Annotated in this window: 37 protein-coding genes; 25 read left to right on the plus strand and 12 right to left on the minus strand. The window is 70.0% G+C overall.

Translation table 11 applies throughout. From position 1 onward, the window contains the following. Positions 1–153 precede the first annotated feature (153 nt). Positions 154–486, plus strand: coding sequence for a YciI family protein (locus AB0395_RS20475; protein WP_366282664.1), 333 nt, complete (start codon positions 154–156; stop codon positions 484–486). A gap of 93 nt (positions 487–579) precedes the next feature. Here AB0395_RS20475 and AB0395_RS20480 read toward each other — a convergent pair whose 3' ends face one another. The 4 genes from AB0395_RS20480 to AB0395_RS20495 all read right to left on the minus strand — a co-directional run bounded on the left by AB0395_RS20480 (position 580) and on the right by AB0395_RS20495 (position 5,194). Continuing rightward, entirely contained in the window at positions 580–918 is a 339-nt protein-coding gene (locus tag AB0395_RS20480) for an XRE family transcriptional regulator (RefSeq protein ID WP_366282666.1), read from the minus strand. Next, positions 915–1,298 (minus strand): type II toxin-antitoxin system RelE/ParE family toxin, encoded by a 384-nt coding sequence (locus AB0395_RS20485; RefSeq protein WP_366282668.1) that lies wholly within the window; start codon positions 1,296–1,298, stop codon positions 915–917. Before AB0395_RS20485 ends, AB0395_RS20480 begins: the two co-directional genes overlap by 4 nt. Positions 1,299–3,167: 1,869 nt before the next feature. Further along, positions 3,168–4,703, minus strand: a complete 1,536-nt coding sequence (locus tag AB0395_RS20490; RefSeq protein ID WP_366282671.1) for an alpha/beta hydrolase — start codon at positions 4,701–4,703, stop codon at positions 3,168–3,170. 320 nt (positions 4,704–5,023) lie between these two features. Next, positions 5,024–5,194, minus strand: coding sequence for a hypothetical protein (locus AB0395_RS20495; RefSeq protein WP_366282673.1), 171 nt, complete (start codon positions 5,192–5,194; stop codon positions 5,024–5,026). A 150-nt stretch (positions 5,195–5,344) separates the two neighbouring features. Between AB0395_RS20495 and AB0395_RS20500 the strand changes: the two genes are divergently transcribed. The 5 genes from AB0395_RS20500 (at position 5,345) to AB0395_RS20520 (ending at position 9,763) form a co-directional block, all read left to right on the plus strand. Further along, on the plus strand, positions 5,345–5,566 hold the full coding sequence (locus tag AB0395_RS20500; RefSeq protein WP_366282675.1) for a hypothetical protein: 222 nt from the start codon (positions 5,345–5,347) through the stop codon (positions 5,564–5,566). 105 nt (positions 5,567–5,671) lie between these two features. Continuing rightward, a complete protein-coding gene (locus tag AB0395_RS20505) occupies positions 5,672–5,938 on the plus strand; it encodes a hypothetical protein (protein WP_366282676.1) in 267 nt (88 codons plus the stop codon). 501 nt (positions 5,939–6,439) lie between these two features. Further along, complete coding sequence (locus AB0395_RS20510; RefSeq protein WP_366282677.1) at positions 6,440–6,709, plus strand: hypothetical protein; 270 nt, start codon at positions 6,440–6,442, stop codon at positions 6,707–6,709. Beyond that, complete coding sequence (locus tag AB0395_RS20515; protein WP_366282678.1) at positions 6,702–7,337, plus strand: DUF6879 family protein; 636 nt, start codon at positions 6,702–6,704, stop codon at positions 7,335–7,337. Before AB0395_RS20510 ends, AB0395_RS20515 begins: the two co-directional genes overlap by 8 nt. Before the next feature lie 77 nt (positions 7,338–7,414). Beyond that, complete coding sequence (locus tag AB0395_RS20520; protein ID WP_366282679.1) at positions 7,415–9,763, plus strand: tetratricopeptide repeat protein; 2,349 nt, start codon at positions 7,415–7,417, stop codon at positions 9,761–9,763. A gap of 169 nt (positions 9,764–9,932) precedes the next feature. Here AB0395_RS20520 and AB0395_RS20525 read toward each other — a convergent pair whose 3' ends face one another. Continuing rightward, positions 9,933–11,081 carry a right-handed parallel beta-helix repeat-containing protein gene (locus AB0395_RS20525; protein ID WP_366282681.1) on the minus strand — a complete coding sequence of 383 codons (1,149 nt, stop codon included), beginning with the start codon at positions 11,079–11,081 and terminating at the stop codon, positions 9,933–9,935. Positions 11,082–11,833: 752 nt separating this feature from the next. On the opposite strand from AB0395_RS20525, the gene AB0395_RS20530 reads away from it, so the two are divergent. Continuing rightward, on the plus strand, positions 11,834–13,039 hold the full coding sequence (locus tag AB0395_RS20530) for a serine hydrolase domain-containing protein (protein ID WP_366282682.1): 1,206 nt from the start codon (positions 11,834–11,836) through the stop codon (positions 13,037–13,039). Between the two features lie 142 nt (positions 13,040–13,181). Here the strand turns inward: AB0395_RS20530 and AB0395_RS20535 are convergent, their stop codons facing one another. Next, a complete protein-coding gene (locus tag AB0395_RS20535) occupies positions 13,182–13,661 on the minus strand; it encodes an Lrp/AsnC family transcriptional regulator (protein ID WP_366282684.1) in 480 nt (159 codons plus the stop codon). Between the two features lie 93 nt (positions 13,662–13,754). Between AB0395_RS20535 and AB0395_RS20540 the strand changes: the two genes are divergently transcribed. Continuing rightward, complete coding sequence (locus tag AB0395_RS20540; RefSeq protein WP_366282686.1) at positions 13,755–14,909, plus strand: pyridoxal-phosphate dependent enzyme; 1,155 nt, start codon at positions 13,755–13,757, stop codon at positions 14,907–14,909. Between the two features lie 19 nt (positions 14,910–14,928). On the opposite strand, the gene AB0395_RS20545 is transcribed toward AB0395_RS20540, so the two are convergent. After that, the gene (locus AB0395_RS20545) at positions 14,929–15,555 is read right to left on the minus strand and encodes a helix-turn-helix domain-containing protein (protein WP_366282687.1); all 627 of its coding nucleotides are present in this window, start codon (positions 15,553–15,555) and stop codon (positions 14,929–14,931) included. Positions 15,556–15,617: 62 nt separating this feature from the next. Here AB0395_RS20545 and AB0395_RS20550 point away from each other — a divergent pair, with 62 nt between their 5' ends. Further along, positions 15,618–16,103 (plus strand): zinc-binding dehydrogenase, encoded by a 486-nt coding sequence (locus AB0395_RS20550; RefSeq protein ID WP_366282688.1) that lies wholly within the window; start codon positions 15,618–15,620, stop codon positions 16,101–16,103. A gap of 76 nt (positions 16,104–16,179) precedes the next feature. On the opposite strand, the gene AB0395_RS20555 is transcribed toward AB0395_RS20550, so the two are convergent. The 3 genes from AB0395_RS20555 to AB0395_RS20565 are packed head-to-tail and all read right to left on the minus strand — an operon-like array spanning position 16,180 to position 21,377. Then, on the minus strand, positions 16,180–17,493 hold the full coding sequence (locus AB0395_RS20555; protein ID WP_366282690.1) for a phosphotransferase: 1,314 nt from the start codon (positions 17,491–17,493) through the stop codon (positions 16,180–16,182). Between the two features lie 4 nt (positions 17,494–17,497). Further along, entirely contained in the window at positions 17,498–19,201 is a 1,704-nt protein-coding gene (gene treS / locus AB0395_RS20560) for a maltose alpha-D-glucosyltransferase (protein ID WP_366282692.1), read from the minus strand. Positions 19,202–19,244: 43 nt separating this feature from the next. Next, entirely contained in the window at positions 19,245–21,377 is a 2,133-nt protein-coding gene (locus AB0395_RS20565) for an alpha-1,4-glucan--maltose-1-phosphate maltosyltransferase (protein WP_366282694.1), read from the minus strand. Positions 21,378–21,744: 367 nt separating this feature from the next. On the opposite strand from AB0395_RS20565, the gene glgP reads away from it, so the two are divergent. Then, positions 21,745–24,327, plus strand: coding sequence for an alpha-glucan family phosphorylase (glgP, locus tag AB0395_RS20570; RefSeq protein ID WP_366282695.1), 2,583 nt, complete (start codon positions 21,745–21,747; stop codon positions 24,325–24,327). Positions 24,328–24,417: 90 nt separating this feature from the next. Here the strand turns inward: glgP and AB0395_RS20575 are convergent, their stop codons facing one another. Further along, positions 24,418–26,595 carry a peptidoglycan recognition family protein gene (locus AB0395_RS20575; protein ID WP_366282697.1) on the minus strand — a complete coding sequence of 726 codons (2,178 nt, stop codon included), beginning with the start codon at positions 26,593–26,595 and terminating at the stop codon, positions 24,418–24,420. Positions 26,596–26,797: 202 nt separating this feature from the next. Between AB0395_RS20575 and AB0395_RS20580 the strand changes: the two genes are divergently transcribed. From AB0395_RS20580 to AB0395_RS20650, 15 genes are all read left to right on the plus strand, one after another. Then, complete coding sequence (locus tag AB0395_RS20580) at positions 26,798–27,034, plus strand: hypothetical protein (protein ID WP_366282698.1); 237 nt, start codon at positions 26,798–26,800, stop codon at positions 27,032–27,034. Next, positions 27,031–27,825: an RNA polymerase sigma factor gene (locus AB0395_RS20585; RefSeq protein ID WP_366282699.1), complete on the plus strand. Its 795-nt coding sequence runs from the start codon at positions 27,031–27,033 to the stop codon at positions 27,823–27,825. Before AB0395_RS20580 ends, AB0395_RS20585 begins: the two co-directional genes overlap by 4 nt. Continuing rightward, positions 27,822–29,936, plus strand: a complete 2,115-nt coding sequence (locus AB0395_RS20590) for a M48 family metallopeptidase (protein ID WP_366282700.1) — start codon at positions 27,822–27,824, stop codon at positions 29,934–29,936. Before AB0395_RS20585 ends, AB0395_RS20590 begins: the two co-directional genes overlap by 4 nt. 177 nt (positions 29,937–30,113) lie before the next feature. Beyond that, positions 30,114–32,234, plus strand: a complete 2,121-nt coding sequence (locus AB0395_RS20595) for a glycogen debranching N-terminal domain-containing protein (protein WP_366282702.1) — start codon at positions 30,114–30,116, stop codon at positions 32,232–32,234. A 56-nt stretch (positions 32,235–32,290) separates the two neighbouring features. Beyond that, complete coding sequence (locus AB0395_RS20600; RefSeq protein WP_366282703.1) at positions 32,291–33,397, plus strand: glycosyltransferase family 4 protein; 1,107 nt, start codon at positions 32,291–32,293, stop codon at positions 33,395–33,397. A gap of 55 nt (positions 33,398–33,452) precedes the next feature. Beyond that, on the plus strand, positions 33,453–34,226 hold the full coding sequence (locus tag AB0395_RS20605) for an enoyl-CoA hydratase-related protein (RefSeq protein ID WP_366282704.1): 774 nt from the start codon (positions 33,453–33,455) through the stop codon (positions 34,224–34,226). Between the two features lie 78 nt (positions 34,227–34,304). Then, on the plus strand, positions 34,305–34,811 hold the full coding sequence (locus tag AB0395_RS20610; RefSeq protein WP_366282706.1) for a hypothetical protein: 507 nt from the start codon (positions 34,305–34,307) through the stop codon (positions 34,809–34,811). Then, positions 34,808–36,031: a DUF6395 domain-containing protein gene (locus AB0395_RS20615; protein ID WP_366282707.1), complete on the plus strand. Its 1,224-nt coding sequence runs from the start codon at positions 34,808–34,810 to the stop codon at positions 36,029–36,031. The genes AB0395_RS20610 and AB0395_RS20615 overlap by 4 nt, the downstream gene beginning before the upstream one ends. Before the next feature lie 16 nt (positions 36,032–36,047). Further along, entirely contained in the window at positions 36,048–37,601 is a 1,554-nt protein-coding gene (locus tag AB0395_RS20620; protein WP_366282709.1) for an FAD-dependent oxidoreductase, read from the plus strand. Between the two features lie 65 nt (positions 37,602–37,666). After that, positions 37,667–38,188, plus strand: coding sequence for a YbaK/EbsC family protein (locus AB0395_RS20625; RefSeq protein ID WP_366282711.1), 522 nt, complete (start codon positions 37,667–37,669; stop codon positions 38,186–38,188). Positions 38,189–38,319: 131 nt separating this feature from the next. Beyond that, the gene (locus tag AB0395_RS20630; RefSeq protein WP_366282713.1) at positions 38,320–40,692 is read left to right on the plus strand and encodes a protein kinase; all 2,373 of its coding nucleotides are present in this window, start codon (positions 38,320–38,322) and stop codon (positions 40,690–40,692) included. Continuing rightward, a complete protein-coding gene (locus AB0395_RS20635; protein ID WP_366282715.1) occupies positions 40,689–42,839 on the plus strand; it encodes a protein kinase in 2,151 nt (716 codons plus the stop codon). The genes AB0395_RS20630 and AB0395_RS20635 overlap by 4 nt, the downstream gene beginning before the upstream one ends. 265 nt (positions 42,840–43,104) lie before the next feature. Beyond that, a complete protein-coding gene (locus AB0395_RS20640) occupies positions 43,105–44,406 on the plus strand; it encodes a serine/threonine-protein kinase (RefSeq protein ID WP_366282717.1) in 1,302 nt (433 codons plus the stop codon). A 356-nt stretch (positions 44,407–44,762) separates the two neighbouring features. Further along, entirely contained in the window at positions 44,763–45,542 is a 780-nt protein-coding gene (locus tag AB0395_RS20645) for an electron transfer flavoprotein subunit beta/FixA family protein (protein ID WP_366282718.1), read from the plus strand. Positions 45,543–45,560: 18 nt separating this feature from the next. Beyond that, entirely contained in the window at positions 45,561–46,514 is a 954-nt protein-coding gene (locus AB0395_RS20650) for an electron transfer flavoprotein subunit alpha/FixB family protein (protein ID WP_366282719.1), read from the plus strand. Between the two features lie 298 nt (positions 46,515–46,812). Here AB0395_RS20650 and AB0395_RS20655 read toward each other — a convergent pair whose 3' ends face one another. After that, positions 46,813–48,003 (minus strand): MFS transporter, encoded by a 1,191-nt coding sequence (locus AB0395_RS20655; RefSeq protein WP_366282721.1) that lies wholly within the window; start codon positions 48,001–48,003, stop codon positions 46,813–46,815. Positions 48,004–48,113: the final 110 nt, after the last annotated feature.

The raw sequence follows: 48,113 nt of genomic DNA on the forward strand, positions 1-48,113 counted from the left end.
CGATCCGTCAGGGACTTCCGGCCCTCGCCGCCGCCTCGCCCCCGGTCGGGGAAAGATCAGGAAAGGTCCGTTGATTTCCCGCCCGGGGTGTAAAGTCCGGCCGTCCCCGTTCGTCGGAGGACAGAGGATGAACACCGATTCGAGGAGAAGCCGATGGCCCGGTACGGAATCCTGGTCTACTCGCCGGCCCCGGCCGACCCGATGGACTTCACGCCCGACTACATGAGGATGCTGGAGCGCTACCCCGCCCAGGTCGAGGAGCTGGGCGGCCGGATCGTCGCGGGGTTCGCGCTGCACCCCAGCACCACGGCCACCTCGGTCCGCGGCGACGTGGTCACCGACGGCCCGTTCGCCGAGGCCAAGGAGGTCGTCGCCGGGTTCTACGTCCTGGAGGCGCCCGATCTGGACATGGCCCTGCGCATCGCCAAGCTCAACCCGGCAGTCCGGGACGGCGGCGTCGAGGTCCGGCCGCTGTTCGCCGGATGAGCGGCGACGGTTGGGGCTCAGGTTGATGTAACGCGAGCCCTTAGCGCGGAGAAGGATGGGCGGAGGCGCTGCTGTGGTGAGAGAGGGGCTGCGTCAAGCGACGGTGTATTCGGTGTCGCCGAAGTCCGCCACCACCCGGAGTCGTCCGCCGAGGGCTTCGATATAGGAACGCAGGGTCGCGACCTCGACATGGTCGACTTCTCCGTGTTCGATGGCTGAGACCCTCGGGCTTGAGACACCCATGGCGGTGGCCACGTCGCGTTGGGTCAGATCTTGCTCATGTCTGATTTCCATGAGCCTGTGCGCTCTGACCTCTGCGGTGAGTTGATTCATCGCGGCCGACTTCTCGGCCTCGGACCGCACCGCCAGTCCGGCGGTCCGCCGCCGCTCGCGTGCCCGCTGCTTCGCTTCGTTCCAGTTGACCGCGCTCATTCATACTCCCTGCTAGCCAACTCCGCCACATGCTCGGCGTACCGCTTTTCTGCCAGCGGTACGTTCATGTCGTACCAATAGTGCCAGTTGCCGGCCTTGTCGCCTGCGACCAACAGCACCGCCCGTCGTTCCGGATCAAACGCGAACAGGATGCGAATTTCACTTCCTTTTGACGAGCCCGGTCGCAACTCCTTCAGGTGATGGTTCTCGGCTCCCTTGATGCGATCCACCAGCGGTCGACCCAGCGTCGGCCCTACGAGCGCGAGCATGTCTATAGCGTCTTCGACCTGCTCGGCGCTGTCCCAGTCGTCGTGGCACAACCGGTCATACCAGTTGGCGACTTCGGCAACCAGGACGACCTCCCATCCAGACTCATCCATAGGTTAACCCTGGCATTAAGTCGGCAGCAAGGGGGCCGTTTCCCAGAGACGGCGTCCTGTTGTCCGACAGTCAGGGGAAGCTCCCGGAAGGCGCCGTTCGTGGTGAGCGTGAGTGTGGGGGATGCCTTCGTCGACGGGGCCAGGAAGGACGGGAAGGAAGGACGAGTTCGACTTCTGGCCTCCGTACGGCCAGCGTGAGAAGCCTCCGACGGGACGGCCTCCCTTCTGGCGGTTGTCGCGACACCTCAGCCTGGGGGTGCGACGGATCCGGGGGAGCCAACGGTTGCGGACGGAGTTCGGCAACGGTGAGTACTTCTACGAGCGCGTCGGAAACCGGATCGCTGTTTCGTGGAGTCGGTATGACGGCTCAGTCCCGAGGCGTTTGAGCGGTGCCGTGCATGGCTGGACCCCTGGCCGCGCTTGGCGGAAACGCCTGCGAGGCCAGGGGATTCAGCAGCTGATCAGCGCGGGAGCGTCTTCTCGCGGAACCACGCTCGCAGCGGTTTCCGCACCGCCGGGGCGATGCGGCCGTGCCGGAGCAGGCGAGCCTGCTGCTTGGGCCGCCATTTGTGGCGGCGGATCGCCAGGCAGGCACGGATCGCCAGGCCGAGCCAGGCCGAGCCAGGCCGAAGAGGCCGTGGCGGCCGTCGTGGACTGCTTGCGGGTTATTGCCGTTCGGCCCGATGGCGTCCGTTCGCTCTGCCTACCGTGGTGACATAGATGAATATGGCAGCCAGAAGGAGGATCGCCACGATCCACCTCACCTGTCGAATCTTCATGCGGGAAAGCTTCCTTTCTATTGATTCCACCCCGGAGGGGGTGGATATCCGGAAGGATGGCCTTCACCCAGTTCACTCCGCAGGATCGAACGGGAAAGGGGAATTCCCGATATGGCCTGACCTGCGGGTTCCTCTCTAGATCGCAAGGAACGGGATGAGCGAGGAGTCAGGATCGACGGATCGGCTGGAGCAGGTGATCAGGCGATTAGCGGAGAAAACCGGCAAATCAACTCAAGAGGCACAAGCGGCTAGTCTTGGCGTATCCGACACGGCACTCTCAAAGTATCTCTCGGGTGATCAAATTCCCCGCGAGCGGACTTTTGTTAAGATGCTTACAAGTGTCAAAATACCGACAGATGAGCATCTCAAATACCTTGCGATATTAAAGAGCGCCAAGGCGGCAACGGGGTCGGAAGCTTCGCGGGAAAGTGGACGTTTCGCTCGCGTGTCCCTGGAGGATGGCCCATCTCGGGGTGTCGGGCGATCGAAGCAGGGCGTTATGCGTCGAATGTCGCCTATGTCGATTTATGTGAAGATCGGTGTCGTAGTCGTTTGCATGGTTTGCGGGCTTGTGGCGTGGCTGTTATTGCCGTCATCCGAGTCGGGCGCCACACCGAGCGCGGCCCCGACTCTCGCCACCTCCGCCCGGTGCGCCCTGGTGAACGCGCCGTCGTCGCCGGTCTTCGCCGAGATCGGAGATCTTAGTCCGGTCAAGTTCAAAAATTCCGGTGACCAGGTGCGTCTCGTTCCGTCCGAGCCACGGACCGGGGCCGACGGAGTCGTGTATCAGGCGGTTGCCCTACCGGATCCTCGTGACAGCTCTACCGGCATCGGGTGGATGCCGAAAGCAGATCTGACCCTCGACCCTCCGCGATGCGCGGGACCGGGCAAGCGCTCCTGACCACCGCCCGACGGTACGGGCTTGCGAGCAGGAAACGCCTGGTCGGAGCCATTCGGGAATTCCCGATCACCGAAGTCTCCGTCACCGGGACATGAGGCGCGACGGTTTCGCGCCAAGCCCAGAACATGGCAGGAGAGGATGACCGGCCCACGACGGTAGGGATATCCGTACCATCGCGGGTCGGCGGGGTCAGTGTGCCTGGCGGACCGGCAGGGGTGGGATGGACTTCAGGCAGGAGCGGTCGCCGGTGGAACCGGTGCGGATGAAGGTGCTCACCAGCCGGGCCGCGCAACCGGTCTCCTCCCAGGTCGGCACGTGTCCGGCGGAGGGAACCTCAACGAAGGCGGCCGACGGGAACTGAGCCGCCGCCAGACGGCCCTGAGTGACGGGGGTGTTGGTGTCGAGGTCGCCGGAGAGCACGAGAACCGGGACGTCGGGGGCGGGGCCCGGGTCGGCGGGCCGGTCGGTGCGGGGCCACTTGAGGCACACGTCGGCGCCGTCCATCACAGCCGCGGTCCAGCCGCGTGCGCTGAACGGCCCGAACTCCCCTTCGGCCTGCCGCAGGGCCTTCTTGAAGGCGGCGGCACGGCCGGGGAAGGCGGCCTTCCGGTTCCACACGGTCGGGTAGTCGTTGCAGATGATCGACAGGCCCTGGGCTTTGGCGGCCAGTGCCTCGGGCGACGGAGAGGCCAGGGCCTCGCCCACCTGCTTGGCCAGGGTGACGAGCGCGGTCGTGTCGCCAGACAGCGCCTCCGTGACCGCGGCGGGCAGTTCCGTCCAGGTGCGCGGGGTGCCGCCGCCGCTGGCCACGTAGAAGTGCAGCAGGCTCAGCATGCCTTCGTCGAGTTTCAGGGTTTGACGACGCCCTGAGACCTCGATCTCGAAGGGGATGGGGGCCTTGCGCAGGCGGGTGGCCAGCCGTTTGAGGTTGGCGACCGCTTCGTCGCCGCGGCAGGCGCCCTCGCTGCGCGCGCACAGCCGCTGGAGCGCCTGCTCAACCGCCTGCGCGTTCAGGCGGTTCAACGAGTCGAAGCGCAGCGGGTAGGCCCCGGACAGGACGACGCTGCGGACGCGGTCCGGGTGCCGGGTGGCGTAGACGGTGCTCAGGTAGGTGCCGTAGGACACGCCGTACAGGTCGACCTTGTCGACGCCCAGCTTTGCACGGACGGCGTCCAGGTCGTCGGCCAGTTCCGCCGAGGTGTAGCCCCGCGCCCGTGTTCCGAGCCGCTGTCCGCACGCCCCGACCTCGTCGATCTGCCGCTCGCGGGCAAGCAGGTCGAAGCTCGCCGGCAGGTCGCAGTCGACCGGCTGAGATGCGCCTGTGCCACGCGGGTCGACCAGAAGCAGGTCGTGGTCGCCGCGCAGAGCCGATATGTCCGTGGCGAAGCGTTCCGCGTAGGGGATGGCCGGACTGCCGGGGCCGCCGGACACCGCCATGACCGTTCCTGCCGCGGGGCGGCCGGTGTCGGTGCGGGGCAGGAGCGCGTAGGCGATCCGGGTCGTGCCCGCGGCGGGATCGGCGCGGATCAACGGCACCGTGATCTCTCCACAACGAGCCGCCGTACCGTCCACGACCGGGCAGACATCGTTGTCCGCCTTCGTCTTCGCCGTGGACGTCACGACGCTCGCGGTTCCCGGCCCACCCGCGAAGGCCGGGAGGGTTGGCGCCATGGTGGCCAGAGCGGTGCCGACCATAAGGGCAATGGGGATATGCCGCTTCAACAAGCGTCCATCTCCTTGGGGTGAGCAGGGGTGAGCAGGAATGAAGCCTGTCAATGCTCACGTCGGCGCCGCCTACGGCGATATCCCACTGGCGCCCCTTCGATGGGGGTGCAGGCTGTACCTGGGTACGACGTTCCGATGCCGTGGAGTTCTCGCCCGTGACGCCGTGTGGTCGTCGCTCTGCCGGTGGGCGACCTGTACGGCAGGGCGCCCGTCACCACGGTGTCAGAGGAAAACGCTGTCCAGCACGTCGGAGATCAGCGCCGAATGGTTGACCTGGACGAAGTAGCGGGCGTCGTCCTCAATCCGCCATCCCATGCTTTTCAACCGTCGCGCGTACGAGTTGAGGGGATATTTCGGAAACGCGCAACGGCCTGCTCCGCGATGTTGAGGAAGAAACCCAGATCGCCGCCGTCCATTGCGTTACGCAGGCCGAAGGCACAGGCGAAGACGTCGAGCGAGGTGCGAATTCCTGACGGATATCCGGCCGTCATCGCGGTCGCCGCTCGGCTCCTGATGCCCCAGATGTCTCTCGTAGACTGGCGAACCTGCTCTGGTCGGTCACGGCCGGGTTTCCCACGCTGGCCTTCATCGAACCGGAAGGGTCATCCGAACGCTCACGGCGCCAGTGGTCCGACCAGCCCGTGCTCTTCGTGCTCTCCGACGGGGAACCCAACGACCTGTCCGAGATTCCGGGGGTGGTGGCCGTCGCCGAGGATCTGAAGGCGAGAGGCGTACTGATCATTTCGTGCCTGCTGGCAGAGGGCGGCCTGAGTGAAGGGAAGATCCTCTACGGCACCCCTCGGCCGAACTGGCCGGCCTCGGCTCGTCTGATGTTCGACTGCGCGTCGGTCCTGGAGGAGTAGTCCCTCTACCAGGCGTATCTGAAGGAGATCCGCTGGAGCAGTGAACCCGGGGGCAGGCTGTTCGCGATCGTCGACAACTCCGAGGATCTGTCGGCTTTCCTCGGCATGACACTCAGCGGGCTCCGCCCGGGTGGCGCGGAGGGCGCCGACGACCCGTTCGGCCCCCGCATCACCGTCCACGGCTCGGTTGGCTCGATCAACGTGGCGGCCGGTGACCTTCGGGCCGAGCAGCGCATCGCCGAGACGAGGACGGGCGGCGACGACACCACCAACCAGATCAGCGGCGGTACCATTCACGGCTCCGTCCTTCAGGGCGGGAGCTACGGCGACGTCGGTGACACATCCGGGAAGTCGTCGGGCGACGGAGATTGACGGAGAGCGGAGGTTGGGGTCCCTGCCCCGGCGTGCAGGGGTCTGCGGAGTGAAAGCGTGCGACCACGGAACCGGTCGTCTCCGCCATGCGCCCGATGTGACGCTTTTCCGTCGGCGGCGCGTTCGTGTGATATCGCGAGCCGTACCGCTCTCGGTGTCTTCGGAGTCCGTTGTCTGCCGGAATCAGTGATCAAGGACCTTGACGTCGGAATGTGCGATCGCGCCTTCGGCCCGGAGAAAGGCTTTCCGTGCCCCGGGTCGACCGGCGGCTGCCAGGGCGGGGCCGGTCCTGCGTCAAGTCTCTGTAACCTCATGCGTTGGGAACCCTGGAGAGGTGTTGTGATTGCCGGTTATTGATCCGCTTTCCTCCTGTTTCGGGCTAACCGTTTGTTTCTTCGCTGATGCTCGTGTGTGGAGTCACCCATTCCATTGTTCTGGGGGGCTGTCTCGCATATGCTGCCGTGGCAGTCACACGTACGGCCAAGCCGAGTGGAGGCAGGCATGGCTCGTTCCTGGGAGGCTGATCCGTCCGCGTTATTCGAGCGTCGACTGGGAAAGTCGGCCAAGGAGTTGGATAGCTCGGACGGCCGTGACGAATGTCCTGACATCTGGCAACTCGACAACGGTGACATCGCGGTGATCGGCAGGGATCTCACAGCAGCGTACGGCCCTCGCCTGCCGGAGGGCGTGTCCCTCGCCCCCGATGAGCGGCTGGTCGTCATCCCCGGCATCATGCTCAGTGTCGCGAAGGCGGACATCGCCGATGTCTGACCTTCGTGCTCCCTTTCTCATTCCCGCTCAGGGCGAGAGGCTCGTCAGGGAAGCCTACAGACGCGACTTCCGGCAACGGGACGCGGCGATTCGCAACCGGGACTCCTGGAAGTTCGAACGGCGGCAGCACTTCGAGGAACAGAGCAGTCCCAGCCATGACGCGTTCCGCCGAGGCGACTGGGACGAGGCGATGCGGCTTCTTGAGGAAAGACGAGACGGCCTGCTCGCGGTCGCGCGGGAGGACGAACGCCGTTGTTCCTTCTTTCACCGGGTGCGTGTGATCGAGACGCCGCTCACGCCGTACATGCGATGGGAACTGCACTCACTGCGGCTGCGCGCCGAATGCGGTGAGCGGATCCGCGTGATCGGCGTGGAGAGGGTGGCGGTTTCCGAGCGGAGCGGTCCGCTGCCCGAGGTGGTCATCCTCGGTGGCCGCACCCTCTACCGCGTCCTCTACACCGAGAGCGGAGTTCCCGAGGGCGCGGTTCGCTACACCGATCCCGGCCTCATCCGGGGCTGGGAGAACTACATCAGGGGCCTCTACGAGGCGGGCGAAGACGTGACGTCCTACTTCGATCGAGAAGTGGCGCACCTTCCCTCGTCCACGGCAAGGTCGAAGACGGAGTAGACGTCAAAAGGCCAGGAGAAGACAAAGATCGCCCCGGTGGTTCGCGCTCCGAACTGTCGGGGTCCTCACGTGACGTCGTGCAGGCCAGGGACGTCAGCGGGGGAGTGCACTTCCACGACCACGGCGGGCACGGCGGGCGAGGCCGGAGCGGTTCGGTGGCCCTCGTGCCGCGGCAGCTACCCGCCGACGTGCGCGGGTTCGTCAACCGCGTCGACGAGTTCGAGCGGCTGAACGCGGTCCTGACCGGCGAGGACGGCGATCCGCGCGTCATCTCGGTGTGCGTGATAGCCGGAACCGCGGGCGTGGGCAAGACGTCGCTCGCGCTGCGCTGGGCCCACCGGATCCAGGACCGCTTCCCCGACGGGCAGCTCTACGTCAACCTGCGTGGTTACGACCCGGGGGAGCCGGTCACCGCCCACGACGCCCTGCACCGTTTCCTGATCGCCCTCGGGGTCCGTGCCCATTCCGTGCCGCAGGATCTCGACGCCGCCGCCGCGCTCTACCGCTCGCTGCTGGCGGGCCGCCGGATGCTGATCGTCCTGGACAACGCGGCCGTGGTGAGCCAGGTCCGTCCCCTGCTGCCCGGCAGCGCGGGCTGCCTGGTCGTCGTCACCAGCCGCAGCCGCCTGTCGGGCCTCGCCGTACGGGACGGGGCGCACCGCCTGACGCTGGGCACGCTGCCCGAGGCGGAGGCTGTCGCCCTGCTGCGCGCCGTCACCGCCGGATACCGGCCGGAGGACGACGAGGAGAAGCTCACCGAGCTGGCCCGGCTGTGCGCCCGGCTGCCGCTGGCCCTGCGGATCGCCGCCGAACGCGCCGTCAGCTACCCGCACATGCGACTGGACGACCTGATCGCCGACCTGCGCGATGAGTCCGCCCTGTGGGACGCCCTGAGCACGGGGGACGACGAGGAGGCCGGGGCCGTCCGCACGGTGTTCGCCTGGTCCTACCGCGCCCTGCCCCATCAGGTCGCCCGCCTGTTCCGCCTTCTGGGCCTGCATCCCGGCCCCGAGTTCGGGCTCAACGCCGCCGCCGCGCTCGCGGGACTGACCCCCAGCAGGACTCGGCAGCTCCTGGACTCCCTGGTCGGCGCCCATCTGCTGGAACACACGACGCCGGACCGCTACCAGTTCCACGATTTGCTGCGCGCCTACGCCGCCGACCAGGCGCAGCAGGAGGAGCCATCCGAGGAGCGGGAGGCCACGCTCCGCCGCGTGCTGGACTGGTACCTCCACACTGCCGACGCCGCCCAGAGCTGGATCAATCCCGCCGAGGGCCGGGTGCGGCTCGCGCCACCGGTGGACGGCGTGCGGCCGCTGACCTTCTCCGACTACGACGCCGCCGTCGACTGGTCGGAGCGCGAGCACGCCAACCTCCTCCAGGTCGCCAGAGCCGCGACCTGGGCCCGGTACGACCAGCTCACCTGGCAGCTGTCGGTCGTCCTGGCGAACGCGCAGCCCCCTTCGGCCCCGGTGGCCGACTGGCTGGCCGTCGGCCGTCTCGGCCTGGCGGCGGCGGAACGGCTGGGTGACCGCGTCGCGCAGGCGCGGCTGCTCACGGAGTTCGGCGTCGGCTATGTCCGGATCAATCGCCTGACCGACAGCCTTGAGAGCCACCGCCGGGCGCTGGCGATCTGGAGTGAGCTGGGCGACCGGCTCGGCGAGGCGCACTCGCTCAACCTCATCGGGCTGGTCAACCTCCGCAGGAGGCGGCTGGATGATGCCGCACGGCACTTCGAGCAGGCCGTCGCCGCCTTCCGGGAGCAGGGCTCGGCGCACTGGGAGGCCACCACGCTGGCCAACCTCGCCAGCACCCATTACCACGCCGGACATCTGCCGGAGGCGGCGGCGGCCGTACGGCGTGCGCTGGCGGTGCACCGCTCCCTGGACAGCAAACGCGGCGAGGGGAACGCCCTACGCCTGCTGAGCGACATCCAGCGTGAGCAGGGCGAGGTGAAGGAGGCCCTGGCATCGGCTCACGACGCGCTGGAGATCGCCCTCACCCTCCGCAACCACCGCCTGGAGGGTTTCTGGCTCATCGCCCTCGGTAACGCCCAGCGGGCTGCCGGTCGGCTCTCGGACGCGCTGGTCTCCTACCAGCGCTCCGCGACGCTTCACCGCCGTCTCGGAGACCGCAGCCGGGAGGCGCTGGCCTGGCACGGCGTGGGGGAGACCTATCGTTGCCTCGGCCGTCTCGTCGAGGCGGCCGACTTCCACCGCCAGGCCGCCGCGGTCTACCGCGAGCTCGGCGACGTCTGGCACGAGGCCCTGGCCCTCGACGGTCTCGGCGAGGCCCTGTCCGACGAGGAGCGGGAGGCGGCCCGGCGGCACTGGACGAAGGCACTGGGCCTTCTCAGCGACTACGACGACCCGAGGGCGGTCGCGACACGCCGCCGCGTCGAACAGCGGATGACGGAGGCCGGCTGAGCCTGTCGGCCGTGCCTGGACGAAAACGCGGCTCCCGTCCGTGCCGGGCGGGAGCCGTGTTCTGCCTGGTGTCTGCTCACCGGGGATTCGGTGTTCGCTCACCCGGGGGCGCCCGACGGCCGCCTACCCGCCGGTGCCCTGGCCGGGGACGTTCATCGGGCCGGGAGGGTCAGCCGCAGGTGAGGCTGGGGTTGGGCTTCGGGCCACAGGGGCCTCGGTTGCCGCCGCCGTCCACGACCGAGCCGGGCTTGGCCCAGATGAGGAATCCTCCGTTGGCCAGGCCGGTGTTGCGGGCCAGGGTGAGGTTGGGCTGCGGGGTGGCGCCGGTGAAGACGTGGAGGCCACCGCGGACGGTGTTCCCTCCCAGGTCGGTGATCTTGCGGGGGGAGGCGCCGTTGCCGAAGAAGATGTTGTCGGCGACCGGGTCGGGATTGACCCCGGCCGAGCTCTGGTTGATCAGGAACCCGACCGTCTTGTTGCCGTGGAAGACGTTGTTCTTCACGGTCGTGAGGTCGAATCCGCCGGTGCTCAGCAGTCCGATGGAGTTGTTCATGAAGACGTTGCCGTCGAAGGTGGTCCGCCGGTTCGCGGGGCCGCCGCCCTTGAGTTCGAGAGCCGTCTCCGAGTTCCTGAAGAGGTTGTCCTGGAAGACGTCGTTCCCCGAGTCGGCGCCGACCGTCACCGGGAAGTTGTCGAAGACCGTCCCGTTGTAGGTGCCCCCGGACTTGTCGGTGACCAGTCGTCCGTTGCTCAGCGTGCTCGACGACACCGTCGCCTCGGGCGAGTCCTGGATGTTCACCTCGCCGTGTACGGTGCACTGCTCGATCGTCGCCGTGGACGCCAGGATGGTCAGGCCCTCGATGAGGCAGGTGTTCGGGGTGCCGTTCACGGTCAGGGTCGCGTTTTGGGCCCGCGTCCTTCCCGTTGTCCTGTCCTTGCCGACGACCCGCACATCGGAGAGCGTCGCGCCGGCGCGAAGGTCTGAGCCGGGCCGGTAGACGGAGACGCCGTTCTCGCTCGTCCCCACGATTTTGCCGTTCTTCACGGTCACGTTCGCGGCCTGTACGGTGATGCCGGTTCCGGTGAAGGTGTGGCCGCCCAGGTCAAGGGTCACGCCGTCAGTGTCGATCTTCAGCCCGATGTCGGAACAGATCAGGTCCGCGGTGAGGGCGGCATCGGCGGTCAGCGTGTCACCGCAGTTCACCCCCGCCGCGCTCGCCTGTGCCGGTGCGGTCCCCGTGAAGATGACCAGCAGGGCACACGTCAGGAGCGCCCCCGCTCCGGATAAGAACCCTCCTGCTTTCTTTCCGTGATCCATGTTCGATTCTCCAAACTTCTGACGAATTTCTCTCCGTTTTTCCCGGGCCGCAGAGAGGAGATTTCCGGCCGGGTGGATCAACGTCAAGATTGCCTGTCGGGCGGCGATCGTGAAAGCCAGTGAATTGGCGCACCGGGGTTTGGGGAGTCAGACCGTTCCGGGAGTGGTCTTCGTGGCGGAAGTGATGCGATGAGGGCTAAGGGGCGGCCGAAACGCGTGGTGTCCGCGGAGCCGTACGGCGTGCGGTGACGGTGTGTCCCGGGACGCCCTCTGGGGCGTGAGGTGCGCCTGCCTCCGGTTCGCGGCGGACCGGCCGCCCGCGCTGACGGTTTCCGGTAAATGCCCCGGCGAATCTGACGGACTATGGGCGGAGTTTATGCGCCACCCTGGCGGCCGGTCGCCGGTTTATTGTTCCGCGTTCCGGGTTTCGGGGCGATCGGCTCCTTTCCGTGGGAGACGGTGCCCGTTGAAACGCCGTCGCGAATGACGGTCCGTGTCTTTTCCACGGGCTGCCGTCGTACGGCGGCGCGCCGGTCGGGAGTGCGGCGCCGTACGCTCCCGATCGGCTGGTCGAGGATAGGGCGACCGGACCTGCGACGTATGTCTCCGGGGACGGAGTGCCGGGAGAAAAGGTCGGTCCCGGGTGAGAGGCTGGCTGCCTCACCGCGGCCGCGGTGCCGTTCCGCTGACGGGCGGTTCCACGGCGCGTGAGGTGGATCGGACACCCGGCATCGGACTCGGAGGTTGAGAAGATGGCGTACACCCCGTTGCAGGCAGGGTTTGACCGCCTGCACCAGGCGATGGCGGCGCGCGTCGAGAAAGACGAGCTGCCCGGCCTGGTGCTGCTCGTCGCCCAGGGCGACGAGGTGCACGTCGGCCCGGTCGGTGTGACGGCGTTCGGCGGTGGCGAGCCCATGCGGCGCGACACGATCTTCCGCATCGGCTCGATGACGAAGCCGATCCTCGCCGCGGCGACGATGACGCTGGTCGAAGACGGCGGGCTGGCGCTGGACGAGCCGGTCGACCGGCTGCTTCCCGAGCTGGCCGACCGCAGGGTGCTCAGGAGCCTCGACGGCCCGCTCGACGACACGGTCCCCGCCGAGCGTCCGATCACGGTCGAGGACCTGCTGACCTTCCGCATGGGTCACGGTCTGGTGTTCGGCATCACCCCTGACTCGCCGTTCCCCACGATCGACCTGCCCTACCCCGTCATCGAGGCGGCGAGGGAGCTGGAGCTCGTCACCGGACCGCCGGACCCCCGCACGCCCCACGACCCCGACGAGTGGATGAGGCGGTTCGGCACGCTGCCGCTGATGTACCAGCCGGGTGAGAGGTGGCAGTACAACGTCGGTTCGCTCGTGCTCGGCGTCCTGGTCGCCCGCGCCTCCGGCATGCCGCTGGAAGACTTCCTCAGGACGCGCCTCCTCGAACCGCTCGGCATGCGCGAGACGGGCTTCTCGCTGCCGGCCGAGCATCTCGACCGGCTTCCGGGCCACTACATGACCAGCCCCGTGACCGGCCGGATGGAGCCGCAGACGCTGACCGGCCGGGAAGAGTGGACCAGGCCGCCGGTGTTCCCGTCGGGGGCTGCGGGCCTGCTCTCGACCGTCGACGACTACCTCGCCTTCTCCCGCCTGCTGCTCAACCGGGGGGTCCACGAGGGGCGGCGGCTGCTGTCGGAGAGGTCCGTCGAGCTGATGACGGCCGACCACCTGACGCCCGAGCAGCGGGCGACGGGTGACGTCGTGCTCGGGGGGCGCGGCTGGGGATACGGCGTGTCCGTCGTCACCGAGCCGGACGAGATCTCCTCCGTTCCCGGCCGCTACGGCTGGGACGGCGGGTACGGCACCTACTGGTTCAACCACCCCGGGCGGGACCTGATCGTGATCGCCATGACCCAGACCTCCGACTTCCTGTTCAACGGCTCCCTGGCCGACTTCGGGAAACTGGAGTCCTGAGGTCACTCTCCGATGAGTTCCGGGAGCGGGTTCCCGGGACGGCGGCAGGCGGTGAGCGCTCCGCCGACGGGGTGTGAGGAGGCCCTCTTCGGGGACTGGCCGTCGGCTTCGGCGGCAGCGGCGCGGAGAGCGGATCGACAGGTTATCGCCGTGGCGGAAGCGGGAGCGTCAGGCCGACCTTGATCGGGCGCATCACGATGCTGGTGGTGAATCGCCGTACGTTGCTGTTGTCGAAGAACGTCCGCTGGGTGAACTCCTCGAAGTCCTCCATGTCCCGGGCGGTCACGATCAGCACGAAGTCGTAGGCGCCCGTCACGTAGTAGCACTGCTGGACGTTGTCGTCGGCGTCCATCTGGTAGCGGAACGCGTCGAGCACCTCCGACCTCTCGCGCTCCATCTCCACCTCCACGACGAACGTCATCGACTGGCCGAGCGCCTTCGGGTTGAGCACCGCCACCTCACGTGCGATCACGCCGGTCTCACGGAGCCGTTTGATGCGGCGCTGGACGGCGGCGGTGGACATCCCCACCTCGACGGCGATCGACTCGGCGATCGTGCGCGCGTCGCGCTGCAGGCGGTCGAGAATGGCGTAGTCGAGCCGGTCCAGGCTGGGTGTGCGCATAAACCGCAGGTTAGCGGTGAGGAACGCGGCCAAGCCGCAGAATCCAGCCCGAAGCCGAGAGTCACCCGCGCTCCGGCTCCCTAGCCTTTTGCTGTGCGAGAAAGCTGGCTGAACACGGGACGGGACGTCTACACCGAGCGCGACCGAGAGCTGGTCGGCGTCGGCCACGCTGCCGAGGCCCGCTCCTTCTTCCTTGGCCATCCCGACTACCGTCCGACCCCGTTGCGTGCCCTCCCCGCCCTGGCGCGCAGGGCGGGCGTCGCCTCGATCCTGCTCAAGGACGAGAGCGCGCGCATGGGGCTGGGCAGCTTCAAGGCGCTGGGCGGCATGTACGCCGTCGCCCGCCTGGTCATGGCCGAGACCGAGGAGCGGTACGGCCTGGGCCCGACCGAGGAGCAGCTCAGGGTGGTCGCCGCGCGCACCCCGTTTGTCTGCGCCAGCGCCGGCAACCACGGCCTTTCCATGGCGGCGGGCGCACGCGCGCTCGGCGCAGGCGCGATCGTGCTGCTCGCCGAGGACGTCCCCGAGGAGTTCGCCAGACGCCTGCGCTCGTTCGGCGCACGGGTACGGCGCAGCGGAAGCACCTACGAGGAGAGCATGGCCACGGCCCTGGAAGCCGCGGCGCGCCACGGCTGGCGGCTGGTCTCCGACAGCTCCTGGGAGGGCTACACCGCCGTTCCTCTCGACATCATGCGCGGCTACACCGTCCTCTTCGAGGAGGTGAACTGGGCCGGCAGGAGCGGTAAGAGTGGTGGCCCTGGCGCGCTCGGCGGCGGGCCCGGAGACGTGGGCGGCTGGAGCGGGGAGCCGCCGACGCACGTGTTCGTCCAGGCGGGCGTCGGCGGGCTCGCGGGCGCCGCGGCCGGGTACGTGCGTGATCGCTGGGGTGAGCGGCCCAGGATCGTCGTCGTCGAACCGGAGGCCGCCCCGTGCCTGCTGGCGAGTGTCCGCGCGGGTGAACCGGTGCGGGTCGAGGGCGGGCGCACCACGCTGGGGCGGCTGGACTGCCGCGAGCCGTCCCTGCTCGCCTGGCGGCTGCTGTCCCGCCTCGCCGACGCCTTCGTCACCGTCACCGACGAGGAGGCGGAGGGCGCCGCCAGGCTCCTGGTTACGGAGGAGGTCCGGATCTCGGCCTGTGGTGCCGCGGGGGCGGCGGGCCTGCTGTCCCTGGGACCGGCTGCCCGTACCGCGCTGGACCTGGGGGCCGGCTCCCGCGTTCTCCTGGTGGGAACCGAGGAGGCGTTCTGACGGCCGGTGCCCGGGCCCGTCACGGACGTGTTCGCCGGTCTCCGGACGGGGTTGCCGGCGGCCCGAGCAGGGAGGTTGTCAGGTCGCGCAGGCAGGCGGCCAGGCGCTCTGACTCTCCCTGGCGCAACAACTGCGCGATCGGCTCGTTGTGGAACGAGCCGACCAGGAGATGGGCGACCAGCTCGGCGTCCAGGGTCGGGCGGGCCTCGGTGATCAGCGCCGTCGTGTGGCCGTGCCAGAACAGATAGATCGGGTTGGTCAGGCGTGAGGCGGCGGGCTGCTTCTGCGTCGCCAGGGCGTGCTCGTGTGCTGTGATCAGGCCGACATTGCGCGAGGCGAGGGAGACGATCGCCTCCAGGAAGGCCGTGAGCCTGTCCAAGGGCGGCGCGCCGGGGCCCAGCGGGGGAGGGCCCGCCACGACGGCCTCATGTAGTTCGTGGGCGCGCTCCTCCATCAGCTCCCGCATCAGGCCGGCACGGCTGCCGAAGCGGTGAAACACCGTGCCCTTGCCGACGCCCGCCGCGGCGGCGACCCGCTCGACCGAGACCTGGTCGGGTTCGTGCTCCCGAAGGAGCTCCTCCGCCGCCCGCAGGATCGCGCGCCGGTTGCGTGCCGCGTCGGCGCGTTCGCGGCGCTGCTCGGTCAACCTGCTTCTCCTCCCCGGCGGATTCGTACGGAGCCGGAAGACCAGGTTCGCATGGACCAGGTATGCCCATAGACAACTGGACCGCCCGCGCACGGGGCGGCCCCGCCAAGCGGGAGCACGCCCTCGAGATGGGCGCGGACGTGGTGCTGGACCACACCGATCCCGGCTGGACCGAGCGGATCCCCGAAGCCCTCGGCGGCGACGGCCTGGACGTGGTCTTCGAGTCCATCGGCGGAGCGTCCGTCGGTCGTCTCCTCGACACGATGACCCCGGGCACGGGCCGCGTCCTGTTCTACGGCGTGCTGGACGGCGAGCCCGCCATCACCCCGATGGACCTGCTCCGTCGAGGCCTGACGCTCGTCGGCTGCGGCGGCATGACCGACTGGGCGGAACGTGTCCGGGCCGCGCGGGCCGACGCCCTCGCGATGGCCGCCGACGGCCGCGTCCGTCCGCGGATCGACAGCGTGCTGCCGCTCGCGGACGCCGCCGAGGCCCACCGGCGCATCGAGAACCGCGCCGCCGTCGGAAAGATCATCCTGATGCCGTGACGCGTCGTGCGCCGGTTCACGGTGAGGCGGTGCAGGGCAGCGCGTTTTGAACCGGCCTCTTTACGAGGCGGTTGGCTCAGTTGTCCGTTTTGAAGGCGGCCATCGGGATGGGCAGCCAGGTTGGGCGGTTGCGGGCCTCGTAGGTGACCTCGTAGACGGCCTTGCTCAGTTCGAGGGCGCGCAGCAGGACGGCGTCCTCCGCGTGCAGGTGGCCGCCGCCCGCCGAATAGCCCGCCAGGAAGGACGAGCGGTTCAGCTCGGCCCATTCGGCGGCCCTGGGCAGCAGGGCCTCGGCTCGCGGGTTTCCGGCCAGCAGGTGGCGGGCCGCGTAGTCGAAGGAGCGGAGCATCCCGGCCACGTCGCGCAGCGGGGAGGACAGGGCGCGGCGCTCGGCCAGCGGCTGGCCCGGCTCGCCCTCGAAGTCGAGGACGACCCAGTCGGTGGTCGTGCGCATCACCTGGCCGAGGTGGTAGTCACCGTGGACGCGCTGGACCGGTATCTCGGAGACCACGTCCGCGACCCGCTGGTAGGCGTCCTCGACCACCCGCGCGTGCTCGACGAGGGCGGGCACCTCGGTGATCGCCTGGGCCAGGCGGCGCTGCTGGTCCTCGACCATCTGCTTGACGTCCTGGGACTCCATCACCCCGGTGGGGAAGGCGGTGGCCAGCTCACGGTGCACTTCGGCGGTGGCGATGCCCAGCCGGTGGGACTCGGAGCTGAAGTCGCCTCCCGCGTCCGAGGCGGAGGGGTCGAACGAGGCGTACAGGTCGCGAACGCTGGTCAGGGCCAGGGCCCAGCCGTCGTTCGCGGTCGCGAGGAACTCCTGGGTCATCGCCAGCGTGGTCGGCTCGCCGTCGAGGTCGGCCTCGATCCAGCCGTACGGCTGCGCGATGTGCCCCGCCCCGTGCCGGGCCAGGGCGGTGACGATCTCCAGCTCGGGGTTGACGCCCGGGATGAGACGGCGGAACAGCTTGCAGATGTAGGTCTCGCCGTACACCAGAGAGGTGTTGGACTGCTCCGCGCCGAGCACCAGGCTGCGCAGTGAGGTGTCGATCCACTTTCCCTCGAGGTGGCGGAAGCGGAGTGGGCCGATGTCGCGGTCCTCGGCCATCCCCTCGAGCAGGGTCCCCGTGACGTCGGGGTCGTAGACGGCGTCGTAGTAGTTCTCGCCGATTCTGGCGTGGCTGTAGCGGCCAGAGGTCTCGCCGTCCGTGCCGAGCAGGAGTTGGTAGCGGTCGCGTTCCCCGGCCTGGCGCACCGAGATGATCAGGTGGCGCAGGCCGGGGCGCAGTTCGATGTCGGATTCGACGTTCAGATCGTCGATCGGGCGCCCCTTACCGGCGAACCATCGTTGATGGGTGATCCAGCCGGAAAGGAGCTCCGTCAACACGGCCTTACGCCTCCTGGGATGTGGGTGGCAGGGTGAACCAATAGAACCCATGCCCAGGAAGCGTCAAAAGATACGGAAGTTCGCCAATCGGTGGGAACGGAACCCCGCCCATCGTCTCGACGGGCACCGATCCCTCGAAGCGGCGCAGGTCAAGCTCAACCGGCTGGGGGAAACGTGACAGGTTGTTGACGCACAGCATGCGGTCGTCGCCGAGCTCACGCACGTAGGCCAGGACGCTCGGGTTCGAGGAGTTCAGCTCGGTGAACGCCCCGAGGCCGAAGACGGGGTGACGCTTACGGATGTCGATCATGCGCTTGGTCCAGTGCAGCAGCGACCCGGAGCTCTTCTGCTGGGCCTCGACGTTGAGCGCCTGGTACCCGTAGATCGGGTCCATGATGATCGGGAGGTAGAGCCTGCCCGGGTCGCAGTTGGAGAACCCGGCGTTGCGGTCCGGGCTCCACTGCATCGGGGTGCGGACGCCGTCGCGGTCGCCGAGCCAGATGTTGTCGCCCATCCCGATCTCGTCGCCGTAGTAGAGCACGGGCGAGCCGGGCAGTGACAGCAGCAGCGCGGTGAACAGCTCGATCTGGTTGCGGTCGTTCTCCAGCAGCGGGGCGAGGCGCCGCCGGATGCCGACATTGGCCCGCATCCTGGGGTCCTTGGCGTACTCCGAGTACATGTAGTCGCGCTCGTCGTCGGTCACCATCTCCAGCGTCAGCTCATCGTGATTGCGCAGGAAGATGCCCCACTGGCAGTTCTCCGGGATCTTCGGCGTCTGCGCCATGATCTCGGAGATCGGGTAGCGCGACTCCCGTCTGACCGCCATGAAGATGCGCGGCATCAGTGGGAAGTGGAACGCCATGTGGCACTCGTCGCCGCCGGTCGCGGGGTCGCCGAAGTACTCGACCACGTCCGCGGGCCACTGGTTGGCCTCGGCCAGCAGCACCCGGTCCGGGTAGAGCCGGTCGACCTCGGCCCTGACCCGCTTGAGGTACTCGTGGGTCCTGGGCAGGTTCTCGCAGTTGGTGCCTTCCTGCTCGAACAGGTACGGGATGGCGTCCATCCTGAACCCGTCGATGCCGAGGTCCAGCCAGAACCGCAGCACCTCGAGCATCGCGTCCTGCACGTCCGGGTTCTCGTAGTTGAGGTCCGGCTGGTGGGAGAAGAAGCGGTGCCAGTAGTACTGCTGGCGCACCGGGTCGTAGGTCCAGTTGGACGACTCGGTGTCGATGAAGATGATCCGGGCGTCCTTGTACAGCTCGTCGTCGTCGTTCCAGACGTAGAAGTCCCCGAACGGCCCCTCCGGGTCGTGCCGGGAGGCCTGGAACCAGGGGTGCTGGTCGCTGGTGTGGTTCATCACCAGGTCGGCGATGACCCGCATGCCGCGCTTGTGGGCCTCATCGACCAGCTTCACGAAGTCGCCCAGGTCCCCGAACTCGGGGAGGATCTTCATGAAGTCCGCGATGTCGTAACCACCGTCACGCAGCGGCGACTCGTACAGGGGCAGCAGCCAGAGACAGTCGACGCCGAGCCACTGGAGGTAGTCCAGTCTCTCGATGAGACCTCGGATGTCTCCGGTGCCGTCTCCGTTGGAGTCGGCGAATCCCCGGATGAGCACCTCGTAGAAGACGGCGCGCTTGAACCAGTACGGGTCGCGCGGCTTCTCCTCGTCGAAGGTGTTCGGAATTGGCTCAGGTACCTGACTCACCAGTGGACTCCCCGCTGTTTGCCGGTATGCGTACCCGGCCGGCTCACCGCTGGTTCGCCGTGGCACGCAGAGTGAAGATGTGTGCTGGGTGGATATGAGGATCGAGGCGCACGTAGTTGGTCTGCCGCCAGCGGTATGACTCGCCGGAGAGCTCGTCGTCCACGACGAACTCGGCGTTCCAGCCGAGACCCAGGGCGGGCATGTCCAGCGAAACCGTCGCCTCGTGGGTGTGATGCGGATCGAGGTTCACGACAGTCAGGACCACGTCGCCCATGCCGTGCCGTCGTGTGGCCGTGTCGCGGGCGCCGGGCAGCCGCTTTGAGAAGCAGACCACGTCCGGATTGTCGACGCTGTGGAATCGTAGGTTACGCAGTTCCTGGAGCGCCGGGTGTGCTCTTCGCAACAAATTAAGTTGCGTGATCAGTGGCGCCAGGCTACGGCCCTCGCGCTCGGCGCCGACCCAATCGCGTGGTCTGTACTGATATTTCTCACTATCTAGGTATTCTTCGCTACCCGGACGAACTGGGACATTCTCCGTAAGTTCATAGCCTGCGTAAACGCCCCATGTCGGCATCGCCATCGCCGCGAGGATCGCTCTGATGCGGAATGCCGCGACTCCCCCGTGCTGGAGGTATTCGTGGAGAATGTCCGGTGTGTTGACGAACACGTTCGGCCGCAGGAAGTGCGACGTCACGTGGGAGAGCTCGGTGAAGTACTCCTCGATCTCCGGCCGGGAGTTGCGCCAGGTGAAGTACGTGTAGGACTGGTGGAAGCCGACCTTGGCCAGCGCGTGCATCATCGGGGGCCGGGTGAAGGCCTCGGCGAGGAACAGCACGTCCGGGTCGGTTGAGCCGATGTCGGCGATCAGCCGTTCCCAGAACGCCACCGGTTTCGTGTGCGGGTTGTCCACCCGGAAGATCCGCACGCCGTGGTCCATCCACAGCCGGACCACCCGTTTGACCTCGGCGTAGATGCCCTCGGGGTCCTTGTCGAAGTTCAGCGGGTAGATGTCCTGGTACTTCTTCGGGGGGTTCTCCGCGTACGCGATCGAGCCGTCGGCGCGGATGTTGAACCACTCCGGGTGCTCCTTGACCCACGGGTGGTCGGGCGCGCACTGCAGGGCCAGGTCGAGGGCGACCTCCATGCCGAGCTCGCGGGCCTTGGCCACGAAGGCGTCGAAGTCCTCGAACGTGCCGAGGTCGGGGTGGAGGGCGTCGTGTCCGCCCTCCTCGGAACCGATCGCCCACGGCGATCCGGGATCGTACGGCCCCGGCGTCAGGGTGTTGTTCGGCCCCTTGCGGAAGCTGTGCCCGATCGGGTGGACCGGGGGCAGGTAGACGACGTCGAAGCCCATCTTCGCGACGGCGGGCAGCCGGTTCGCGGCGGTCTTGAAATTTCCGGACTTGGGGGCGGAGTCCTGCTCGACGATCGCACCCTCGGAGCGGGGGAAGAGCTCATACCAGGATCCGAACAGCGCCCTGCGCCGGTCGACCTTGACGACCCGGCGCTGCGAGCGGGTCACCAGCTCCCGCAGCGGGTGCGCGCGCAGCAGCTCCGCCGTCTCGGGGAGCTGGGCGACCGCGAACCGGGCGCGGGGGTCGAGGCCCGTGTCGCGCAGCTTGGCCGCGACCGCCTGCAGCGCGGGCCGGTGCCCGCACACGTGGGCGCGCACCGCCGTCTTCTTCGCCGCCGAGGCCGCGGAGGTCGCCTTGCCCCCGGCCTTCTTGCCGCCCGCCTGCCTGGACTCCGAGGGTCCCGCGCCCGCCTGCGCGCAGTCCGCGGGTCGTACGGCCTTCGCGGCGCGCTCGAAGAGCCGGGCGCCCTCCTCGCACATCAGTTCGGCGTCCAGGTCGCGAGGGATCTTGATCCCCGCGTCATGCAGCCAGGTGGCCATCGGGTCACCCCACGCCTCGACGCGGAAGTGCCACTCGCCCTCCGTCGGCAGCGTCACCTCGACACCCCAACGGTCGGTTCCCGGCGCCAGCTCGCGCATGGGCAGCAGCGGGCCGCGCACGCCGTCGGGGCCCGTCAGCACGGCGCCCGCGGCGACCGCGTCGTGTCCCTCGCGGAACACGGTCGCGGTGATCTCGAAGGTCTCACCCGCGGCAGCCTTCGCGGGATAGCGCCCGCACTCGACCGTGGGCTGGATGTCCTGGATTGGAATTCGTCCGATCATCGCGTCTCAAGGTAGCGACGGCACGCGCGGCGCCGCCGAAAAAGTCGGCAAGAAAAGATCATCGCTTCTTCAAAAGTCCCTGGTCACCGGCCTCGGGGCAGGACAATACCCTGCCTCCGCCTCGACGTCCGCCTTCCCGGGAGCGGGGCGTCGCGACCCATAGATGCGTTGCCCCAATAGTCCATCTTCATGCGTGTAGGTGGAAGAGTGCGGGACCTCTTACTGTTCGGCGAGTTGTCCCCCTGGCGTGTCCTCCTCGTTGATCGACTGGTCTTTGATGTGTTTGGAGCTGATTGATAGCGGTGAGGGGGAGACGCGTGAGTGTCCGGGTCGCCGTCGTGGCGCTGAGTAACTAGGGTCTGGCAGCGTGAGAGCAATCCGTAGGTTCACCGTCCGCACCGTCCTTCCACCGGAGCTGGCCTCCCTCGGCGAGCTTGTGCACAATCTGCGCTGGTCGTGGCACCCGGAAACACTCGACCTCTTCGCCGAGGTCGACCCGGCCGTCTGGGAACGGGTCGGCCACGATCCGGTCGCCCTGCTCGGCGCCGTCGAGGCGAGCCGCCTGCGCGAGCTGGCCTCCGACCGCCGCTTCCTCAGGCGGGTCGCGGACGCGGCTGACGACCTCCGCGAGTACATGACCGCGCCCCGCTGGTACCAAACCATTCCCGACGCGCCGCAGGCCGTCGCCTACTTCTCCCCCGAGTACGGCATCGCCGCCGCGCTGCCGCAGTACTCGGGCGGCCTGGGCATCCTCGCCGGCGACCACCTCAAGGCCGCCAGCGACCTCGGCGTGCCGATCCTGGCCGTCGGCCTGCTGTACCACCACGGCTACTTCACCCAGTCCCTCTCGCCGGAGGGCTGGCAGCTCGAGCACTACCCCTCGCTCGACCCCGGCGGGCTGCCGCTGACCCTCCTGAAGGAGGAGGACGGCACGCCGGTCCGCGTCGCGATCGGCCTGCCCGAGCACCGCACCCTGCACGCCCAGGTCTGGGTCGCCCAGGTCGGCCGCGTCCCGCTGCTGCTGCTCGACTCGGACGTGGCCGAGAACGACCCGGCCGCCCGCGATGTCACCGACCGCCTGTACGGCGGCGGCACCGATCACCGTCTGATGCAGGAGCTGCTGCTGGGCATCGGCGGCGTCCGCGCCATCCGGGCCTATTCCCGGGTCAGCGGCCACCCCGAGCCCGAGGTCTTCCACACCAACGAGGGCCACGCGGGTTTCCTCGGGCTTGAGCGCATCCGCGAGCTCACCGAGGCCAGGCTCTCCTTCGACGAGGCGCTCGAAGCGGTCCGCGCCGGCACGGTCTTCACCACCCACACCCCCGTGCCCGCCGGGATCGACCGCTTCCCCGCCGAGATGATCGCCCGGCAGTTCGGTGGCGAGAACGCCTGGCCGACGGTCCCGGTCGACCGCATTCTGGAGCTCGGCGCGGAGGACGAGCCGGGCAAGTTCAACATGGCCGCGATGGGCATGCGCCTGGCCCAGCGGGTCAACGGGGTCTCCGAGCTGCACGGCGCGGTCAGCCGCGAGATGTTCCAGGGCCTGTGGCCCGGGTTCGACGCCGACGAGATCCCGATCGGGTCGATCACCAACGGCGTGCACGCGCCGACCTGGGTCGGCCGCGAGATCATGGAGCTGGCGGGCAGGGAGCTGCCGACCCTGGTCGAGCGGGCCCAGGGCTGGGAGGGCGTCAACAAGATCTCCGACGTGGACGTCTGGGGGATCAGGGGCAGGCTGCGGGGCCGTCTGGTCACGGCGGCCAGGGAGCGGCTGCGCAGGTCCTGGCTCGCCAGGGGCGCCTCGCGTGCCGAGCTCGGCTGGATCGAGGACGCCCTCGACCCGAACGTGCTGACCATCGGCTTCGCGCGCAGGGTGCCGTCGTACAAGCGGCTCACCCTGATGCTGAACGACCCCGAGCGGCTCCGCGAGCTGCTGCTCGACCCGGAGAAGCCGGTCCAGATCGTGATCGCGGGCAAGGCGCACCCGGCGGACGAGGGCGGCAAGAAGCTCATCCAGCAGATCGTGAAGTTCACCGACGGGGAGGACGTCAGGCACCGCATCGTCTTCCTGCCCGACTACGACATGGCCCTGGGCCAGCTGCTCGTCCAGGGTTGTGACGTGTGGATGAACAACCCGCTGCGTCCCCTGGAGGCGTGCGGCACCTCGGGGATGAAGGCCGCGCTGAACGGCGGCCTCAACCTGTCCATCCGCGACGGCTGGTGGGACGAGTGGTACGACGGCACGAACGGCTGGGCCGTCCCCACCGCCGACGGCGTCGCCGACCCCGACCGTCGCGACGAGCTTGAGGCGAACGCGCTCTACGACCTGATCGAGCACGAGGTCGCCGACCGGTTCTACGACAGGGCCTCCGACGGCCTGCCGCTGCGCTGGCTGGAGATGGTCCGGCACACCCTGACCTCGCTGGGCCCCAAGGTTCTCGCGGGCCGGATGCTCCGCGACTACGTGATCGGCCTGTACGCCCCCGCGGCCAGGTCGGCGCGTGCCCTGTCCGCCGACGGGTACGACCCCGCCAGGCACTTCGCCGCCTGGAAGCTCCGGGTCCACCAGGCATGGCCCGGGGTGCGGGTCGAGCACGTCGAGGCCACGAACCTGGGCGAGACCCCCGAGGTCGGGGCGTCCCTCGAACTGCGGGCGACCATCGCCCTCGGTGAGCTGCAGCCCCAGGACGTCCGGGTCCAGGCCGCCTACGGCCTGGTCGGGCAGCACGACGAGCTGGTCGGGCCGTCCTACGCCGATCTGACCCTGGAGGCCGAGGCCGACGACGGAAAGGCCGTCTTCAGCGGCACGATCCCGTTGGATCGCACCGGTTCCTTCGGCTACACCGTCCGGGTCGTGCCCGACCACCCGCTCGTGGCCGCCCCCTCGGAACTCGGCCTGATCGCGGTCCCCGAGGAACCCGTGGGCATGACCAACGGCACCCTCCGCTGACCCGACCCCACTCGGGGCGGGTCGGCACCCGCCCCGAACGGGGCCTGTGGGAGATCGTGGCCTGCGGGGGAGAGGCGCAGGCGCGGGGCGTCAGTCCGGGGAGACGGTGACGTCGTCGGCCCTGACGAACATCACCCGGTGGCCGAACTGGATCTGGTAGTACCGCAGCTCGCCGCGGACCACCGGCCGCTCCTGGGCGTCGAAGGCGGCGGCCCGGTAGTACGCGCCCCTGGCGACCAGACCGAGGGTGTAACGCTGTCCCGCGCCGAAGGCGTACTGGAGCGGGATGATCGGCTGGACGGGTACGCCCGCGGGGTAGGCCTCCGGCTCGGGGTAGGCCCTGCCGTACACCGGGACGCTTTCCAGGCCTGGCCTGGGGGTGACGACCGGGCCGGACGAGGGCACCGAGACCGGGTGGTCGGCGGGGTCGTGGAACCAGGCCCGCTGCCCCAGGTACCAGATGGCCGTCCAGTCGCCCTGGCGACCCGCGACGGCGTAGCGCTGCCCGGTCGCCGCGCGGGCGCCGTGGTCGCGGACGTCGTCGAGCGCGCCGCCGTCCGGATGTTTGCCGATGTCCCTGACCAGCGGGGCGTCCTCGCGTGGCTCGGTGCGCAGCCACACGGACGACGATCCGTGCGGCGGGCAGGCCGCGGCCGGTTCCGCCGGATCGCAGCCGGTGTAGCGCGGTCGGTTGGTGGCGTAGTCGGGCAGGATCGTCACCGACCCGGCGCCGGGGCCGCCCGAAGCCTGCAGGGGCCGGCCGAGCAGCTCGAAGTAGTGCGCCCAGTCCCAGTAGGGGCCCGGGTCCTCGTGCATGCCACCGACGGTGCCCGGCAGCGGTCCCGGCACGTTGTCGTGGCCGATGACGTGCGCGCGGTCCAGCGGGATGCCGTACCGCAGCGCCAGGTGGCGCACCAGCTCCGCCGAGGCGCGGTACATCGCCTCCGTGTACCAGGCGCCGCCCTGAGTGAGGAAGCCTTCGTGCTCGAGGCCGATCGAGGTCGCGTTGACGTACCAGTTGCCCGCGTGCCAGCCGACGTCCCCGGTCCTCAGGTGCTGGGCGACATGACCGTCCTGCGAGCGCAGCGTGTAGTGCCAGCTCACGTACGCGGGGTCCTGGACCAGCCTGACCGTGGGGTCGTACGCGGTCTCCGTGTCGTGGATGACGATGTAGTCGATCCCCTGGTTCAACGGCCTGTCGGAAAGGTCATGATTGCCGTAGCCGCCGCCGGGCAGCGCCCGGTAGGGCGCGGGAATCCACTCACAGGAGATCGTCGCCGGGCACTCGACGTCGCCGGTGACGGGCTCACGCAGGCCCAGCCGTTCCAGCTGTCCCTCGAACGGCCGCAGGCCGGGTACGGCCCGCAGACGCACCTGCCGGCCGTCGCCGGTCACCCTGTCGGCCCCCGAGCGGATCACGGCGTAGACCGCGTCCGCGAATGCCCTGGCTGTTCCCGTGTCCGACGCCCCCGAATATCCCGCGACGGCTCCGTACCACCCTGCGGGGCCCCTGCCGGGCCGGATCCCCAGCCGTCTCTGCTGGTCGGCGAGTAGCGCCGCGCCACCGAGGATGTTGGCCGCCGCGTCGCCGCGCAACCGCCGCCTGCTCTCACCGGTGAGCTCCGCCGCCCGCTCCAGCGTGCGCAGCACGCCGGCAATCCCCGGGGCGCCGGCCTCAACGGGGTGCTTTGTGGCCCTGGAGTCGTCGCCGCGGGGATCCTCGGCGTCGCCGGTGTGGTGGTGCGGGGAGTGGGAGAGGGCGGAGGACAGGGCTGCGGCGTCGGTCAGGTGCATCGGGCCGAAACCCCCGGAGGTACTGGGCAGGCCCGCGTTGGCCTCCCAGCGCGACTCGAGGTAGGAGACGCCGAGCAGGACGCTCTCCGGTACGCCGTAGGTCCTGGCGGCCTCGGCGAACGCGGCCTGCAGGGTGCCGCGCGCGACCCGTCCCGTGGACGTGGACGTGGACGTGGACGCGGGCGCGGGCGCGGATGTGGACGTGGACGTGGCCAGGGCGGGGCCGGTGGGGCAGAGGAACCCCGCCGTCGCGACGACCGCGACCGCCGTCCTGAGCGAGGGCCGTCGCCGTACGAGGGCTCCCGCGCCGGGGGAGGCGGCGCGACCGCGCCGAAGAGGTGAGATCGCGGTGTCGATGGCTTTCCTCGCTCGTGGTCGCCGGAGACGATTTTCGTCGAGGGAGCAGGAGAGGGCGATGGTCTTCCCCTCTCGCCGATCCCTGATCAGGAAAACCACCTTTCCCCATTTGATCATCGCAGCGTGATGCTTTACTGACATTTAGTGGTTCGCTGGGCGATCGCTTTCTCCGGTGGGGGAGCGCGACCGGACGGGATCCATGCGCCGATGGGAATCACGTCGACTCCGGCTAAAGATTTCTCGTCGCGGAGGCCTTTTTGAAGCACGGAGCCGACGCTCAAGGCGTCGGCCGTTACCGAGCCGAAAGGGCGGTCCCGCGATGAGCGATCCGGTCGTTTTCGCCATGGTGGCGGGTGCGGTCAGGCTGGTGCTTTTTATGATCTTGTACCGCACGCGTCCGTCCTACGGGATCGAGGCGGGCGGCGAGGTCACGGTGGTACGGCTGCGGGCCGGGGAAGGGCCCGTGATCATTGACCACAGGACGGGCGAGGGGACGCTGATCGTGTGTCTCCAGGACTCCCCGGCGTCCGGCCTCCGGCGGAGGGGCGAACGATGACCGAACGGAACATCGCACGACCGGAAAGCACGGGAACCGCGGGGCGGGGGAGCGGGGACGCGGGGGAGGAGGGGGAGGGGCGGGAGGCCGCGCGGCCTGATCCGGCTGGGTTCGGGGAGTTCTACGAGCTGACGTCCGCGCGCATGCTCGCCAGGGCGACCGTGATCTGCGGCGGCAGGCAGGACGCGGAGGACGCCATGGCGGACGCCTATCTCGAGGCGTTCAGGCACTGGGACCGTATCGGCCGCTACGAGCCGAGAGCCGCGGAGAAGTGGGTCCACACCACGATGCAGCGGCGGTGGTGGAAGGTGGCGGGCAGGCGGAGGCGGCGGGAGGCGGTTGAGCTCAGGGTTCCGGTACGGCCGTGCTCGTCCCCCGAGGAGACGGCCGAGGTCACGATGGTCCTCGCCGCGCTCCCCGCGCTGACGGAGCGCGAGCGGATCGTGGTGCTCGCCCACTGCGTGTACGGCCTGTCGCAGAAGGAGGTCGCCGACATGCTCGGGGTCAAGAGCTCACTGGTCGCCGTCAACCTCTTCCAGGCACGTCGCAGGCTGGAACGGCTGATGGGACTGACCAGGCCACTCAGGAGGCCCGGCGAGCGGTTCGTCCGTCTGCCCGGCCTGCTCGGCGCGAACGGGCCCGCGCGCGGGGACGACCCGCTCGCCCTGCTCCTGCGCGGCACCCTGGCCTGGCTCGGCGAGGCGTTCGAGGCCGAGGAGACCGGGCTCGAACGGGTCCGCCACGTGATCGAGTCGGCGTCGCGGGCTCCTGACGGCCGGGGGCGGGCATGATCCTGTTACGCGCGCTCCTGGCACTCGGGCTGCTCGTCGGCCTGTACACGCTGTGCCTGGTCCTCGTGCTCGTCGACCTCGGCGCCATCGCCCTGCTCGTGCAGGATTCGGTCTCCCTGGGCAAACCGCTGCCGACCGGGGCGGTGATGATGGCGCTCACCACGGTTCCCGCACTCTGGGTCCTGCGCGGCCTGTTCGCCTTCGGCGTCTGGCACGAGCCCGATCCGCAGGCCGTCTCGGTCACACCGGGCCAGGCGCCCGCCCTGTGGGCCGTCGTCAGGCAGCTGGCCGAGGAGGTCGGCACCCGTCCTCCCGCGAGCATCTGGCTCACCGGCGAGGTCAACGCGGCGGTGACGGAGGAGACGAGCCTTCTCGGCCTCGTCGGTGGGACGCGACGCCTGTACGTCGGGCTGCCGCTGCTGGCCGGTCTCTCGGCCGACGAGCTGCGCGCGGTGCTCTGCCACGAGCTGGGCCACTACGCGCACGCGCACACCCGGCTCGGAGCCATCACCTATCGGGGCCACCTCGCGCTGCGGGCCACCCTCGACCGGCTCGAACGCTCCCGGCGCCCGCTCCCCGGCGCGCGTGGCAGGAGGCAGGGCGTCCCGTCCTCCTGGATCTGGTGGCCCTTCCTCGGTTACGCCTTCGTGTACTTCAGGCTCTCCTCAGCCGTCAACCGACGGCAGGAGCTCCAGGCGGACGCCGCCGCTGCCGGGATCGTCGGCGCGGAGGTCGCGGCCGAGGCGCTGTGGCGCTCCCTGGCGGTCCTGCCGGGCGCGTGGGAGGAGTTCCGGAGTCGCTACCTCGACCCGATGCACGCCAGGGGGTGCGTGCCCGACGACCCCCTGGCCGTGTTCGCGACGATGCTCGCCGCTCCCGGCTACCGGGGCAGGATCGAGGAGCTGAGAGGGCTTCCGCCCTCCAGGAGCGTCTCGCGCTACGACTCGCATCCGAGCCTGGCCCGGCGCCTTGAGGCGCTCGGCTTGCCCGAAGGTCCCACGGTGGAGCGCGACCAGGCTCCCGGAGCGGGACGCGACCGGGTTCCCGCCGCGGAGAGCCTGGGCCCGGGGCCGGGCCCGCAGGCCGTACAGCGCTGCCTGTTCCCCGCCGCCTCGACGAGGCTGGCCACACTCCCGTGGGGCGAGTGGGTCGAGCTGACGGCGGAGACCCGGGCGACGGAGCCCGCGCGGCGACTCGTCCGGGCCGCGCGCCGGGTCGGCGGCACCACGCGGCCCGCCCTGGCGACGGTCCTGGACCTGCTGGCGAGAGGCAGGGGAAGGCGGCTCGCGGCGCACTTCGCCGACCCCCTGGCGACGGAGGAGGACGAGGACCTGGACGGGCGCGTCGTCCGGCTCCCGGGCACGCCCGGGGGACAGGAGGCGACAGCGGCACTGCCGCGGCTGGACGCCGCGCTGTTCGCGCTGGTCGGACAGGCTCTCGTCACCCGGGGGCGGGCCCACTGGGAGATGACCTGGACCGGGGAGAACCGCCTCGCCTGGAGCCGCTCGGGGGCGCTGGCCGCCGCCGGAGTCACCGTCGAGGAGATCCGCGTTCTCGTGACGGCGGCGGTCGTCGGCGGGATCACCGAGGTCGGACGGTTGCGCCTGCATCTCGGCTCGCTCGGAGTCGACCCGGAGACCTGGCTCGGTCAGGATGCGGAAGGGACCCGCCAGGCCGAGGAGCCCGTCGAGACGATGAGCGTCTCTCCGGCCGCCGACGTGGAGGAGCTGCGGGAGAACCGCAGGCAGCTTCAGATCCGTCTCGCCGGTGCCGTGCTGATAGGCGGTCTGTTCCTGGTGACCTCCCTGCCGTCCCTCCTCGGCCGGGAACCCGCCTACTCCCCCGGAGTCCGCGTCGATGTCAGACCTGTGACGCCGTATGTGACGCCGTGGCGGGCGGTCACCCCGGTGCCCGTCTCGCCCTACCCCTCCATCCCTCCGGCCCAATGGCTCCCCTCGACGTCGTCCCGCCGCGACCCGTTGACCGGGCGACCGCGCGACGTGCTCCCGGGGTCCCGTCGTCTCAAGGATCTGTTGAAGGACGGACGGTCCGGGTACCGCGTGGATCCCGGCGACGTCGAAAAGCTTCTGGTCGGGAGGAAACGGCGATGAACGCGGCCGGAGGCAGGCGGTCGCCCACCGGCCCCTCCCGAGGGCCGATCCTCCGCGACGGCGCTCACAACCCATCTGATCAGGCAAAACAGGTAAACAGGGCCTTGGGGGACTGTTCTTTCCCTGGCAAAGCGGGAATGGCTATAGGACGACGATCCGCAGACTCCGGAGAGAGCATTGAACGCCTGGACGTTCGAAGGACAGCCCGGCGCGCTGGGCGACACCACGGTGACCCTGGTCGAGGGTGGCTCCTTCTGCGTGTGCTCGCGCAGCGGGGACATCCTGCAGGGCGGCGCGCAAGGGGTCTACCATGCCGACACCCGGCTGCTGTCCCGCTGGGAGCTGCGGGTCGACGAGTCGCCGGTCGAGCCGCTCAGGGTGCTGGCGGGCGAGCCGTACCACGCGACGTTCGTCGGCAAGGCGGCGCCGCGCCCCGGGCGGGCGGAGAGCAGCCTGCTGGTGGTCAGGGACCGGTACGTCGGCGGAGGTCTCCGTGAGGACCTGATCCTGCGCAACCTGTCGGACGAGCCCGCGGGATGCGTGGTCGACATCCACATCGGCTCCGACGTGGCCGATCTGTTCGAGGTGAAGGCGGGCCGGGTCAGACACGTGGCGGACGTGGAGATAACGGCCGACAGGTCGGGGCTGCTGATCTTCTCCGAGACCAGGTCACGCGGGACCAGGGTGGTCACCGAGCCCGCGCCGTTCGCCGTGCCCGGTGTGCTCATCTTCCGGGTCGTCGTCCCCGCGCGCGGTGAGTGGAAGGTGACGCTGCAGGTCAACCCGATCCTGGAGGGGGAGGAGTCACCCGCCTGGTTCTCGACCCACCACCCGCTCGAGCACGCGGAGCCCGCCAGGCGCCGCGCCGACTGGGAGCGCCTCAGCCCGTCCGTCACCACCACGAACCGCGCCCTGGCCCAGGTGATCCACCGCTCCAGGGAGGACCTCGGGGCGCTGCGTCTCTTCGAGCCGGAGAGACCCGACGAGCCGCCGACGATCGCGGCGGGCGCGCCCTGGTTCATGACGCTGTTCGGCCGTGACTCGCTGCTGACCTCGTGGATGGCGCTGCCGCTCGACCAGTCCCTCGCGCTGGGCACCCTGCGCCGCCTGGCCAGGCTGCAGGGCAAGGTCGACGACCCGCTCACCGAGGAGGAGCCCGGCAAGATCCTGCACGAACTGCGCTTCGGGGTGCAGACCGGTGCCTCGCCCCATGGCGGCCAGGCCTACTACGGCTCGGTCGACTCGACCCCGCTGTTCGTGATGCTCCTGGGCGAGCTGCGCAGGTGGGGGGTGCACGAGCAGGCGGTCGAGGAGCTCATGCCGTACGCCGACGACGCCCTCGACTGGATCACCAGGTCCGCCGACCCGTTCCTGTCCTACCGCCGCAAGACCGACCACGGCCTGATCAACCAGGGCTGGAAGGACTCCTTCGACGGCATCAACTTCGCCGACGGCACCCTGGCCCGCGCCCCCATCGCCCTGGCCGAGGTCCAGGGCTACGTCTACGCCGCCTACATCGCGCGCGCCCACTTCGCCCACGAGGTCGGAGACACCGACCTTGAGCAGGAGTGGAACACCCGCGCGACCCGGATCAGGGAGGCGTTCAACGACCGCTTCTGGCTGCCGGACCGGGGCTACTACGCCGTCGGGCTCGACGGCGCGGGACGCCCCATCGACAGCCTCGCCTCCAACATGGGGCACTGCCTGTGGACGGGCATCGTGGACGAGGACCGGGCCGCCTCCGTCGCCGAGCACCTGCTCTCGCCGGAGATGTTCACCGGGTACGGCGTGCGCACCCTGGCCTCGAACATGGGCGCCTACAACCCGATGAGCTACCACAACGGCTCCATCTGGCCGCACGACAACGCCCTGATCGCGGCCGGTCTGATGCGCTACGGCTTCGCCGACGAGGCCAAGCGGATCACCTTCGGCCTGCTGGACGCGGCCGAGGTGTTCGGCTGGCGGCTGCCCGAGCTGTTCTGCGGCTTCGACCGCGCCGAGTTCGCCTGGCCGGTGCCGTACCCGACCTCCTGCTCCCCGCAGGCGTGGGCCGCGGCCGCTCCCATCCATCTCGTCCGCACCCTGCTGCGCCTCGACCCGTGGATCCCCTACGGCCGGGTGTGGGTCGACCCGGTCGGCCTGGAGAAGCTGCGGATCACCGGGCTTCCCCTCGACGGCTCTCGCGTCACCATCGAGGTCGACGGCCCCAACGTCTCCGTGACCGGCCTTCCCGAAGGCATCACCCTCCTCAACGAACCGCGTCGCCCCACGACGGCCACCCTGCGACACGTCCCCTGACAGTTCAGCACCCGATTCGGATTTCCGCGGGCCGGACGGCCGTAGGTGAGGTAGAGATGATCGCCGCAACTGGTGTTTCCCGATGGCGTGACGCGATGCGCATCGTCATGATCGCGCCTCCCTGGTACGACGTGCCGCCCCAGGGATACGGAGGCATCGAGTCGATGCTGGCCGAACTGGTCGCCGGACTCTCCAGGAGAGGGCACCACATCACCCTGATCGGGGCGGGCAGGCCGGGGACGGCCGCCCGCTTCCTCGCCACCTACGATCCGCCGCCGTCGGAGCGGATCGGCGAGCCGATGCCCGAGGTGCTGCACGCGGCCAAGGCGTACGCCCTGGCCGTGGACATCGACGCCGACCTCGTCCACGACCACTCGCTCGCCGGGCCGCTGAGCGCGGCGGCGCGGGCCGTGCCGACCGTGGTCACCTGCCACGGCGAGATCGACGGCGAGCTGGGCGAGTACTACCGGGCGCTCGGTCCCGCCGTGTCGATGGTCGGCATCTCGGAGGCCCAGCGGCGGTTCGCCCCCGACCTCAACTGGGCCGGGGTCGTCCACAACGCCGTCGAGACCGCCTCCTTTCCCTTCAGGGAGCACAAGGAGGACTGGGTGCTCTGGCTGGGCAGGCTCAACGAGGACAAGGGGGCGCACGTCGCCATCGACGTCGCCAGGGCCGCGGGGCGCAGGATCCTGCTGGCGGGCAAGCTCACCGAGCCGCTCGAACACGACTACTTCGAGCGGGAGGTCAGGCCCAGGCTCGGCCCCGACGCCGAGTACCTCGGGGAGGCGGACGCGGCCCGCAAGCGCGAGCTGCTGGCCGCCGCCCGCTGCCTGCTCTTCCCCATCCTCTGGGAGGAGCCGTTCGGCATGGTCATGATCGAGGCCATGGCCTGCGGAACCCCCGTGGTCGCCCTGAACCGGGGCGCGGTGCCCGAGGTGGTCGTCGACGGGGTCACCGGGCTCGTCAGGAACGAGGTCGAGGAGCTCGCCGAGGCCGTCGAGGCGGTCGGCGCGCTCGACCCGCACGCCTGCAGGTCCCACGTCGCGGACAACTTCGACGTCGAGGTCATGACCGTGAGATACGAGAGGGTCTACCGCCAGATCATCACCACCCCCGAGGAGCCCGCGGGAGGGACGAGGGACCTGGCGCTGCCCGTCACATGATCGGGCCCTATGTTGGTCTGGCGAGGTCGGTGGTGTTTCTGGCGGAAGGGATGACATGGGTGAGTTCGTGCGCGTTGAGAAGGCCGACGGGGTCGCGACGATCAGGCTTGACCGGCCGAAGATGAACGCGCTCAACCGGCAGGTCCAGCAGGAGATCGCGGACTGCGCCCGGCAGGTGGACGCCGATCCCGACGTGTACGCCGTGGTGCTCTACGGAGGGGAGCGGGTCTTCGCCGCGGGCGCCGACGTCAAGGAGATGGCGGACATGCCGTACGCCGAGATGGCAGTCCACTCCACAACCCTGCAGGACTGCTTCACCGCCGTGGCGGAGATCGGCAAGCCGGTCGTCGCGGCCGTCACGGGCTACGCCCTCGGCGGCGGGTGCGAGCTTGCCCTGTGCGCCGACATCAGGATCGCGGGCGAGTCGGCCAAGCTCGGCCAGCCGGAGATCCTGCTCGGCCTCATCCCCGGCGCGGGAGGCACCCAGCGGCTTCCCCGCCTGATCGGCCCGTCGAAGGCCAAGGACCTCATCTTCACCGGGCGTCAGGTGCCCGCGGACGAGGCGCTGCGGATCGGCCTGGTGGACGCCGTCGTCCCGGACGCCGACGTCCACACCGAGGCCCTCGCCTACGCCGCCCGGTTCGCCGCGGGTCCCGCGCTGGCCCTGCGCGCCGCCAAGCTGGCCGTGGACCGCGGTCTCGAGGCGGACCTGGACACCGGCCTGGAGATCGAGCGCCTGCACTTCTCCGGCATGTTCGCCACCGAGGATGCCAGGATCGGCATGCGGGCCTTCGCGGAGAAGTCCCAGGCGAAGTTCACCGGCCGCTGACCGGCCTTCCCCGGTGATCTCCACGAGCTCTCCAAGACCGTCCTGGTAGATCGTGCTTTGCCGGTATCGTGCCGGATTATGGTGCGGTTGAGGAAACGCGCGCTGCTGCCCGCTGGGCTGCGGCGCGCGGTGCGTGGATGGTTCGACGCCCGATACATCTCCAGGGCCGATCATCGGCAGGACATCAAGGACGCGCTCTGGGAGGTCCAGACGCTGGGCCGGGAGGTCACCGCGCTGCGCGCCGAGGTCGACAAGCTCAGGGAGCAGGTGGCGAAGACCGGTCCTGAGCAGGCCCAGGTGCGGCGCTGGGACGACGCCCACCGGCTGGCGCAGGAGACCGCGGTCGCCATGGACCAGGTGCTCCAGAACGAGGTCCTGCTCTGGCAGGCCGTCGACCGTCAGGCCACGGACGGTCAGTCCGTCGACCGGCAGGGTGCCGACCGCCAGGGTACCGACCGTCAGTCCGTCGACCGGCAGGGTGCGGACCGCCAGGGTACCGACCGTCAGTCCGTCGACCGGCAGGGTGCGGACCGCCAAGCCGCGGACCGGCAGGCTGTGGACCGCTCCTCCCGGAGTCTCGCATGAGGGTGACCTGGACCGCGGAGGGCGCGGTCATGCGCCTGGTCTTCCGGCTCGACGCCGAGGACTCCATCACCGGGTTCTGCGCCGACGGCCAGCCGCTGAAGCTGGCCACGAACTCTTTCAGGGTCGAGTTGCCGCGCGGCCCCCACGATGTCCACCCCGACCTGCTGGCCCTGGCCGCGTGGACGGTCGTCGCGCCGTGGACGCGGCGCGCGGTCACCTTCGACAGGCCGATCTCGCCCGGCCTCGCCCTGGCTCTCCAGGAGGGCTGGGGGATCGAGGCGGGGCCCGTCGGCGGGGCGCCGCGTTCCGGCCGCAGGCTGGCGATCTCCTACAGCGGCGGCGCCGACTCCGTCGCCGTGGCCGCGATGCTGCCCGACGCGCCGTTCGTGCACTTCCAGCGGGTCTCCCACCCTCGGGTGCCCAACCGCTGGACCCACTACCGCTCCGATGTCCTCGCCCGTCTCGCAGAGCGGACCGGGCGCGAGCTGACCGTCGTCCGCTCCGACCTGGAGTTCACGCTCGCCGAGCCCCGCCCCGGCTACCCCGAGCACCACGCGGTGGCCGCGGGCGCGCTGCTGCTGGCCGACGAGCTCGACCTGGGCGGCCTCGCCTTCGGCTACGAGCTCGGCTCACGCTGGCTTGGCGGAGACCGCTACCTGCTCAGATACACCCCGGACAACCCGATGTGGGCGCCGCACGGCGCCTGGGGCAGGGCGTTCGCCGCCGCGGGCCTGCACATCGTGCTCCCGGTCGGCGGGGTCAGCGAGGCCGTGACCATGCGCCTCGCCCTCGGCTCGAAGCTGCGCGAGCAGGTCCGCTGGTGCCTGCGAGGAGTCGACGGCCCCTGCGGGACCTGCGGCAAGTGCCTCTACAAGGAGCTCATCCAGGCCGCCGTCGAACGCCGTCCGCTGCGCACCACGGTCGGCCCGAAGCGACCCGTCGCCCGCAAATGGCAGGAGCCGCCGCCGTACGGCGGGCAGGAGATGATCGAGTACGGCTGCGCGAGAGTGCCCGGCGTCGAGGGCACGGTCTTCGGCAGGGCCGCCGGTTTCCTCGGCGCGACCGAGGCGTCGACCGCCTGGCTCGACCGCTGCTACCCGCCCGCCATCGAGGAGATCCCCGAGCCGTGGCGCAAGGAGATCCACGACTTCATGGCGACCGAGGTCGGGTTCATGAGCCGTGACCAGGCACGACGTGTCGAGACCTGGGGGATGTCGTGAGGACGCGTTGGGAGGGATGACGCGCAGGGCGCTGCTGGTCGGCGTCGGCGCGGCGGGCGGGGCCGGAGCCATGTTCGCGGCCATGGGGGCGCTTGGCCTGGCGCCCGACTCCCATGAATCCCCGCCGAAGGCCTTCGTCCCGCCGCGGCCCTCCGACTTCTCTCTCAGCGGCAGAGCCGCGGCGAAGGTGGTCGTCCTCGGGGCCGGGGTCGCCGGGCTGACCTGCGCCTACGAGCTGGGCAAGGCGGGCTACGAATGCACCGTCCTTGAGGCGGCCGACCGGGTCGGCGGCAGGAACCTCACGCTGCGCGCGGGGGACCGGCTGGCGGAGAACGGCGGGCAGACCCAGACGGCGGCCTTCGCGGAAGGAACCTACTTCAACGCCGGGGCGGGGCGGATCGCGCCGTGGATGGTCACGATGGACTACTGCCGCGAGCTCGGCGTGCCCATCGAGACGTTCGTCAACAACAACGCCTCGGCCTACGTCTACACGCGGGGCATGAAGGCCCCGATCAGAGCGCGCACCGCTCGCGCCGACATGTACGGCTACGTCGCGGAGCTGCTGGCCAAGGCGAGCAACGCGGGCGCGCTGAACCGCAGGCTCACCGGGGACGACAGGGAACGGCTCGCCGAGTTCCTGCGACGCTTCGGCGACCTCGGCCCCGACCTCGCCTACCGGGGCTCGACGCGCCGCGGTTTCACCACCTACCCCGGGGTCGGCGACGGCGTTCCCCTCGGCGCCCCCGCCTCGCTGGGCGAGGTGTTCGCCGCGGGCATGGGCAGGGCGATCACCATGGACTTCGGCTACGACCAGGCCATGCCCATGTTCCAGCCGGTCGGCGGAATGGACGCGATCGTGGCCGCGCTCGCCCGCGCGGTCGGCCGGGACCGGATCATGACGGGCACCCGCGTCACCGGCCTGAGGAACCTGCCCGACGGAGTCGAGGTGACCCACCAGGGCGGCACGCTCCGCGCGGACTACTGCGTCGCGGCCCTCCCGCCCCACCTGCTCGCCCGCCTCCCGCACAATCTGGGCCCCCAGGTCACCGCGGCGCTGCGCACCCCGGTGCCGGTCGCCGCGGGCAAGATCGGCCTGGAGTACGGCAGGCGCTGGTGGGAGATCGACGACCGCATCTACGGAGGGGTCACCGAGACCGATCTGGACATCACTCACATCTGGTACCCCTCCCACGGTTACCACTCCGAGAGCGGCCTGATCGTCGGCTACTACAACACCGAGGAGAACGCCGAGCTGTACGGCAGGCTCCCGCACCCGGAACGCCGCGCCCGCGCGCTCACCCAGGGCAAGAAGATCCACGGCGAGAAGTATCGCGCCGATCTGCGTGCCAGCGTCTCGATCGCCTGGCACAGGCAACCGCACATCGAGGGCGGCTGGGTCCGCTGGCCCTCCTACGACGGCGGCTTCGCCCTCCTGCAGCGCCCGGCAGGACGGGTCTACTTCGCCGGAGACTGGCTCACCCATCTGGTCGCCTGGCAGGCGGGGGCCATGGAGTCCGCGAGGCGGGCCGTCACCGAACTCCACGGCCGGGTGACGCGGACGCCATCCTGACCGGCCCGCGGCGGCCGTACAGTCTCAGGAACGGATTCCGGACGGACGATTCTGAGGAGACGGCGATGGCGATCGGGACACTTGACTGGGTGAGCGCGGGGGAACGGCTCGACCTGCTGGCCGAGCCGGTGGCACGGGCGGTCGCCGGGCTCGACGGCGTCGAGGTGGCCGAGATCGACCCCGGGCTGGCCGACACGGCGGCGTTCTGCGAGCGCTACGGTGTGGGCCTGGACGAGTCCGCCAACTGTGTGATCGTGGCGGCCAAGCGTGCCGGGGAGGTCCGGTACGCCGCCTGCATGGTGCTCGCCACGATGCGGGCCGACGTCAACGGCGTGGTCAGGCGGCACCTGGACGCGCGGAAGATCTCGTTCGCGTCGCAGGACGACGCGGTCGGGCTGACCGGGATGGAGTACGGCGGGATCACCCCGCTGGGGCTGCCGGAGGAGTGGCCGGTGCTCGTGGACGAGGCCGTCGCGGCCCATCCGGGAGTCGTGATCGGCAGCGGCGTCCGTCACTCCAAGCTGGCGCTCCCGGGTGCGGTGCTGGCCGGTCTGAAGACCGCTCAGGTGATCAAGCTGGCGAACTGACGCAGAAAAGAGATTGAGTGTTACCCGGGTTTGGGAAACCGTTGAGGTCTGGCACACGTTATCCCATCGGAGAATATGGCCTGATGGTTCATCTCATGGGCGGGGTTTAAGCCGGTATGGTTCTTCATGCCATGAATCAGGACGACCGACTGGGCCCGTACCGACTGCTCCGGCGGCTCGGTGAAGGCGGCATGGGCGTTGTCCACCTCGCCGTCGACCCCCACGGGCGGCAGGTGGCCGTAAAGGTCCTGCGCGCCGAGGTCGCGGGCGACGACGTCGCCCGCCGCAGGCTCTCGCGCGAGGTCGAGACCATGCGGCGGGTGCGCAGCGAGCACATCGCCGAGGTTCTCGACGCCGACGTGACCGGCCTCCGGCCCTACATCGTGACCCGTTACGTCCCGGGGCAGCCGCTGGACGACCACGTCAAGCAGGAAGGTCCGATGGACCTGCCCGCGCTGCTCAAGGTCGCCCATGGGGTGGCGTCCGCGCTCGCGTCCGTGCACTCCGTCGGGGTGATCCACCGCGACCTCAAGCCGGGCAACATACTCATCCTGGACGGCCAGCCCGTCCTCATCGACTTCGGCATCGCCCAGGCCGTCGACGCGACCAGGCTCACCCAGACCGGCATGTTCATCGGCACGCCCGGCTACCTCGCCCCCGAGATCATCGAGGGGCATGAGGCGGGGCCCGAGGTGGACGTGCACGCCTGGGCGGGCACGCTGGTCTTCGCGGCCACCGGCCAGCCGCCCTTCGGTAAGGGCACGCTGGAGATGATCTTCTACAACATCACCGCGGGCAAGGCGAACGTGGACGCGGTGCCTGAGCCACTGCAGCCCGTGCTGCGCGCCGCGCTCCAGCGAGACCCCGCGAGGCGTCCGAGGGCCGCGGAGCTGGCCGCCCAGATCGGGCGCATGATGTCCTTCTCCGGGCGTCCCAGGGTGCCGGACGAGGTCGCGACGGTCTCGCACTTCGACGACCCCGGGCCCGTCCGGCCGGGCCAGGACGCGGGCCACGGGCTACCGACCGGCCCCTACGTTCCCACCGGCCTCGGCCCCCGCCCTGGGCAGGAGACACAGGACCACCCGACGGGCGGTCTGCCCACGGGCCCTTACGTCCCCACCGGGCCCGGTTTCCGTTCCGGGCCCGGCATCTCGGGCCACCCGGGCGGACAGGGAGGCCACACCGGGCCGACCGGGCCTGGTTCGCCGGGCCGTACGGCCGAGCCCGACCCCGGTGACGTGCCGACCCCGGTCGCGTCGAGGCCGGGGACCTCCACGCCGTGGCCGCCCACCTCCGTGCCTCAACCGCCCACCTCCGTGTCCCAGCCGCACGACTACGTCTCGCTGCTCGGCGAGCAGGGGGCCGACCCGTGGCCGACCCGCAGGGTGACGGCCGAGGAGCTGCGCCAGGCCGCGGCGGCCCAGCAGGCGTCGTACGAGCTGCCCACCGGACAGCTCGGCCCGCAGGACGCTCCGACCAGAGGATTCTCCACCGGCCCCGGTTCGTCCACCGGCCCGGGTTCGCCGACCGGCCCCGGTGTGCCTGCGGGCACCCCGCGTCACGGCGGCACGACCGGCGAGCGGCCCTCGCAGGACCCCGCCGACAGGTTCGGCGCCCCGGCGCCGCTCCAGGACGGCGACATCCCGACCCAGCGGGTCCGCCCCCACGAGCTGCAGGAGTATCTACGCAACCAGGCGCCGCAGTCCGCGAGCCCCGCGCAGTCCTACCCCGCACAGCAGGTCTCGTTCGAGCAGACGCCGCAGGTCAGGCAGCACCACACGCCACCGTCCCACTCCTACCAGCAGCAGGCGCAGTCGCACCAGCAGCCGTACCGGCAGACGCAGGTGCAACCGCAGTCACAGCCGCAGGTCCATCCGAGCCCGCGTCCTGACCACGCATTGCAGCGTTCCAAGGCGTACGGCGTCGCGGCCGCGCTGCTGCTGATCGCCGTGACGATCGCGGCGGTGCTCGCCCCCGTGCTCGTCGCCGTGGTCGTGATCCCCGTGGTGATCCTGCTGCGCGCGGCCGACATCGCCCAGCCAGAGCTCAACGCCCGCAGGGGGAGCGGCGCCGTCGCCACGGACGTCTTCAGGGTGCTCGGCCGGCCCGCCGCCCTCGCCAAGTCGGTGGGCGTCACCCTCGCGCTCGTGCCGTACGCCCTGATCCTGGGCCTGCCGGTGACGCTGCTGCTCGCCGTGCTGGTCAGGAGCATGCAGCCCGCCAACGCGCTGAGCTGGGGCGCGGCGGTCGCGCTCTGGACGATCTGCGCCGGGCCTGGAGTGGAGGGCCCAAGCCGCCAGATACGACGTACGCTGGCATCACTGCTGCCTTCGCGTGGCGCGGCCCTCGGTGCGGTCTCGGCGCTGGGCGTGGTGATGGCCCTCATGGTCTTCTTGGCGATCGGCACCGTCGGGGGAAGGGCACGGCTGGCGCACTGGACGCCGGTCAACGTCGACACGGTGGTGGGGGAACTGCACAATCTACAGAACAGGGCGGCGCGATGACTGGGGAGACACAGGCGCCGGAACGACTGGGACCGTACCGGTTGCTCAGGCAGATCGGCGAAGGCGGCATGGGGGTCGTCCACCTCGGGCTGGACGAGGACGGCCGGGAGGTGGCCGTCAAGGTCCTGCACCCGCACGTCGCGGCCGACCTCAAGGCCCGCGACCGGCTCACCCGCGAGGTCGAGACCATGCGGCGGGTGCGCAGCTCTCAGGTCGCCGAGGTGCTCGACGCGGAGCTGACCGGCAGGCAGCCCTACATCGTGACCCGTTTCGCGCCGGGCCGCACGCTGGAGGAGATCGTCCTCGCCGACGGTCCCCTCGCCCCGCACGAGGTCGTCAAGCTCGCCCGGGGCCTGTGCGCGGCGCTGGTGGCGATCCACGCCGCCGACGTCATCCACCGCGACTTCAAGCCGTCGAACGTGATGATCGTCAACGGTGAGCCGCTGGTCATCGACTTCGGCATCGCCCACCTGGTCAACGCGACCCGGCTGACCCAGACCGGCATGTTCGTCGGCACGCCCGGCTACCTCGCCCCGGAGATCATCAGGGACTCCGAGATCACCCAGGCGGCCGACGTGCACGCGCTGGCCTCGACGGTCTTCTTCGGCGCGACCGGCAAGCCGCCGTTCGGCACCGGCAGCTTCGAGGTCGTCTGCTTCAACATCATGGAGGGCCGGGCCAACGTCGACCTGGCCCCCGCCTGGCTGCGCGGCTGGCTCAGGCAGGCCCTGGCCGTCGACCCGGCCGCGCGGCCGACCGCGCAGGCGCTGCTGCGGATGGCACGTTCCCTCGACCCGACGGTCACGGCCTTCCACGAGGCGGCGCCGCCGACCGCCGTCCTGGACGCGGGCACCAGAGTCCTCAACACGGACGGCACCAAGGTCCTCAACACGGACGGCACCAAGGTCCTCAACACGGACGGCACCAAGGTCCTCAACACGGACGGCACCAAGGTGCTGGACGGCCAGAACCCGTCGCCTCCGGCTCCCAGGCCTCCGGCTCCCAGGCCCCCGGTTCCCGCGCCTCCGGCGACCGGCACCCGGATACTGGACGGACAGCCACCTGTTGCCCCTCCGCCTCCGGTGAACGGCACCCAGGTGCTGCCGCAGGACGGGACCTACTCCGACCTGCTGCCTCCGGTCGAGTACGCCAAGCCGGAGCGGCGCGAGCGCAGGCCGCGCACGGAGCCCGACCGCTCCGTGCCTGACCGCTCCGCGTCCGACCGCTCCGCGGCGGGGGCACCGCCGCCCTACGTCCCGGCGACGCAGCCGCCGCCGTACATCCCGGCTCCGCTCTCGGCCCAGCAGCGGGTCGCTCCGCCGCCGTACGCCGACCAGCGGGTCGCGGGATACCCGGCGCCGCAGCCGACCGGTCAGAGCAGGCCGGTCGCCCCGCCGCCGACCCAGCCCCGCCCCTACGTGCCGCCGCCCGCGCCCGCGCCCGGACCGCAGGCCCCGCCGCGTGAGCGCTCGCAGTACCGCACCGGCCACCCGCTGGCCGGGCTGTTGCTGCTGACGATCCTGGTCGCGCTGGCCTGTGTACTGCCGGTTGTGGTGAGCGCGTTCGCGGTGGTGGCCGCGCTCTGCCTCCGCGTTGGCGAGTACCTCTTCGGCGACCTGGCCGAGCGGCGCTCCCTGCGTGGCAACAGCGCGGCCGACCCGTTGCTCGCGGTGGTCGGCACTCCGTGGGCGCTGATCAAGGCGCTGCTCGCGACCTTGGTCACGGCCCCGCTGGCCGCGATGTTCGGCATGTGTGTCTGGGGCGGCCTGAGGTTCGTCGTGCACCTGAAGACCGATCCGGCGGCGGCCTACGCGGCGGGTGCCTTCGTGGCGGGGCTGTTCGTGCTGCCCGGCGGCGGCAAGCCGCGCAGGGCGGTCTCCCGCGCGCTGACCGGGGTGATCCGCAGCCCGGGAGCCGCGATGGTGACCACGATCATCCTGGGCACGCTGGCGTTCTTCACCGTGATGGCCGCGCTGACGATGTTGCCGTCCTTCGTGCCGTGGGACCAGCCGTCCGACGTCGTCAAGCAGGTGACGAGGGCCTGGCAGCAGCAGGTGGACAACGGGAAGATGGGAGCGCTCGACCTCGTCCGCGGCCTGTTCAACAACCTGATGGACAGCCTCGGCCTCGGTTTCGTCTCCTTCTAGCGCCTCCGACGCGACGACCGCGCCCCTCTCCGGCGCCATCGAGCCGTTCACTCCCGGCCCGGTGGCGCCGACCTCTTTCCGAGGGCGTCCTTCCTGGCGTTCTCCCGAGGGCGCCGTTCGGCGGCGTCGGCCGGATGCCGACGGTGGACGGGAGGAAACGTCTGGCTTGTGGTCCATGTCCTGGCGCGAGGGTTTTCTTGAAAGCTCTCGGTGCGAGATCGGTCCCGCTGAGGCACGATGAAGGAGACAGGCCGGAAGGAGCCGCATGGGAGCGACCGACGGTGAACGTCTTGGCCCGTACCACCTGCTGTCGACCCTCGGCGCCGGAGGCTTCGGCGAGGTCCACCTCGCGCTGGATCCCGCCGGGCGCACGGTGGCGGTCAAGATCCTGCATCCGCACGTCGCGGCCGACGCGACGGCCATCACCCGTCTCGCCCGCGAGGTCGAGACCATGCGGCGGGTCCAGGGCGCGCACATCGCCGAAGTGCTGGATGCCTCGATGGAGGGCGCCCGCCCCTACCTCGTCACCCGCTACGTGCAGGGCCGCCCGCTCAGCGCGGTCATCTCCGGTGACGGCCCGGTCGAGGGCGAGGACCTCGTACGGCTCGCCCACGGCCTGGCGGAGGCCCTGGTCGCCATCCACGCCGCCGGGGTCGTCCACCGGGATCTGAAACCGGCCAACGTCATCCTGACCGACGGTGAGCCCGTTGTGATCGACTTCGGCATCGCCTCCGCGCTCGACTCCGCCTCCGTCACGGTGTCGGGGGCGATCCTCGGCACGCCCGGATACCTGGCGCCCGAGGTCCTCGAAGGCGCGCCTGCGGGCCCCGCGGCCGACCTCTTCTCCTTCGGCACCACGCTCGCCCACGCCGCCACCGGACGGCACCCGTACGGCACGGGCCCGGCCTCGGCGGTTGGCTACCGTGTCGTCCACCACGACCCCGATCTTGAGGGGGTGCCCGGCTGGCTCGAGCCGGTGCTGCAGGAGTGCATGCGGCGTGACCCGGCCGCCAGGCCCTCCGCCGCCGAGGTGGCGGCCCGCCTGGACGCGGAGGCTCCCGGGGTCCACGAATCGGCTCCACGCTCCCGGCGGGCTTTCGCCGCGCCCACGGGCCGGGAGGTCGCGGCGGGAGGACGGGACGCCGAACTCCAGGCCGAGGGGGCGGGCATGCACGCCCTGACCACCAGGCAGTGGCGGCCGGGACAGCGCCCGCCGCCGGGCAAGCTCTCCGCGGAGGAGGCCCGCGAGCGCCGCAGGGCCGTCGTGCACCGCCGCTGGATCGTCGGAACCGGCCTGCTGGTCTCGCTGGCGGCCGCGACGGCGAGGACTCCGCTGCCCGAAGTCTCGCTGCTGCTGCTGGCGGGCTACGGTTCGGTGATGGTCATCGATGGCGGGATCGGGCTGTTCGTCCGCAGGGACCGCGCCCGCGCGCTCGTCGACCTGGCGGGTGGTGCGGGTGCCGTCATACTGTGGGCCGTCCTGGGCACCTTCTTCAGTACCCTGACGCTCGCGCTGGCTCTGGGAACCGTCCTCTTCGTCCTGGTGGCCATATTGGCGTCCAGTTGAGGGTCGGCTGAGTGGTTCGCGGCCTGTCGCGGGCGGCTCATCCGAGTGAGTGGGACCCGCGCGCGGACTCCGGAATATAGTTCGGTAGGGTGGAGGGGTGTGACCGGTCACCCAGGTGTTCGGTTGGCGGCGTCAGCCGTACGACCAGGTAGTTTGCACCTGATTTACTGATCGGGAACATGATGCCGGAAGGCGAGGGCGGGGTGTCCCGGCCTGGCCACCCGCTGCCGCACAGCCCTCGGGCACCTGGCAGTCTTGGCATCGCGTGCACGTGCCCCGCGTGTGCGTAGGGAGCATCCGGCGCCAACCGCGATGACGTGGTGGCGCACGCGAACACGGGAGGTCGGCCACCGGCCATGAACATCGTCGTCTGCGTGAAGCAGGTCCCCGACACGGCGACCGAGCGTAAACTGAGGTCCGATGACAAGACGCTCGACCGCGATGCCGCCGATGGCGTCATCAACGAGCTGTGCGAGTACGCGGTCGAAGAGGCGCTGCGCCTCAAGGAGGCGCACGGTGGTGAGGTGACCGTCCTCACCATGGGCCCCGACAAGGCCAGCGACACCATCCGCAAGGCCCTGGCCATGGGCGCGGACAAGGCGGTTCACCTGGTGGACGACGCGCTGCACGGGTCCGACGCCCTGGGCACCTCGTACGCCCTGGCGCAGACGCTCAAGAAGATCGGGTTCGACCTGGTCGTGCTCGGCTCGGAGTCGACCGACGCCCGCACCGGTGTGCTCGCCGCGATGCTGGCCGAGCGCCTCGGCGTTCCCCAGCTCACCTTCGCCAACAAGGTCGAGATCGACGGCGGCTCGATCGCCGTCCAGCGCGTCACCGACTACGGCTACGACAGGGTCGAGGCCTCGCTGCCGGCTGTCGTCTCCGTCGTCGAGAAGATCAACGAGCCGCGTTACCCCTCCTTCAAGGGCATCATGGCCGCCAAGAAGAAGTCGGTCGAGAAGCTCGGCGTCGCCGACGCCGAGATCGACGCCTCCCAGGTCGGCCTGGCCAACTCCTGGAGCGAGGTCACCGACTTCGCCGCGGCCCCGCCGCGCGCGGCCGGCACGATCGTCAAGGACGAGGGCGACGGCGGCGTGAAGGCCGCCGACTTCCTCGCGTCGAAGAAGTTCGTCTGAGAACGGGGGTTAGCTGATATGTCCGAGATTCTCGTTCTGGTCGAGCACGTCGAAGGTCAGGTCAAGAAGGTCACGCTCGAGCTGCTGACGCTCGCCCGCAAGCTGGGCGTGCCGTCCGCGGTGTGGGCGGGACCGGGATACTCTCCCGAGGCCAAGGCCAAGCTGGCCGAGTACGGCGCGGAGAAGATCTACGTCGCGGACTCCGCCGACGTCAACGACTACGTCGTCGCCCCCAAGGCCGAGCTGCTGGCCCAGCTCGTCTCCGAGAAGTCCCCGGCCGCGGTGCTCGTCGCCGCGACGGCCGAGGCGAAGGAGATCGCGGGCAGGCTCGCCATCAAGATCGACTCTGGTGTGCTCACCGACGCCGTGGGCATCGAGGAGAGCCTGGTCGCCGACCAGTCGATCTTCGGCGGCGGCGTCAACGTCCGCTCGCGCGTCACCAAGGGCACCCCGATCGTCGCGGTCCGCCCGAACTCGACGCCGGTCGAGGCCGCGGCGGGTGCGGGCGCGGAGGAGCAGGTCTCCGTCACCGTCTCCGATGCCGCCAAGGCCGCCAGGATCGTGGAGCGGGTCAAGCAGGAGAAGGGCGCCCGCCCCGAGCTGACCGAGGCCGCGATCGTGGTCTCCGGCGGCCGTGGCGTGGGCTCCGCGGAGAACTTCTCGATCATCGAGAAGCTCGCCGACTCGCTCGGCGCCGCCGTCGGCGCCTCCCGCGCCGCGACCGACGCGGGCTGGTACCCCCACCAGTTCCAGGTCGGCCAGACCGGCAAGACCGTCTCGCCGCAGCTCTACATCGCCGCGGGCATCTCCGGTGCCATCCAGCACCGGGCCGGCATGCAGACCGCCAAGACGATCGTCGCCGTCAACAAGGACCCCGAGGCTCCGATCTTCGAGCTCGCCGACTTCGGCGTCGTCGGTGACCTGAACCAGGTCGTCCCGCAGCTGACCGAAGAGGTCGCCAAGCGCAAGTAGGCCGGGCGGACGCCGCGGCGGGCAGGGCCGCGGGACCGGCCACGACGCGGGAAACCCCGGGCCACCGAGGAGGCGGGCCCGGGGTTTCCCGTGAGGATCTCCTGTGTCCGACGGACAGTGTTAACAACATTTTTGACACATGGTAAACCGGTTGTCGGAACGGTAGATCAGCGATCATTGAGGCGCGTGGAGTGCCCTTTTTGTCGCGTTGTTCGGGAATTGTTGGCCTGTGCGCTATACGGGGTCCGGTCCTGTCCGCAACCGCCTCCGCGTGCCCGTCAGGCCCGTACGGTGCCGGTCAGGCGGCCATGGACAGCTCGCGCTCGGACGTCTCCTCCGGCGCCTCCACGCTTCCCGGCCGGGGCAGGAACCGGGCGAACAGCGCGATCAGAACGCCGAGGGCGACGGCGATGCCGAGCGCGGTCCTGAGCGTGGCCGCGTCGGAGAGGAACCCGATGATCACCGGGCCGAGCAGCAGCCCCGCGTAGCCCATCGCGCCGGTCTGGGCGATGGCCGGGCCCGGGTTGGTGACCGCGCTGCCCGCCAGGGACATGGCCATCGGGGAGACCGTCGCGACCGCGACACCCACGAAGAGCATGGCGGCGACGGCGATCAGGGCGGTCGGGGCGATCAGGACCACGGCGAAGGTGGCCGCGGTCGACAGGCCCGCGGTGACGATCATGCCGCGGGCGCCGAAGCGGGCCCTGACGCGGTCGCCGGTGAGCCTGCCGAGCAGCATGCCCGCCTCGAAGACCGGGTAGCCCAGCGCGGCGATCGCTTCGGGGGCGCCCAGGGTGTCACGCAGGTAGAGGCCGTTCCAGTCGGCGACCGTGCCCTCGACCATGAACGCGCAGAACGCGATCACACCGAGCAGGTAGACCACCGCCGGCATCCGGCGGCGCCCCTTAGCCGTCGCCTCCCCGGCGATGGCGGGGTCGGGCAGGTAGGTACGGCTGATGAAGACCAGCACGGGGAGCGAGGCCAGGGCGACCAGGGCCAGGTGGGAGGTGGACGACAGGCCCGCGGAGATGGCCGCGGTGCCGATCAGGCCCGCGGAGATGGCCCCCACGCACCAGCCCGCGTGCATGCCGTTCATCAGCGGCCTGCCGTACGCGCGCTCGACCGTCGAACCCTGCGCGTTCATGGCGACGTCGACCGCGCCGAAGGCCATGCCGAAGAGCGCCGCGGCGACCAGCAGCAGCGGGAACGTCGGGGCGAACGCCAGTAGGGCCAGGGTTACCGCGCAGAGGGGAGCGCCGACCCGCAGGATGCTCCGGCTGCCGAAGCGCGCCATCACCCCGCGCATCGACTGCATGGTGACCAGCGCTCCCAGCCCCCACACGAGGAGGGTGACGCCGATCGACGCCTCGGACAGGCCGAGTTTGTCGGACAGCGCTGGGATGCGCACGGTCATCGACCCGCACAGCAGGCCGGCCAGCACGAATGTGAGAACCGCCCCGGTGCGGGCCGTCCTCAGGTCGCGGGTCATGACTAAATCCCTTCAATACAGGTTTCGAATGGCAGTTAAGCGGGGACCAGCTGGAGAGCACCTTGTCGAGCACGTTGGGGGCGGGCGGGCTGAGCGTCGTCTTCGGCTCG

Source organism: Streptosporangium sp. NPDC051023 (assembly GCF_040689595.1).
GTDB lineage: Bacteria > Actinomycetota > Actinomycetes > Streptosporangiales > Streptosporangiaceae > Streptosporangium.

What these genes read in the sequence shown, in the direction of transcription:
- AB0395_RS20475 (WP_366282664.1), top strand. Translation starts at nt 154, where the DNA reads ATGGCCCGGTACGGAATCCTGGTCTACTCGCCGGCCCCGGCCGACCCG.
- AB0395_RS20480 (WP_366282666.1), bottom strand. Translation starts at nt 918, where the DNA reads ATGAGCGCGGTCAACTGGAACGAAGCGAAGCAGCGGGCACGCGAGCGG.
- AB0395_RS20485 (WP_366282668.1), bottom strand. Translation starts at nt 1,298, where the DNA reads ATGGATGAGTCTGGATGGGAGGTCGTCCTGGTTGCCGAAGTCGCCAAC.
- AB0395_RS20495 (WP_366282673.1), bottom strand. Translation starts at nt 5,194, where the DNA reads ATGACGGCCGGATATCCGTCAGGAATTCGCACCTCGCTCGACGTCTTC.
- AB0395_RS20505 (WP_366282676.1), top strand. Translation starts at nt 5,672, where the DNA reads ATGACACTCAGCGGGCTCCGCCCGGGTGGCGCGGAGGGCGCCGACGAC.
- AB0395_RS20510 (WP_366282677.1), top strand. Translation starts at nt 6,440, where the DNA reads ATGGCTCGTTCCTGGGAGGCTGATCCGTCCGCGTTATTCGAGCGTCGA.
- AB0395_RS20515 (WP_366282678.1), top strand. Translation starts at nt 6,702, where the DNA reads ATGTCTGACCTTCGTGCTCCCTTTCTCATTCCCGCTCAGGGCGAGAGG.
- AB0395_RS20525 (WP_366282681.1), bottom strand. Translation starts at nt 11,081, where the DNA reads ATGGATCACGGAAAGAAAGCAGGAGGGTTCTTATCCGGAGCGGGGGCG.
- AB0395_RS20530 (WP_366282682.1), top strand. Translation starts at nt 11,834, where the DNA reads ATGGCGTACACCCCGTTGCAGGCAGGGTTTGACCGCCTGCACCAGGCG.
- AB0395_RS20535 (WP_366282684.1), bottom strand. Translation starts at nt 13,661, where the DNA reads ATGCGCACACCCAGCCTGGACCGGCTCGACTACGCCATTCTCGACCGC.
- AB0395_RS20550 (WP_366282688.1), top strand. Translation starts at nt 15,618, where the DNA reads ATGCCCATAGACAACTGGACCGCCCGCGCACGGGGCGGCCCCGCCAAG.
- AB0395_RS20565 (WP_366282694.1), bottom strand. Translation starts at nt 21,377, where the DNA reads ATGATCGGACGAATTCCAATCCAGGACATCCAGCCCACGGTCGAGTGC.
- AB0395_RS20575 (WP_366282697.1), bottom strand. Translation starts at nt 26,595, where the DNA reads ATGATCAAATGGGGAAAGGTGGTTTTCCTGATCAGGGATCGGCGAGAG.
- AB0395_RS20580 (WP_366282698.1), top strand. Translation starts at nt 26,798, where the DNA reads ATGAGCGATCCGGTCGTTTTCGCCATGGTGGCGGGTGCGGTCAGGCTG.
- AB0395_RS20585 (WP_366282699.1), top strand. Translation starts at nt 27,031, where the DNA reads ATGACCGAACGGAACATCGCACGACCGGAAAGCACGGGAACCGCGGGG.
- AB0395_RS20590 (WP_366282700.1), top strand. Translation starts at nt 27,822, where the DNA reads ATGATCCTGTTACGCGCGCTCCTGGCACTCGGGCTGCTCGTCGGCCTG.
- AB0395_RS20600 (WP_366282703.1), top strand. Translation starts at nt 32,291, where the DNA reads ATGATCGCCGCAACTGGTGTTTCCCGATGGCGTGACGCGATGCGCATC.
- AB0395_RS20605 (WP_366282704.1), top strand. Translation starts at nt 33,453, where the DNA reads ATGGGTGAGTTCGTGCGCGTTGAGAAGGCCGACGGGGTCGCGACGATC.
- AB0395_RS20610 (WP_366282706.1), top strand. Translation starts at nt 34,305, where the DNA reads ATGGTGCGGTTGAGGAAACGCGCGCTGCTGCCCGCTGGGCTGCGGCGC.
- AB0395_RS20615 (WP_366282707.1), top strand. Translation starts at nt 34,808, where the DNA reads ATGAGGGTGACCTGGACCGCGGAGGGCGCGGTCATGCGCCTGGTCTTC.
- AB0395_RS20620 (WP_366282709.1), top strand. Translation starts at nt 36,048, where the DNA reads ATGACGCGCAGGGCGCTGCTGGTCGGCGTCGGCGCGGCGGGCGGGGCC.
- AB0395_RS20625 (WP_366282711.1), top strand. Translation starts at nt 37,667, where the DNA reads ATGGCGATCGGGACACTTGACTGGGTGAGCGCGGGGGAACGGCTCGAC.
- AB0395_RS20630 (WP_366282713.1), top strand. Translation starts at nt 38,320, where the DNA reads ATGAATCAGGACGACCGACTGGGCCCGTACCGACTGCTCCGGCGGCTC.
- AB0395_RS20635 (WP_366282715.1), top strand. Translation starts at nt 40,689, where the DNA reads ATGACTGGGGAGACACAGGCGCCGGAACGACTGGGACCGTACCGGTTG.
- AB0395_RS20640 (WP_366282717.1), top strand. Translation starts at nt 43,105, where the DNA reads ATGGGAGCGACCGACGGTGAACGTCTTGGCCCGTACCACCTGCTGTCG.
- AB0395_RS20645 (WP_366282718.1), top strand. Translation starts at nt 44,763, where the DNA reads ATGAACATCGTCGTCTGCGTGAAGCAGGTCCCCGACACGGCGACCGAG.
- AB0395_RS20650 (WP_366282719.1), top strand. Translation starts at nt 45,561, where the DNA reads ATGTCCGAGATTCTCGTTCTGGTCGAGCACGTCGAAGGTCAGGTCAAG.
- AB0395_RS20655 (WP_366282721.1), bottom strand. Translation starts at nt 48,003, where the DNA reads ATGACCCGCGACCTGAGGACGGCCCGCACCGGGGCGGTTCTCACATTC.